The organism is Shewanella sp. POL2 (genome assembly GCF_000282755.1).
In the GTDB taxonomy this organism is placed as follows: Bacteria; Pseudomonadota; Gammaproteobacteria; order Enterobacterales; family Shewanellaceae; genus Shewanella; species Shewanella xiamenensis.
This window is the reverse complement of sequence record NZ_AKZL01000004.1, coordinates 57,672-102,184: the sequence shown is the minus strand read 5'-3', so window position 1 is coordinate 102,184 and position 44,513 is coordinate 57,672. Positions and strand designations below refer to the sequence as shown.

Sequence of the window (44,513 nt, the reverse complement as noted above, 5' to 3'; positions counted from 1 at the left end):
CTTTAGCTTTGAGCTGGCACAATTGCAGTTGATCTTCGGCCACAAACTGCAGGTACAAATAAAAGCCTTCATCCTGTGCTATGGCCCTTGGGCTGCGTAGCGATTCGGCTTGGGCAAATTCCCTGAGCGGAGCGCCCTGCTGTGCTACAAAATCCTCAAATCGCTGCGCCCTTGGTGTGTGCAGCTGCAAATGGTGTTCGCAAAAGACTGTGTATAAACGTGCAAAGGCGCGGTACTTAAGCTCACTGACCTTGGGATAATCGAGCCAGTTCTCCGCATTGAGTAGGGCAATGGCTTCTTGCCATTCCTTCGCCGCAAACTCCGTCTTTAATGGCTCAAATTCAGGCACACTAGGTAAATGAATATACAGCGGATTCAGCCTTCGACGATCGCAGGGACTATAAGGGCTCGGATGTTCCGGTGCGGCAATATCTAAGGCATGCAATGGGTTAAGTTGAATAAAATCGGCGCCATACTCGGCCACTAAACCAATCAGTTGCTCTAAATCGCCAAAGTCGCCCATGCCCCATTGGCTTTCACTGCGCAGACTATAAAGCTGAATACTCACGCCCCACGGTTTATGGCGCTTTCCTTGCGCCACAGCGCTCATCACCCCTTGATAGGCGGTTCTCGGTGCCACCATAAAAGTGCCATGGAACTCAGTCGCCATACTTGCTACAGAAATGCTTGCTGATGAGTTGCTTGCTGCTGAGGTACTTGCCGATGCTAGGCCGTGCTGAACATCCGCCAGCCCAAGCAAACTGACGCTCAGAGTGTGGTAGCCCAGCCCGAGGCAAGATAAATCACTTAAGTTGTCTTTATTGCTAGATGTGTTTGGCGCGGCGCTGACATTTTCCCATGAACGGCGCGGCTCAGCGCTGCTATCTTGCTCAGCGGCATCGCCCGCATCACGGCAATGAAACTCATGACCTAAGAGGTCGAGGCGGTATTGCAGGAACTGACACTCATTGGCAAAGGAGCTGGTGCCAAACTGCGCCAACTCCTGCGCCTGAATACGATAATCCCCAATCGGTTTTAGCGCCAAAAATGGCACCTCAAGAATAACCCTCTCCCCTTGCTCACAGGTAAAGGTGAGCAGCAGATCGCCACGGTAAGATTGAGGTAAATACAGGCAGACCCAAGGTTCATCGACATAACACCAATGAAACGCCGGCAACACTTGTGTCCAATGGTGTGCATCGAGTTGATACACCTGAGCGTCAAGCTCGTCGCCACTGGGTAAACTCGTTAACGGTTCATCCTTTGCCTCGCAGGACTGAGTATTTTTTTCCTGCAACATACAGGTCAAAATCCCTTGCCTGTCAGCCTCGGGAATGCGGATGTACTGGCCAAAGCAGTCGGTAAAGTCTGCTCCCACGCCCCGCAAATACAGCAACTTCTCCAGCCCCATATTTGTCGCCCCCGCGACTGCTCATCCATAGCCTTAGATAGGCAGTAACCATGCCAGCGCAAAATAACAGCATGAAGACAGATTTGTGTCAGCCAAGTGACAACAAAGAAAACTTATAAATCAGCATCTTGAATAAAATACGTGCCTTTATCGCCCAAGCCTTTGCCCACCGTGCTATCTAGCAAACGCACTAGTTTGAAGCAGGGAGTGATTAAAAAAGGTGCAACGCGCTTAAATGGCGCAAGCAAAACAACATCTTATCTTTGAGTACATTAGTGAGCTTTATCCCTTAGGTTGAATGCCTCTCTGGCACGGGGATGATTAGATTGGCAACTAGCTGCAACACTTTGTATCAATTACATTTTTCATCTTGAAATCCCCTTCATCGCTCTGTCACTATGCGCGCACAAAACAAAAACAACACTTAATCGCAACATTTACCCATGCCCGCTTACATTATCCAAGCAGGCAAAGGCGTGGCGAACAACGCAAAAATAAGGAAATTGATATGAAAAGAATCACGGGACTTTTACTCGCCAGCAGTTTGAGCATGGTCCTCAGTGCCTGCGGCGGTGGCGAAGATGATCTCACTCCCAATATCCCCAAACCCGACCCAACTCCACCGAGCTTAAGCGCCGATGTCTGTTATTTAATGAGCACCACAAAGGGGGATGTAACCTTAGCCATCGACCTCACCCATATGCCCATCACGGGAAAGAACTTTAAACAGTATGTCGATAAGTCCTTCTATAACGGCACCTTATTCCACAGAACCATTAATAACTTTATGATCCAAGGCGGCGGTTTCACCACGGGATTACAGAGCAAGCCAACGAACTCGCCGATTAAAAACGAGGCCGCGGTCGGTATCAGTAACAAACGGGGCACTATCGCGATGGCGCGTACTACAGTGCCAGACTCAGCGACATCACAGTTCTTTATCAATGTGTTAGATAATCCGCAGCTCGATGCTTCGGCGAGCAACTATGGTTATGCCGTGTTTGGTAAAGTTGTCGAAGGGATGGATGTGGTGGATCAAATAAGCATTGTGCCGACCAAAACCAGCAACGGTTTTAACGACACACCAGTGACTGAGATTTTGATTAATAGTGTGACAGAAACCAACTGCCCCAAAGCTTGATAAATACTCGGGGTTAAATAAAAAGCACTGATTTATCAGTGCTTTTTATTATTCTCGGCCCAAGGAGATTATTCATCCCCTTGAATTTTACCCACTAACAACATAGGTGCTGCGTCGATTTTATCGGCGTCCATCATGGCCGCAATTCGCTCCACCGATGAGAGTAGCTGACTCTGCTCCCACTCTTCAAGATTTTGATATTGCTTAATAAAGTGTTCCTGTAGTGGTTTAGGAGACGCCTCTAAAAGTGCACGCCCCGCATCACTTAAATACAAATGGACTTTACGCTTATCGGACTCGCTGCGTTTGCGGATCACTAATCCCCGCCCTTCGAGCCTATCAATAATTGTTGTCACAGTGGCTGGGCTGAGGGTGATTTCTTCGGCCACCTGCTTGGCTAAGGGAGCGCCGAGTTGGGCAATCTTCTGCATCACCATCAACTGTGGTCCCGTCAAGCCGGAATGCTTATTGAGTTGCCGCGAATGAATGTCGATAGCGCGGATCACGCGGCGCAGTGAAATCAGCAGTTGTTCATATTTTTCCATCGTACTTCACATACTCCTCATCAACTCAACGGCCGCACCTTACCAGAAACTCAACCACAACTCACCTTGGCGGGCAATTTTATCGCGTAATAATCTGAGTTTAACTAAACAAGTAAAAGCTGAAAAAACTCTTAAAAAACATAGCGTATGCAGCTCTTAATCTCTGTCATAAAAATTCATTATTTAGTTATCTAGTTCCAACTTTAGTGCGAATTTCACCTCAGGAATCTATCTAAACCGATCTAGATCACAACTTGGCTACCCCTTAATTGGTAGTTTGGTCACCAGAAAGAAACAAATTTAATATACAAGCAAATAGGTGGATATATGGCTGCTAAATTTTTTATTCCTTCCGTCAACGTATTAGGCAAAGGCGCAGTAGATGATGCTATTGGTGATATCAAAACCTTAGGCTTTAAACACGCGCTAATTGTGACGGATAAACCTTTAGTCAATATTGGTCTAGTCGGTGAAGTGGTCGAAAAACTCGGCCAAAATGGTATTACCTCAACCGTGTTTGATGGCGTACAACCTAACCCAACCGTCGGGAACGTTGAAGCAGGTCTGGCACTGTTAAAAGCCAATCAATGCGATTTTGTGATTTCACTCGGTGGAGGCTCACCACACGATTGCGCTAAAGGTATCGCTCTTGTGGCAACCAACGGTGGCAGCATCAAAGACTACGAAGGCTTAGACCAATCCGCTAAGCCACAACTGCCATTAGTAGCAATTAACACCACCGCCGGCACCGCCAGTGAAATGACCCGTTTTTGTATCATCACTGACGAAGCTCGCCATATCAAAATGGCAATTGTCGATAAACACACCACCCCATTACTGTCTGTGAATGACCCAGAGCTGATGCTGAAAAAACCAGCAAGCCTCACTGCTGCAACGGGCATGGACGCGCTGACCCACGCGGTTGAAGCCTATGTGTCTATCGCTGCGAACCCAATTACCGATGCCTGCGCCATTAAAGCCATTGAACTTATCCAAGGCAACTTAGTGAATGCGGTAAAACAAGGCCAAGATATTGAAGCCCGTGAGCAGATGGCCTATGCGCAATTCTTAGCGGGTATGGCCTTTAACAACGCCAGCTTAGGTTATGTGCATGCCATGGCGCACCAATTAGGCGGTTTCTATGATCTGCCCCACGGTGTGTGTAACGCCCTCTTATTACCCCATGTGCAAGAATACAACGCTAAAGTGGTACCGCATCGCTTAAAAGATATCGCCAAAGCGATGGGTGTCGATGTTGCCAATATGACGGATGAGCAAGGTGCTGCGGCTGCAATCACCGCGATTAAAGCCCTATCCGTTGCGGTAAATATTCCAGAAAACCTGACGTTACTCGGGGTTAAAGCGGAAGATATTCCAACGCTGGCTGAAAACGCCTTGAAGGATGCCTGTGGTTTCACTAACCCTAAACAGGCAACCCATGAAGAGATCTGCCAGATCTTCACGAATGCGTTATAAGCCATACAAGCTCTAACGCCTATCAGCGCGCCAATTGACAGGATGTTGTTCGGCTAGCGCAAGCTAACGACATAGAATCGGCCCAAACAAGTTCCCTTGTTTGGGCCTTTCTTTTTATGCATCAAAGACACCTTTAACACCACATCATCACAGCAAAAACCGCCGTAACGCCTTAATCTTCGGCAATTGAGATCGCGCAGATCGAAAATTCCATCAAATAGCGCAAAACGTGATCTTGGTGGGTTACATGCTGTTACAAATCCGCTAGACTGGTTCCAGTTCGCTTTTTCCCTGCAAAAGATGAAGCCAGCTGAGAGGCCCGTTTTAAGGAACGGGCCTCTGTCCATTCAAGCCCTCATCAACCATGCACTTCCCTCATATTTTGCTAATGTTAAATAGCATACTCATCAAAACATTTTTATACCTATCATTAATTGGTGCTTTATTGCGCAGTAGTTAAGCAAAAACGAATTTGAATGCAAAACTGAGAGATAGCCCAAAGTTATTCGTTAAAAACTCATGCTAAATAACAGCTATGGCAAATAAATTAACTCGCTCATTTTTATATAAAAACACTTGTAAAAACGGTGATTTATCTAGGACGGTATCAGCGTAATTAATGATTGACCGAATTCAAAAACGATGCCTATGATGGCAGCAACATCCTCTACAGGTAGGTACGCTATGACAGCAATTACTCATGTATATAACTACACAGTTAGATGTCCACATTACAAAGATCCCGAACACACCGCAAGTTGGTTAAACCACATTGAATTAAACCAATCGAGTGAAATTGCATTAAACCGTATCACCAAATGGCATGAACTCTCAGGCACTAAATCCTTTGAAACCAGTAAGTTTGTCGTCCGCAAAGCCGAAAATGAAGAAGCCTATTTTTCGATGCAAAGCGATAGACTTAAAAATGATGGTCATGCGCTCGTCACCTTTAAAATTTTCCTCGATACCTGTTGTGACAAGGCCGCTCCTGAAGAAATTATGCAGCACCTAATCCAAGACTATCAGCAACGTTTAGCCAAGCTAGAACAGGCATAGAACACCATTCGCCGTGGGCATATAGCGTCAAATGCCCAATTATCCCAAAGGCCAAACCAACGTTTGGCCTTTTTGTTAAGTACTTTAGTCAAAGCTGCAGCAAGCAATTGTGATCTCATGCCTAGGGCGTGTTGACGTTTCAGTTTTGGAGCAATTTGGCCAGTGTTTATACAAGGCAAAATCCGTGCTTGTAGTCATCCTACATAAACGGACAATAACGCAGCAGAAACGCTGCCGGAAGAGTTCGTCAGACAAGCACATGCTCTTACTTTCTGTCATTAAGAGCCGCATGTCATTTGAGTAGAATAACTACGCATTATTCTTCGTTTCGCGAGCACTAGCTTGTCGGAATGAAATGTAATCTCGATACATCAATGCGCCCTAGGATTTAGTTAACTGATGACGATGGTGCTCACAAGCGGCATAAAGCGTTTCAGTTCAAAGAACTCTCCCGACACAAGCAGGTGAGCCAGCGCACATTTCACCAAAAAGTGACACGACACATATCACAATTTGCGATCAGCATAATCATACACTCAACCCCCATAAAAAAATAAGACTAATAAAATCAATAAATAATCATTATTCCTGACTCACTTCCCAACATATGGCCTCATTGCTTGAGACATAAAGCTAAGGTTAATATTTTGTTTCACAACCTTACCCTCTGCACAATCTAACAACACAACGAATAGGAATAAGCGGCATGGCTATAGCAAACATTGTTATCGTGGGTGGTGGTGCTGGCGGGATGGAGATTGCGACAAAATTAGGCCACAAACTGGGGCGCAAAGGAAAAGCAAAGATAACGTTAATCGATTGTGCTGAAAGCCATATTTGGAAGCCACTACTGCATGAGGTTGCGACTGGCGCACTCGATGTTGGTATCGACGCTTTAAGCTATCGAAGCCATGCAGCCGCCCATGGCTATCACTTTCAACAGGGCGCTATGACGGATATCGATAGACAAAACAAACAAGTAGTGCTGTCTGCGATTTGTGATGATAAAGGTGATGTACTACTCCCATCTCGTCATATTGATTATGACTATTTAGTGGTCGCCATTGGCAGTATCGCTAATGACTTTAACATTCCAGGCGTACGTGAACATTGCCAATTTCTTGATAATACAGAGCAAGCAATGGCAATCCGCAAAATTTTGCTGAATAAGTTTCTCCGTTATGCCAGCCATAGCCTGCTGGCCGATAAAATTAAAATTGCTGTTGTAGGTGCAGGGGCCACTGGAGTAGAAATGTCTGCGGAAATGCACCATGCCGTGGATCAGTTGCGCGGATTTGGCTATAACATCGATTCACGTCTTTTGGAGGTCACCCTCATTGAAGCTGATAAACGGATTTTACCTAAAGTAGAAAAGCGCGAAATTTCAGATTCAGTGACCAAAGAATTAGCCGCGCTCGGCGTTAAGGTCATGACTGAAACACGCATTAATCAGGTGGATGAAACGGGGTTGACCACAACAGATGGGCAGATGATCCCCGCCGATTTAGTGATCTGGTCTACAGGGGTAAAGGCACCGGATTTTCTGAAGGAAATTGGTGGACTAGAAACCAACCATATTAACCAGTTGGTGGTAAAACAGAATATGCAAACCAGCCGCGATCCGCATATTTTTGCAATTGGTGACTGTGCTGCTTGCCCACAACCCAACGGTACTTTTGTTCCACCAAGGGGGCAATCTGCACGACAAATGGCACTCATGACGGCCGACAATATTATGCTACTGCTTGCAGGACAAGACGCCCGTCATCAGTATGTTTATAAAGATCTTGGGTCGCTTGTTAACTTGTCGAAGTTTCATACTGTGGGCAACTTGCTGTCATTTATCGGCGGTGGAGTGATGGTCGAAGGTAAAATCGCTCGCTTTGTTTACACTTCTCTCTATCGGCGACATTTAATTGAACTGCACGGTGTGGTAAAAGGCAGCCTTTTAATGTTTGCTAAAGGTATTAGTCGCATTATTCATCCCCATCTCAAATTGCATTAGCAAGATTATTAAGGCGTTTTGCGTAACTATTTGGTATCTTGCGAGGCAACCGTTAGTTTTCAGGATGAATAACCATGAAAAAAGCAACACTCCTCATACTGCCATTGCTACTTGTCACCACGGCCTGCGCCGATTTAAAGGATGCGGGGCGCGCTATCGGCACCACCACTAAGGATGTCACCAAAGAGATTGGTCATGCCACCCGCGACACCACCAAAGCCATTGGTCATGCTTCTAGGGATGCGGTGAAATCGGTCAAAGAAGATCTTACTAAAGACTCAGAGTGACGCCCGTGCGTCACTCTGCTTTATCGGGGCTCAATCCTTAGGCCGCATTAGCACGAATACCATGGGGAACCGGTAATCCCTGCGAATTCACATTTACAAACACCATCTTATCGATACTCACCACAGGCGCCTGCGTCATCTTATTACGTACTTGGCAACTGACCGTAATGGAGCTGTGCCCAAGGCTGACAAGCTCCAAACCAAATTCCAACACATCCCCTTGGCGCGCCGGCGTCATAAAATTGATTTCAGAAATCAGCTTAGTCACATGGCTGGTGCTTTTCATCTGGCATGCAGCAAAGATAGCCGCCTCCTCGTCAATCCAACTCAATAACTGGCCGCCAAATAGGGTATTTGCAGGATTTAAATGTTCAGGTTTGACTAAACGACGACTGTAATATTTCATGACGGTGACCTCACTGTGAATGCTAAGTTTTACGGCCAATTCACAGCATTATTTAGGCCAAGATAAATAGCCATTGAATAACAATGAGATAGCATTAAGTCTTTGTAAAACGGTTAAAAAATTGCACCAACTCGAGTCAGAGTTGCACCAGAATAATCAATTAGATAAAAAAATAGCGACTCAGAGAGTCGCCAAGCACAGGCAAGCAAAGTATTGACTGGGTGGGAAGTTAAGTCACAAGAGTTGACTTAAAAACCCGTGCAGCACATGTAGGCGAACTGCACGGGGGACAACAGCTGCAATGCAGCTAAACACAGGGTTTACGGGTACAACATCTTACGGGTAGAACCTATTCGCGATACAACAGACTTCGCTTAAAACTGCTCTTCTTCAGTCGAGCCAGTCAGCGCAGTCACTGATGAATGACCACCTTGGATAACCGTAGTCACTTGGTCGAAATAACCTGTGCCCACTTCCTGTTGATGCGCCACGAAGGTGTAACCTTTCTTCGCTGCCGCAAACTCAACTTCTTGAACTTTCTCAACATAATGCTTCATACCTTCACCACGAGCGTAGTCGTAAGCTAGGTCAAACATGTTGTACCACATGTTGTGGATACCCGCTAAAGTGATGAATTGGTACTTGTAGCCCATGTCCGATAGCGCTTGTTGGAAACGGGCAATCGTCGCGTCGTCCAAGTTTTTCTTCCAGTTGAACGAAGGTGAACAGTTGTAGGCCAGCAATTGGTCTGGGTACTGAGCATGGATTGCCTCAGCAAAGCGGCGTGCTTCTTCTAAGTCAGGCTTAGCGGTTTCACACCAAATTAAATCCGCATAAGGTGCGTAGGCTAGACCGCGAGAAATCGCTTGGTCCAGACCCGCTTTTACGCGGTAGAAACCTTCATTGGTACGCTCGCCAGTCACAAAGTCACGATCGTACGGATCGCAATCAGAGGTCAATAAATCCGCCGCGTTCGCATCGGTACGAGCGATAACTAAGGTTTCAACACCGCTTACGTCGGCAGCCAGACGTGCTGCAACCAGTTTTTGTACAGCTTCTTGGGTTGGCACTAATACTTTACCGCCCATGTGGCCGCACTTTTTCACTGACGCTAATTGGTCTTCAAAGTGCACACCGGCGGCGCCTGCGTCGATCATTGACTTCATCAACTCGAACGCATTCAGTACGCCACCAAAACCGGCTTCCGCATCGGCAATAATGGGTAGGAAATAATCGACAAAGTTTTCATCTTCCGGATTAACCCCATTGCTCCACTGGATTTGGTCAGCACGGCGGAAAGAGTTGTTAATACGTGAAACGACCGCTGGAACCGAGTTAGCTGGGTATAACGATTGGTCTGGGTACATAGTGCCCGCTAAGTTAGCGTCGGCAGCCACTTGCCAACCAGACAGATAAATCGCTTCGATACCAGCTTTAGCCTGTTGTACCGCTTGGCCGCCAGTCAGTGCGCCTAACGAGTTCACATAACCTTTTTTTGCGCCACCGTTGACGAGATCCCACAGTTTAGCAGCGCCGCGTTTGGCAATGGTGTTCTCTGGAACAATTGAACCACGAAGTGCCACGACTTCTTCTGCAGTGTATGGGCGACGAACATTTTTCCAACGTGGATTCTCTGCCCAATCTTTTTTGATCGCGTCAATCTGCGCCTGACGTGAAGTCTGTGTTGCCTTAGTCATAGTGTCACTCCTTTCTGTATGATGTTGTAGCAAGTGACGCTGCCCCACCGCGTCACCCTGCCCATTGGTTTAATTGACGGTTTCACCGCCATAACGCATTCCATAGGACGCATTAAGTGTTAACGCATTTATAATTAAGCAGTTAGCATCTCGTAACCGGGTAAGGTTAAGAAGTCGACCAACTCATCCGAAGTGGTAATATCCTCAAGCAATACCGCCGCTTGGGTAAATTTGCCGTGAGTGAATCTGTCACCGCCCACTTCTTTTTTCACGTTTGCTAACTCTTCCACCAGCATGTCTTTAAACAATTGTTTCGTGACAGGTTTGCCGTTGGAGAGTGACTTGCCATGTTGGATCCATTGCCAAATCGAGGCGCGGGAGATTTCAGCGGTTGCCGCATCTTCCATTAATCCATAAATCGGCACACAACCGTTGCCACTAATCCACGCCTCAAGGTATTGCAGAGCGATGCGAATATTCAGGCGCATCCCTTGTTCTGTACGCTCACCATCACAGGGTTTTAATAACTCTGCGGCGAGGATCGGTGCATCCACATCACGGGTGATATGCAATTGATTTTGATGATCTTGGCCTATGTATTCGTTAAAGATCCCCATTGCCGTATCCGCAAGACCTGGGTGAGCGACCCAAGTCCCATCATGACCATTGCGAGCCTCAAGCTCTTTGTCCTTACGTACCCGTTGCAACACGGTTTCGTTCTGAGCGGGATCCTTCGCAGGAATAAAGGCCGCCATGCCGCCCATCGCCAGTGCGCCACGTTTATGGCAGGTTTTGATCAGCAGTCTTGAATAGGCGCTTAAGAAAGGCGTATCCATGGTCACCGCTTGGCGATCCGGTAATACACGGTCGCTATGACGCTTTAATGTTTTGATATAGCTGAAGATATAATCCCAACGACCACAGTTCAGCGCGACAATGTTTGAGCGTAATTCATAGAGAATTTCGTCCATTTCAAACACTGCGGGTAAGGTCTCAATCAAACAAGTACATTTGATTGTGCCAGGCTGTAGGCAAAATCTTTCTTCAACAAAAGCAAACACTTTTGCCCACCAACGCGCTTCAATATGGCTCTCGAGTTTAGGAATATAGAAGTAAGGACCACTGCCCTTCGCCAGCAATTGGCGATAGTTATGGTAAAAGTACATCGCAAAGTCGAATAACGCGCCAGGAATGGACTGCTGGTTAAATTCAACGTGCTTCTCTTTTAAGTGCAGGCCACGCACACGGCAGATTAATACCGCAGGATTTGGGCCTAACTTGTAGTGTTTACCGGTTTCAGGCGCTGTGTACTCAATCTCACCGCGCACGGCATCACGCAGGTTAATCTGACCTTCCACGACTTTCTGCCAGCTCGGTGCTAAGGAGTCTTCAAAATCCGCCATAAACACTTTGGCATTGGCATTAAGTGCATTGATCACCATCTTACGTTCGACGGGACCGGTGATTTCGACACGGCGATCGAGTAAGTCATTCGGAATGCCGCGGATCTTCCATGCGCCGTCACGAATAGCGCGAGTTTCAGGTAAAAAGTCTGGCAAAGTCCCTTTATCGATACGCGTCTGTCTGTCTTTACGTTTGGCGAGTAAGGTGGGCACTTCAGTTGCAAATTCCCGGCAAAGTGACTCAAGCAACGCCAGCGCACCTTCGGTAAAAATCACTTCTTGGCCAGGGATAGTATTTCCCACTATGGTCAGCGCGCCATTCGCAGTGGTCTTATTCTGTGCCGAATTCAATTGCTGCTCACTTAAAGTTTGTTCCGTCATCTTCTCACCCTCCCAAGAGGCAAAACTCTTGCTCGTTTACGACTCATTACCAGTAAAGACATGGGTAACATGTACAAACATTCACCGCAAAACATTCAAATGTTCGTTTAGAACCAAAACTTACAGACAAACATTTGTATTTGCAACTATCCAAAAGTGTCATAACAGCTAAAAAAATTGACCAAAAACCATGACAAAATTGGTCTGACCAAAGTGATTTTTCAAATATAAATGTTTGATTTAGAATAATTTTATATTAAAGCGATAATTACTATTTTGGTAGTGGTGAAATTTGTCTGACAACTTTACCACTTTAAGCGCATTGTAATTTTATACGTAATTAAATTACACAATGAAAATTAATATATACACCACTTTTACCTTATTCGACCTAAGTAGAAAACAGACAGCGTTTTGAACTCCACCTTAAGGAAAGCGAGTAAAACCAACAAAAACAACAAGTTAACAAAATTGAAACACCACACAAATTTAAACACTCGTTTAAATGTTACGTTTACGTAAACAGTAATTAGGATAGGATGAGAGTGATAGGGATCACGGGTTATGTTTCTCGATCAAAAAGCAGAGTCGATGTGGTTAACCCAAAAAATAAATCACTTTTTTATAAAAAAAATGAAACAAATTAGAAATCTGGCTAAGAGTGGCTTCAAGTTGCGCGCCTAGTGGCGGCAAAACTCACCACAGGATTAATCCACAAACCGTTAATCATACGTAAAGATGACAAACATTTAACTCCCAAGACCTATCAATCAAAGGTTGCAATGGTTATGAAAATCATTATCATTCGCGACCATTCTGTTTGGGGGAACTTTATATGTCAGTATCACAACCTATATTTCGTTTATCACTTATTGCACTCGCCTGCCTCAGTGCTTTACCACATACCGCTTTTGCCGATGACACACCTTCTGCTCGCGGTCAAAACATCGAACGCATAACGGTATACGGCAGACAAAACTCCGTAGTGAAAAACTCTGGGCTTGCGACTAAGTCAGATATGTCCTTGATGGAAACCCCTGCGGCGGTAGTTATCGTTGACCAAGAGCTGATTAACAGCCAAGGAGTCGACAATCTGCAAGACTTAATTCGTAATATCAGCGGGGTGACTCAAGCAGGCAATAACTATGGCATTGGGGATAACTTAGTGATTCGCGGTCTAGGCGCAAACTACACCTATGACGGCATGTATGGCGGAGCTGGCCTTGGTAACACCTTTAACCCCACTCGCTCTTTAACCAATGTGGAATCCGTAGAGGTCTTAAAAGGCCCAGCAACAGGACTCTACGGCATGGGCAGCGCGGGCGGTGTGATCAACCTGATTGAAAAGAAACCGCAATTTGAGTCCAAACACAAATTCACCACTGAAGTTGGACAATGGGATACCTACTCGCTCGCCATCGACAGCACGGGTGGAATCACCGATGATCTTGCTTATCGTTTAGTCGCCAAAACCGCCCGCAGTGAAGGCTACCGTGATTTAGGCGCCGACCGCGATGAAGTGTTCGGCTCACTCAAGTGGGTATTAAGTGATAGCCAAGATCTGATGCTATCCGGCGCGTATATCAAAGACGCCATTGCCGTTGACTCCATCGGCCATCCAATTCGCATCTACAATGCCGATTCAGTCGGCGGCAAAACCGCGAGCGAAGTCACTTGGCAAGATTTGATAAACGATCCTAAAGGGCTGGGCATACAACTGACCGACGAGCAGCGTCAGCAATTGGCGGCATCACTCGCCAGTGGTGATGGTTTAACTCCTTATTCCTTTGGTGACGCGGGATTAATTTCTCCCATGGCAAAGGATAATGAAGGTGAAGAATTAAGATTCAAGCTAACCCACAATATCTACTTTACCGATAATCTGTTCCTTAATCAGCAGTTGCAATATCGCGACTACACCACAGGTTTTGCCCGTCAAACCGGGGCTTACAACTATGTGTACTGGAAGCGAAACATCAAGATTGGTGGCGTATCGACTGATGTGATTAACCAGGATCCCCGCGCGCCACTGGTTGAAAATGGCTTGCTCTATCCCTTTGCCGCCAGACGTCAGGAATACCGCCAACTCGATGCCGAAGAAACCTCATGGCAGTATTTTGCCGATCTACGTTACGACTTCCAAATCGGCAATATCGACAACGAATTACTGGTGAACGCTAACTACGAAGACCGCGATATTCGCCTCGAGCAATTCTCAATTTACGATGCAGATCAAGTCATTAAAAACAAACAAGGTGAAGTGATTTACCGTGGTTCGCTACCCTATATTTACGATATCCGCAATCCAAACTGGGGAACGGGTAAATTTGCCGACTACGATCCACTCAAAACCGCCAACTACAACAAAAAAGTCAGCGCTTGGGGCTTAGGCGTGCAACATGTGGGTTATTTAGGTTATGGCTTTACCACCCGTGTTGGCGTGGCCTTTAACGAAATCAAACAGAGTTATGAGCACTTAGGCTTGGATGAGCGCTACAGCGCGAGTCAAACGAGCCCAACCCCTGAGGAAGATAGTAAAGATAATGGTGTCACCTACAACTTGGGCTTAACCTATATGCCCATTGATGATTTATCGTTTTTCGTCAATCACTCAAAGGGCCGCACCGCCTATAGCATTTTAGGCTCAATCACTGGGGAAAATACCGACCGCGAAGACTCAGAATCCGTCAGTAACGATCTCGGTATGCGCTTTAAAGCCTTTGATGATCAGATGCTAGCATCATTGGTGTTCTTTAAAAGCTCACGCACTAATGTGCCTTACAACAACCCAGACTATAACGCTGGCGTATCTGGTGCCGAGGTACCCGTGTACTTTTACGATGGCAGCGAAGATACCCAAGGGGTCGAGTTAGATCTTAATGCCCAGCTAAATGATCAGTGGCGAGTTAACTTTAATGGCATGTACCAAGATGCAAGGGATAAACAAAACCCAAATAGTTTAACCTACAACAGCCGCCAAAAAGGGGTACCCTATGTGACCGCCAGTGCTTGGGTGACCTATGGTGCAGACTGGTTTGCCTTATCCAGCCCCATTGAGCTGAGTTTAGGCGCCAAGTATGTGGATGATAGAAGCACGCACTCAACAGACTTTGGCATCCCTGATGGATATGTGCCGAGCTATACCTTAGTGGACTCTGCCATCAGCTACGCCACCGACTCTTGGAAGTTACAATTGAATATCAACAACCTATTCAATAAAGATTATTACAGCAAGGCGATGTTCCTCGGTGGTATGCCAGGCGAAGAGCGTAATGTGAAGCTGCAATATAGCTACAGCTTCTAAGCTGTTTCCTTAAGCCGATAAACAACAAGAGAGCCCATCGGCTCTCTTGTTTGTTTTAGCCAGCAGACTTAACTGACATTCTCCCGGTCGCCACGCATCAGCGACTCCAACTCAGCTTTCCCCTTATTGGATAAATCAATCAGCTTGGCTAAATCATGTTGATGGGCTGCACTGGCAATAACCAGCTTTTTATCGTGCTCGGCAAAAATCTTCACCCTTTCATTGGCCTGCACCTGTGATAAACCTAAGCCCTGCAAAATCTTCTCACTGGCAGACAAAGCCGAACCAAAGGTTTCACGGAACACATCGGTCACCCCAAGGCTCATTAATCGATAGGCGTGGTTACGGTCACGTGCCCGAGCGACAATATTGATATGGGGGAAATGGGTTTTCACCTGCTGGGCAATTTCAATCGAATCCTCAACATTATCAACGGCCAGCAGCAACAGGCGCGAGCGTGCAATCCCCGCAGACATCAACATATCTAAGCGTCTTGCATCACCAAAATAGACCTCACCACCGTATTTGCGGATCACATCCACATGGCTGGCATCCTTATCTAAGGCCACAAACGGAATGCCCGATGACGCTAAAATCCGCCCAGTGATCTGCCCTACCCGCCCAAATCCGGCGATCACCACCTCAGATTCAGTCACATTAATGGTATCGGGCAAACGTGTATCCACCACCTTAGGTTTAGTGGCTCTAAAAAGCGTGAAAATCATCGGCGTGACGGCCATGGATAAACCGATGGCGAGCACTAAGATTTGCGCGATTTTATCATCCACTATGCTGGATAATTGCGCCTGCGATAACAGCACAAAGGCAAACTCACCGCCCTCAGCCAAGATAAGCCCAAGTGCAATACTCGGACGCCATGTATGGTGTCGTAAACGGCCAAGCAGCATCAGCACGAGGGTCTTAATCAGTAACATGCCCAGCAAAATTGCGAGGATAAGTAAGGGATCGGTTAAAAACAGCTTGAGATCCATACTCATGCCGACCGCCATAAAAAACAGCCCAAGCAGTAAGCCCTTAAAAGGCTCGATATCGGTTTCGAGCTGATGTCGGTAGCTGGAGTTCGCCAGCATAATTCCGGCTAAAAACGCCCCCATACCCGCCGATAGCCCCAGCCACTCCATCAATTCGGCGCTGCCCATGACAAGCAATAGTGCAAAGGCCGTTAACACCTCACGAACCCCGCTGCTGGCAACAAGTTTAAGTACCCGCGGTAACAGGTATTTTCCCACCAACACAAAGCCCACTAAGGCCACACAGGTCCAATACCAAGGCACCGCATGATGCTCAATCTGGGCCGAATTAGGCGCAAGATAAGCGGTTAATAGCAACATGGGGATCACGGCGAGATCTTGCATTAACAACACCCCAAAGGCATCGCGGCCAAGCGGAGTAGTCAGTAATCGATGTTCGCTCATCAACTGCACCGCAAAAGCCGTCGATGACAAGGATAACGCCGCGCCAACCACTAATGCTGCCTCAATGGATAAGCCAAATCCCCAAGCTAAACCGCCAATTGCCGCCCAAGAAAGGAGTAACTGACCACTGCCGAGACCAAAGATGGCGCTGCGCAGCTCCCATAACTTGCTCGGATTGAGTTCAAGCCCGAGCACAAACAACATGAGTACCACGCCAAGCTCGGCAAAATGCAGCACGGCGGCGGGATCAGACACCAGCGCCATGCCGCCAGGCCCTAAAATCACCCCAGCAGCGAGATAAGACAGAATAGGTCCTGCGCCAAAACGTTTGCCCAAGGGTACAAAAATCACCGCGGCCAATAAAAATAACAGTACAGAAGTGAGCAGACTCGACTCTTCCATTAGGGCTCCACAATGTTAGCGAAAGGCAAAAATAGGGGTATGACCTTAAGCGAAAAAGCTTCGGCTACCGCTGGCAATCATACTCTAGTTATGCAGGAAAAAGTGTGAAAAATTGACCTAAAAATCATCGAGAAAACGCAAGAAATAAGCGAAAAAGCGAAAGAAGAAAACCGCGTTACATTAACCTAAACAGTCAGTTACACAGACAATACAACTCTACCCCCTACGGTCTTACCAACTGGCTGGTAATATTGGTGGCGCGTTTATCGGAGGCTAAAGCGTCCTCATAACAGAATACACTGTTACGACCATTGGATTTTGCGGCATACAGTGCCATATCGGCACGGTGCAGCAGAGGATCTAAGCTTAAGTCTTCTGTTGTCATACCGCTGACCCCAAAGCTCGCGGTGATAGTAAATTTATGCCCCGACAGATGCGTATCAATGGCTTCGATTCGGCTTCGGCATTGTTCGGCAACTTCCATTCCCTTTTCCTCATTGGCATAGGGCAAAAACAACGCAAATTCTTCGCCGCCAATCCGGGCAAACACATCACCATTGCGCACATGGGGTTTTAATACTTCCACGACTTTTTTCAGCGCCCAGTCACCCGTACCATGGCCGTAGGAATCATTAATCCGTTTAAAATGATCTAAGTCGAATAAAATCACGCAAAAATCGCCCCCTCGGGCAGCGGTTTGCACAAACAGATTTTCGCCAAGATCTTGCCCTGCACCACGGTTAAGCACGCCCGTCAATGCATCCATTCTGGCCATGCGCATAAAACGCCGTTTTTGCAAATTGCCCACGACTAACAAAATCGCGAGGAAAAACAGCCCGCCCACTAATATCGTGATAAACATCAGCATATTAGTGTACTCACGCTCTTTTACCGTTTGCTGGGCGATATAAAGTTCACGCTCTTTATTCAGCAAGTTGATTTCACGCGCCTGCTCATCGGCATTAAACTTAGCCGCTTGATAAGCAAGGGTTTTCATCCTCGACTCATCAAAAATCAGTTGATTATAATGTTGCTCTTTTCTGGAGTATTCATAGGCTTGTTCAAATTGCTGTTTTTGAGCATAAATCTTAGCAAGTACACGTGATGCACCGTGCTTAAGCTCTGTATTGCTAGAATCATCCACAAGATTCATAACATATTGAGCATGTAACTCAGCTTTCGTAGAATCTTGCAACAACAAATAAGCTTCACTTAGCAACTCATGTACGCTATTAATCTCCAGCTCAAAATTAAATGATTCATACCCCTTTAGAGAATCTAATAAGTAAGAGATAGCAAGCTGTGGCTCATTCAATCTAAGACTCGATTCTCCCATACCTTTTAATGCAATATTCGCAATTAGTGGGTAACCACTGGATTCACAATAACTACGAGTAGACTTAAATTCATCAAATGCTTGCGAATAAGACTTTAACTCTAACTGATGAACGGATAAATATAGTTTAGATATACAAACATCTTTAACATCACTTGGAGAGGCGAGAGCAAGCGCTTTAGCTGCATATTTAGCAACCTCTTCAGTGACCCCCATCGCAGTATATAAACTAGCCAAACGCAAATATGAAGCGCGCTTAAGGTTAATATCATCAATTCGGTCAATTAGCCCAAGACTCTTTCCCATCACTTTAAATGCATCATTGAAATGATGCAGAGCAATATAGGCTGTTGCCTCATAACTATATGCAGAAAATAACATTTCCGAGTCTTTGAGTAAGGCTTCTGCTTGGCCCAACAACTCAATAGCAGTTTGATATTGTCCTGAATAAATAGAAGCTGCACCTTTAAAGAGCAAAACTCGTCCCTGCTGTAAGCGAGACATAGAACCAAATTCAGATTCAATTGTTTTAATTAGGTTTATAGCAGCAGGTAAGTCAGAATGTTGTAATGTTTCAATCTTAGTTAGCGTTTCATCATAATTTGTAGTTGAAGCAATCAAGGGCATACAAAGTATGCTCAAGATTGCCAAAATGAAAACACTAAAAAACTTCAATTAATCACCATTACCATGTGAAATAACAAGGTAAGATTGATAGCTACTATCACCACTTAATGTTTTGAGCTTTTCCATATCACCAGTCATTACAGCATTAATTTCTACATCAGTTAACCCATGGGCACGCATCACTGCCTCTGGATTCTGTTTATAGTCTTCCATTAACAGCGCATCTTGACTGAGTTGGGTAAAAAAATCCGATAATGCAGACATGCTTATTCCTTTATTAGCTTAAATAATAGCGACTCTAGAAAGACTTAACTTTGAGTCAACAGAACTTATAACATTTTCGTGGTATTCAGAACGGTTACCATGGTTAACTAACACGAAGAATTGATAATCTCCATCTCCGTTCAGACTTTTGAGTTTTTTCATATCCCCAGTCATGACAGCAGTAATTTCATCAATACTTAAACCATAAGCAAGCATTACCACCTGTGGATTCTGCTTATAATCTTCCATTAACTGCGCATCTTGGCCTAACTGGGTAAAAAAATCCGATAATGCAAACATGTTTTCTCCTTATTGTTAATAATGACTCAGTATCACACTTCAATTTAGCCCAAATCTTCGGGACCGATCCCTAACTTAGCCAAAATAGCATAGTTGTACTCCAGCTTTTTTGCTGGCGGAATTAACAACGTACTAATCGGCGTTAAGTGTGCTTGGGGTAAATTCGCTAAAGGTAAACGCTCGATACGCGGGGCTTGGATTGGCAAATTGGCCGCTTCGTAGATGACCACCTCATGGTCGAGGGGATACCATTGATTTAACTGCTCCACGAGGATCTGCAACCTATCACTCGAGGTATGAAATTGGGTTAGGGTATGTTCGCCCGCAATCGCGATTTGCCAGAGTAATAAGTGGGTGGTGGGATCTGGCACATGGTTGAAAAACATAAACTGGCTAGCTTCAAAGCTTTGATGCCCGGAGTTGCCAGGGTCAATCCCTAAGTCGGCCCACAGGCAAGCTTCGGCCGAAATCCCCGGCTCCATCTTGGCTGAAAACCCTTCTGCCTTGGCACGAGTGATAGCCATATGGGATACACAGGCAAACACGCCCGGATGACCATAGAGTGCACACACGGTTTTTTTACCCGCTCTCACCGCATCTAGAATGGCATTGACCATTTGCTCGTAGGTGTCTCGGCGATTTTTAACTTCACCATTTTGCGCATAAAACTGCTGCAAATTGATGACATTGGGATTGAGCTTCGTCAACCAACGCTGCGAGAAACCGTCGGGTAAGAGTGAAAATACAATATCGGCATGTTCAATATAGCTGCGGCTTAATACGCTAATTTGCCCCGCGAGCTGTAACCCCGTACCCACACAAACGAGTGATCCCAATGGTCTCTCCTAAAAAGGCGATCTCGGCGGATTAATACATAAATTCAAGCGCTGAAATAACGCTCTCTAAAACCAATATCATCGCTAAGATCATCAAAACAAAAAACTTTCACAACTCTACCCACATTTAGCTAACAATGCCACAGCACAATACTGCATTTGGTAAAATTTTCTGACCTAATTACCGCCCTACACGGTACATATAAAACAAAAAGCGATACAGGTAACAATCCCCATAAATCAGTGTTCATTATAAAAATCTTCACACACAGCGAACTAAAGCCAGCCGCTTAGGTCGAAAACTCACACAATTGCAATGATAAGCGCCGCAACGCCCAATTACCCTTGTCATAGGGGGGAGTGCTTGGGTATGATGGCCGCCAGATTTTCAGAAGTAGCGCATACAATGATCAATAAAAAGCAAAGTCTTACCCTGCTGAGTGCCATTGCGCTCTCAGTTTCGCTCAGTGCCTGTAGCGTGTTTGATTGGCTGATCTATAAGCCCGATATTCCGCAAGGCAACTACATGGAACCGCAACAGGTTGAAAAGTTGCGTATCGACATGACCAAAGAGCAGGCCGAATACATTCTTGGTCGCCCAGTATTGCGCGACAGCTTTGCCGATGACACTTGGTATTATGTGTACCACTATAAGAGTGGCCGTGATGCGAGCATTACCCACAAAGAACTGATCCTGCACTTTACTGGCAACAAATTAAGCTTAGTGAAGGGCGACTATGAATTAAGCCCAGAGTTTAATACGCCGCTTGAGCAGAGTAAGTTACCAATGGTAAACACCGCAGAATCTGCGCCGCAGGTGCCAGCACAGCGCCCTGACGAAAAGCCATTAGTGAAAGAAAATCAAACCGAAGCGCAAGTTCAAAAGCCAATCAAGTAAGTACACTGGTTTAACACTTGCCTTAAAAACAAAAAGCGCCCATGGCGCTTTTTTTGTGTGCTGGTGTTGCAGACAGATTAAGACACCCGTCCACCGGTCACTTTATTGGCACGACCTTCATCCTTGGCCTTATCGGCACGGCGACGGCGCACATCCTTAGGATCGGCAATCAACGGGCGATAAATCTCCACTCGCTGCCCAGGTAAAATCTCTTGGTCATGCTTAATCACATTGCTAAACACCCCAAGCTTTACCGTTTCTAAATCAATCTCAGGGAAAAAACTCACCATATTGCTCTGACGCACTATGTCAATCGCGCTCGTGCCGGGCAATACGCTAACCGAAATCACCTTCTGCTGAGTCGGCAGCGCATAAATAACATCGACGACGAACTTATCTGCTTCATTTGTCACTGTAAATTACCTTAGCGCGGCTGGTAAATGCCGTCACCATTGACACCATAAGATCATTAAACACTTTACCAAAAGCCATATCGACCAATGAGCTGGAAAACTCGAAATTTAAATCGAACTCCACCTTACAGGCATCTTCAGTCAACTCGGTAAAACGCCACTGGCCGAATAAGTGTTTAAAAGGCCCATTTTCAAGTCTTAACTCGATACTCTTTCCCGGCACCACCTGATTGCGCGTGGTAAAGGTCTTACGGATCCCCGCCTTACTCACATCGACTGAAGCCACCATAGTTTTACCATCAAACTCAAGCACTTCACCGCCAACACAACCGGGTAAAAACTCTTTGTACGACTCAACATCATTGACTAAATCATACATTTGCATCGCACTAAAACGAACTAACACACTTCGAGAAATTTGCGGCATAAAGCTTGGCACTCTCAATCTAAGGAAACACGCTGTCTCAAGCGAACTCCGCGCGCCCTAATCTCTAGGGAAGCTAACAAAATTGGTTTGGATTCTACCACGATACTTAAAAAACGCACCCCTCACACATCCCTATGATGACACAGTCAAAACCGTATAAAAAACCAGCAACAAACTAATGAGGGCTTGAAATAGCTCAAATAAACCCTTATATCCATTTCAAATTGATTCACCGTGCGTATAATGGCGCCACTATGGTAAAGAAAAACTCAAAAAAAGCCGCGCCTGCGACAATCGCACGTAATAAGCGCGCAACCTTCGAATACCGTTTCGAAGAAAAAATGGAAGCAGGCCTGTCCCTCATGGGATGGGAAGTGAAGTCTATCCGCATGGGCAAAGTGAACCTATCGGACTGCTACGTCTTCTTAAAAAATGGCGAAGCCTTTATGCACGGCTGTACCATTATTCCGCTCAATACCGCTTCAACCCATGTGGTGTGCGACCCTATACGACTCAAAAAATTACTGTTAAGTCGTAAAGAGTTGGACAAATTAGCAGGTTTAGTGGAACGCCAAGGCTACTCGATTATCCCTATCTCCATGTACTGGCGTAAAGGGGCTTGGGTCAAAGTGGAAATCGGCCTAGGTAAAGGTAAAAAAGATCACGACAAGCGTGAAGATACTAAAGCGCGCGAATGGGAAGTCGAAAAAGCCCGCGTAATGAAAAAGGAAAAAACGCGCGGATAATGAACAAACGATTGAACTTGCAGCAAATGATACTAGGTTATCTTTACGCTACGAGTTACAATCAACTTTCTTGGGGGCGATTCTGGATTCGACAGGATTCACGAAACCCTGGGAGCATGCCGAGGGGCGGTTGGCCTCGTTAAAAGCCGCAAAGTTATAGTTGCAAACGACGATAACTACGCTCTAGCCGCTTAATGCCGCTAGCCATCTACCACACGCTTCGCACATGGGCAGTGGATTTGATGGTCATCTCACATCGTGCTAGCGAGGGAACCCTGTCCGGGGGTGAACCGCGAAACAGTACCGGACTCACCGTTTGGGATCCTGTCTTTCGGAGTTCAAACGGTTAAACAATAGAAAGACTAAGCATGTAGCGCCTTGGATGTAGGTTTTCTGGACGCGGGTTCAAGTCCCGCCGCCTCCACCAAATATAAGAACGAAGACGTCTCAGGACGTCTTTTTTCTTGCCTTGAACAACGCAAAATCAATGACTTACGGCACATTAACGTCTAATTACCTCCAACTACAGCTTTGATTTTTGGGTACACCTGAGGGTACACGGCCTTGACTTCGAAACTACAGTGTACCCATCATGACCATTGTCACTACTCGCCTAACAGATAAAGAAATCAAAACGGCAAAACCAAGGGATAAAGAATATAACCTATTTGACGGTGACGGACTCCGCTTAAGAATTATCCAAACAATGGATTTTGAACTATTACAATCCCCCCATGTTTCGGGTATTTGTGCGCAATTGTAGACGATGCATCATAAGCTGTTTAGATAAACGCTCAATCATTGAACAAATGGATTCAGAAACACTATCAACCTCTTGTGTCTTGATATATTTACTCCGCCAAACCTCAGCTAAAGTGAAAATAAGTTGTTCCGCTTGACTTAGAGATTGATGTGATAACTCTCTGATAAATAAAACTCTACAGCATTCAAAAAAGCAATGTAGCACAATATTATCCGGTAGTTTCTGCTCATTCATTGTTTTATCGAGAACTAACCATTGTGGCTGACCTTCAATAAAAATAATCGCAGACATAATATTAGTGACTGACGCTAATGACGTACCGCCACAACATAAGTCGTGAATATTTTCACAAGCAGCCAAACTCAATTGAAGTCGGTAGGCAAGCTGGGCTTTTAACCATTGATGACTCACTGCTGTCACAAACGTCATGAACTAACCTTTAGCGATAGAGTTTTACGGTTTGAGGTATCACGTTAAACTTCGTACCTAAATGTGCAAAAAACACTTGAGCAAGCATAGATATGCCACGATAAAAATCCGTCTTTGCATGAAGCTCTGCTAATGCCAAACAGCGCCCCGCCCAAGGTAAAGTATGTTGTTGCAACAATAGCGTGCAGACTCTCACCTTTTGTGTGTCATTGGGGTTTAACGCTAATTCATCAAACAAGTATTGCAACACTAATAAAATCAAGCCTAAATGGTCTACGGGTTCATTTCGCGTCAGGGATAACTCGATACCATGGGTGTTATAAAAGCTAGCCAGATTTTGAGTCGAAGCCTCATTCAGTAACTGCCCCTCACTGGTGTATACCGATCCCCAGGGGGCAGCTTTAGGATCGCCAGGGCCAAAAAATAGCTGCCCATAATCTAATTGAAGCTCGATTAATTGCGATTCATCATCCTGCCATTGAGTCAAATAGCTACTTAGCAAAGCTTTTCCTGACTGTTCACCTATCGAGAGTTCAAGCTCTGGCCACTGTGTTGCTAACTCATCTCGCTTAAATTGTGTCAGTAACGGCATATTAGGGTACGAGTACAAAATGTTATGTAGCACTTTTGCCATTGCACCCCAGGTTTGGTAATCATTCGTGTTGATTGTTGACATAGTGTTCCTTTTACAAACGAAGAAAAATGAGGGGACTAAGCCCCCCATTTTCACTATTACACTTCTGCGGGGTTTAATAATTGCCCACTACCACCAACTGGTTGACCATTTCGATTGGCCTTAATAATCAAGTTTGGTGAAGTAATTGAGGGCGATGGTAAGGGGGCAATATGACCATCACCCTCTCCATATTTCGCTCGTAAATTATCCATAGTGTCAAAGTCGAGTGCCCGTAAAGGACAAGAATCAACGCAAATAGGCTTTTTACCTTCCGCGAGTCTATCGCTGCAACCATCACATTTAGTCATCACCTTACGCTCAATATCTAGCTGTGGAGCATCATATGGGCAGGCTCTCGCGCAACTTTCACAACCAATACAAAGTTCAGTGGCAACTTGGACTAATCCATCTTCACGGCGCTTATGCATTGCACCTGTTGGACAGGCTTTAACACACACAGGCTCACTGCAATGGTTACAACCAATAGACATGTAGTAAGCAAAGACATTTTGCTCAAAACTACCATCGACGTTTTGCGACCAATTACCACCACCATATTCATAAACACGGCGCCAAATAATACCGGGCAAATTAGCGACACCATTATTCATCACATCATCTTTTGCGCGAACCAAGCCAGTCATGCGATCCTTACAGGCAATATGACAGGTTTTACAGCCAGTACATTTGCTGCTATCGAAATAGAAACCATATTGTGTTTGTTGAGTCATTTTCATCTACCCCTTATGCCTTGACGATCTGCACGCGATTGGTGTGTTGTGGGTTTCCCTTTGCGAAAGGGCTTGGTTGGTAACGAGTTAACGTATTAATACAGCCACCAACATCAATTGGGTGCCCGCTCCTTCCAATCCGAGCAATATCAGGCTGATACCAAGCCCCCTGACCTAAAGCCACAACACCTGGGGCAACCCTTGGGGTAATCCGTACAGGTAATTCAACTGTGCCACGATCGTTCCACATCTGTACTTTATCGCCACTTCTTAAACCACGACCTAAGGCATCAGTTGGGTTCATCCATACTGCATCTTCTGCGGCTTCGCGCAGCCATGGCACGTTATGATAACTTGAGTGTGTACGCCCCTTGGTGTGATAACCCATTAATTGCAGAGGATAATCATCCTTAGTATCTTCATCGTCGTAGCCTTCCCATGTGGGTTGATACATGGGGATTGCAGTGATGTAATCGCCTTTAACATTAGGATTAAAGATCCAGTCTTTACCCTTTTGCGCCATCGACAATGAGTAGATCTCTACCTTACCGGATGGTGTACTCACCGCTTTACCACCATTGATATAGCTATCGAGTGCAAGTACTGGCGTCTTGCTAAACGCACGGAACACACCAATCTTTTGCGCTTCAGCGTAACTGTTAGGGAATGCAGGTTGTGCATCCGTATTCGCGCTATTTGTGCGAGTCTTTTGGTATAGTTCCTCTAACCAAGCGGCTTCATCTTTACCTTCTGTGTACTCCGCTTCTTTACCCATTTTGGCAGCAATTAAGCGTCCCATTTCAAACATCGAAATGCTTTCCCACATCGGCTTAACGGCAGCCTTCATGGCAACGAGATAACCCATGATCCCGGATGCATAGCTATCATTGACTAAGTCATTCGACTCTAACCAAGTGGTATCTGGTAGTAAGATGTCCGCATAACGTGCGCTCGGTGTCATCCAGCAATCACACACGACTATAAGTTCACATTTGGTGTCATCTTCGAGGATTTTAGCGGTACCGTTACAATCTGAATGTTGGTTAATTAATGCGTTACTGTTAATCGCAAATACCGCTTTAATATCTGCGCCAAGTGGAGTATCTAAATCAGCTGTACCACGGATCCCATCTTTACGCGCCGTCATTTCATGGCCACGCTCTATCGCTTCTGCCCAAGTAAAGAAAGAAATGGATTCTTTAACCGGATTATTACCACCGCTCATACCTGCACGGTTTAAACTGCCTTGATAAGGCAATGCGCCATTACTAACACCTGGCTGCCCTACTTTGCCGGTTAGGAACGAAAGCATATAGCAAGCACGCATAGCTTGTTCACCATTAGCATGACGGTTTACGCCTGCACCAGTCACAATAAACGGTGCTTTAGCATTCATAATCTTGCTAGCGACAGATTTAATATTTGCTTCTGATATTCCGCAAATTTTAGCTGCCCAAGCGGGGGTTCTTGGGCCATTATCGACAAACTTACCTTCACCAAGAATGTAGTTGCGATAGTTGTCTTCAACGTCGATATAAGGCAAATATTGAGTCTTTTTAGGATCGCCACTTGCGGTAAATTCAGCGACAAGTTTTTCAAGAGAGGCCTTGTCAAATCCAACGCAATACTTATCTAAAAATGCCTTGGAATGCGTATCAACCCATCCAGAGCTAATCATTTCATAGGCAATCGCTTCTGCAAATGCCGCATCGGTTCCTGGTCTAATCGGTAACCATTGGCTTTCTTTACCCGCCATTGAGTCCGTATAACGTGGGTCCACCATAATCACTTCCAGGTTCGCATTCGCCTCAAGCGCTTTTAAGAAATCATATCCTTCACCCGACCCACTCTGACGCATTTCACTTGGGTTGTAGCCAATACCGAGGAACAGATCACTATCATATAACGCCGTTAAAGAAGAACCTGATGTGCTACCAAACCCAGTTGCTGCGGCCGCTTCATTTTGTTGTGCCCAAGAATAGTTACCATAAATCTTCAGGAATCCCCCATTCAGATTGAGCACACGATCAAAACACGCTGAGCTAGCAAATCCATAATAAGCCCCTGTTCCGTAGTGTTTCAAAATCGACTTATTACCGTAACTACTTGCAATACGCTGAATTTCACTCGCAATCGTTGAAGCAGCCTCATCCCATGATATTGGCACAAACTTAGCTTCTCCACGCTTACCAACACGCTTCATAGGTGTACGTAAGCGATCTAGTGCGTAAGTTCGGCTGCGAAGTGAACGTCCACGGGCACAGGCGCGGATCTGGTGGTTGCCGTATTCATCGCTAGTTTCATGATCAGCTTCAATACGGGTAATGATGCCATCACGACTAAATACTTTGATGGGGCAATTTGAACCACAGTTAACCAAACAAGATGACCAAGTTTGTACTTCATCACCTACTGGCGGCTTAGGTGGCACCACATTCACATCACTAGAACCTGAATTACAGCCAGTGACCGTTGCTGCACAGCCCATGGCTGCACTCATTTTTAGAAAACTTCTGCGTTCCATTGTCTTTACCTCTTATCAATCAAGGCAGCAGGTAGCTGAAGGTAAACATCAGCAAGTGCGCGTTGTAGTTATGGTTTAAGTCGCCTAGGGTGATTAACCCAGGAATGCTATTGACTGCGGATTGGCTATAGTCGGTGTCGTAATAACGCTCGTACTGATAACTTAGCTTGAGCCCCATACGCTCACTCAGAGCGTAGCGACCATAGAGCTCGACACTGTGGTTATAGGAGTAGTAATCACCGTATGGCTGGATCTCGTTATAGGTGATTAAGGTATCGCTTGCGGAGTTGGAGAATTGATAATTCCCACCAAGTGTCAGCCTGTCATCGAATAAACCACTATAGGTAAATCCCGCACCTAAATTGATAAATTCATCAGCAACATCGTTATACCTGTCTGGTGAGGAAAACGATTGGCTACCTGCGATGGCGGAGTCTATCCATTGTTGGCTTGCAGAGGCATAGAGGTGCAATTGCTCAGAGAGTTGCATCCCCAATTGCAGGTCATAACCATAATCGGTCGATTCTGTTAGGCCTATAATGGTTTTAGCGTAATCATCCTTGGCATAATATCCATTTAAATCAATAGTCAACCACGAAAGTGGTACATAATTCACCTTCAGATCAACCGCCTGACGCTCACGGTCTGCGAGATAAAACTTACGCAATAGTGGATTTTCTTCAATCGAGGTATTTTCGACAGCGTTGTAGACCGAGCCGCTGCGGTTCTCATAGCGCCCACCAAAATCAATCACAGTGTTTGCCAAGGATCTGATATTCAGCTTGGCCCAAAATGCGTCATCATGGGTTTGTTCTCGCTCAAGGTAACTGCGTTCTACCTCTTTACGGTCGTAGCCTCCCATGAGGCGATACTCACTGTTAAAACGGTAACTGCTGTGGAGTTTGTATGTCAGCCTTTCGATGTCCATGAGGACATTTTGCTTAAACGCACCACTGACATTATCAAACTCTAATTGCGCAAACTCCCATACAGAGCTTTTATTATCGCGTTCGCTATAGTCAACCTGACCGTTAACACGCCATCGCGGGCTTAACATATTGCTGAAGCCAATCCGCGCATCTAAGGTATCAACCTGACCATCCCAGCTTTGTAACGGATTACCACTGACTTGGATTAAATCGCCATCTTGAAGCATCCGTCCAGCGGCGAGACGGCCATTGACGTTGCCACGTCCAAGCATGTATTGCCCAGATAACGAGACTTGATGGGCATCATTATCAGGCGTAGCAGCATACACATCGGGCGAATAAGGTAAGCTTAAGTTATTAATATTATTTCGGTAAAAACTGCCATGGTAAGCCAGCTCGCTTAACCAATTTTCACCCGAAATATTAAGGCCCGCATTGAGGTTTTCAGTGTTAGCATCAACAGGCAGTGCAAAGTTAACAGGGCGAGGAGTTACTAAACTACTGCGACGATTACCCGTTTTTTGTTCGTGGTCGTAGTTAATAAACGCCTGCATGACGCCATATTGCGCGGCTAATCCCAAGCCCACCTTTTCGCGTTCCAGCTGTAAATCGACATCTCGAGTCGCAGTGTCTGGCAAAAGTAGGCCATTGTTGTGCCACAACTGCGTTTGCGCTCGGCTGTCGTATCGAGTTAATAATTGATAATCAAGGTTCAGGGCATACTGTCCAGACCGACCCGCATCAAGGTGGGCATAGCTGTTCTCTAGTCCCAATTGATATGCTTGAACATTAGCTTCATAACCCGCATTGCGATAACCTACGTCCGCATCCATAGCCGCGCGCAATCCATCGCTGGCATCGCCAAAGGCATTCCCCGCATGAATATCATCATTCTCGGCCCAGCCTGCACTTAACTGCAGCTCACCTTGATAACGCTTCTCTCCTATGCAGCTTTTACACTGATAAGCATCCAACTTTAGCCCTTGCAGATTAGCTTTGTGCACAGAAAAGTCTGCAGCACTCACACCACTGGTAGCAGCAAGCAATCCCAAGGTAATGATATTAAGTTTAAAAGACATGGCAGACTCCTTAATCAACGGGCAAAATTGCTGCCGCTAGGGTGGTTGGAGCCATGGATTTGGCTATGACAATTGAGGCATCCCATACCAGCACCAAACGCGTCAGAACCTGGTTGAGTGACCACCCGACTAGCATGTCCATCATCGGCATGACATTGTTGGCATAGTTGAGGGACGCGTTGCTTGACGAGCGCGTCATTCACACTGCCGTGGGGATTGTGGCAAGTGGAGCAGTTTTCGGTCACAGGAGCATGTTCCCACAGGAAAGGACCGCGTTTTTCCGCATGGCAGCTATAGCAAGTGTCATTAATTGAGGTCTTTTTTAAGGCACTCTCATTAAATGAACCGTGGGGGTTATGACAATCGATGCAGGTCATGTCATTCCACTTTAATGGATGAGATGAACGCTTATTCATATCGGATTTCTGCCGAGTATGACAAGAAGTGCACACTTGGCTCACCTGTTGCTTTTGCAGTACCGGATCTTTAGCTGCATGGACTTTATGGCAATCCGCACAGGCTATTTCTTCCATGTTATGTAAGCTGCTATGCCAGCCACTTTGCTCAGTTTTTTGATGGCAACCTAAACAAACGGTATTTTGGCTAGGTGCTGACAACGGACTGTCAGAACCAAAGCTAATCATTGGCTCCTTGCCTCCTTGATTGTGCTGTCCGAGTGGCCCATGGCATGCCTCGCATTGCAATCCTGCCATTGGGGATTTGCTATTATTGATATCGCCATGCACCCCATCAAAAATAGCCATAACGGTGTTATTTTTACGATGGCACATTAAACAAGTATCTGCGCCTTTAGCGGAATATTTACCTTCAGCAAACTTATCTGTGAGTATTTTTTCTATTTGCTCTCCCAGTTTGGGACTTGATGAAATTTCTTGAGCTTTAACAGATGGAGATAATATAAGGAACAGGCTCGCTCCCATTATCAGAGTTTTAATTTTACGCCATCTCATATTTAATGCCTTATGGTTAACATGACTTAGCAGTGGAAAATCCACTTTTATAGTAACCACAAAAAAACCAAGGTTAACGATTGTTAATAATAAACATCCAATAAGCCAACCCACATCTAAAAACCACTAAAAACCTGCCTTAGATCACTAAAAAAACAAAAGAAAATCATTCTCAAAAATCATCCAATACATTGAAAGTAATAAAATTAAAAAAATAAAACCAGAAGAAGAAACTGAAATGGTTAATTTATTGTATTAAAGTTGTTTTGATTAAACCCAAACATTCACTAAGACTAATTATATTTTGATCACATTTCAACAATCCTAGATTTCTAATATAGAGAAGAAGTTGAAATTAATTAATCACTAAAATAAATTAATTTAAAATTAATAATAACCAGATATATGAATTAATTAATATAACGTTATCACCGGCTAAAATTCAGTTACTCTAATAAAGATAAAACTCTTTCAATATAATAAATAAAAACTAATTTAGCTAAATAGCATTAACGCACTAAATTTATGCACTCACTCGCCAGCCATCTGACTAAAACCCTATGCCTCCACATATAGCGTGACCAAAGTCACTTATCACAACAAGAAACATTACATCTACATCACCAAACATTAGTATCTGTGACGTTGCGTATGCAATACCGTTTATTAACATACTATAACTACATGGACCTACCTCCCTATGACTTGGACCCAAACTTATACGCCACTTGGTAGCTTGTGGCTAACTGCAATAGTCGCCTTACTACCTATTGTATTTTTCTTTTTAGCTTTGACGGTGTTAAAACTCAAAGGTTATATTGCCGGAGCTTTAACTTTATTGATTGCCCTAGCGGTTGCAATAATTACTTATAAAATGCCTGTCACTATGGCGGTTGCATCTGCGATATATGGTTTTAGTTATGGTCTCTGGCCTATAGCTTGGATCATTATTACCGCGGTATTTTTATATAAAATCACCGTTAAAACAGGTCAATTCGAGATTATACGTTCCTCTGTCATTTCAGTGACAGAAGATCAACGCTTACAAATGCTATTGGTTGGTTTCTCATTTGGAGCCTTCCTTGAGGGAGCGGCGGGTTTTGGTGCTCCCGTGGCTATTACTGCGGCATTATTAGTCGGGCTTGGATTCAATCCGTTGTACGCAGCAGGACTTTGCTTAATCGCGAATACAGCGCCTGTAGCCTTTGGCGCGATGGGAATTCCTATCATTGTCGCAGGTCAGGTTTCATCACTTGATCCATTCCATATTGGACAACTCGCTGGCCGTCAACTGCCAATATTATCGATAATAGTGCCATTCTGGCTTATTGCGATGATGGACGGTATTAGGGGAATTCGTCAAACATGGCCCGCTACATTAGTGGCGGGCGTTTCATTTGCAGTTACACAATTTTTTACCTCAAACTTTATCGGTCCTGAATTACCCGATATTACTTCTGCTTTAGTCAGCCTAGTTTGTTTGACATTATTTTTAAAAGTATGGCAACCAAAAGAAATTTTCACTTTTTCAGGAATGAAGCAAAGAGCTATTACGCCAAAATCTACGTTTTCTAATAGTCAGATATTTAAAGCTTGGTCTCCATTTATTATTCTTACCGCGATTGTAACCCTGTGGAGTTTAAAAGATGTACAACTCGCACTAAGTTTTGCCACTATCAGTATCGAAGTGCCTTACTTGCATAATTTAGTGATAAAAACAGCCCCGATTGTGACTAAAGAAACCCCCTATGCTGCAATATATAAACTCAATATATTAAGCGCTGTAGGAACCGCCATTCTATTAGCCGCAATAATTTCAATTTTTATTCTTAAAATGTCAGTAAGCAATGCACTTAAATCATTTAAAGAAACATTAATTGAATTAAAATTCCCGATATTATCCATAGGCTTAGTATTAGCATTCGCTTTTGTAGCAAACTACTCAGGTCTATCTTCAACCTTAGCGTTAGTACTGGCAGGCACTGGAGTGGCTTTCCCGTTCTTTTCACCATTCTTAGGTTGGCTAGGGGTATTTTTAACCGGTTCAGACACCTCATCAAATGCTCTTTTTGGTGCGCTGCAAGCCAACACTGCAAACCAAATTGGTGTAACACCGGAGTTATTAGTCGCCGCAAATACGACTGGTGGGGTAACAGGAAAAATGATTTCGCCACAATCTATTGCGGTTGCCTGTGCTGCTACAGGGTTAGCAGGTAAAGAATCTGATCTTTTCCGCTTTACTCTAAAGCACAGTCTATTTTTCTGTACTTTTATTGGTTTACTCACAGTGATCCAAGCATACATAATACCTTGGACACTCGTGTTTTTTACTAAGTAAACTTTTCCTATCAAAAATATCAAAATGCCGAGTGAATTATCACTCGGCATTTTTTATATTTACGATAAAAATAGTTGGCTGTGCTTATATCAATGACTTTATTTAAATGGACGATATGCACTGCACATATATTTACGTTGTCATGCTAATAGCTCAAGATGCCCGAATGAGTTGCGCCTTATTTTGATTAAGGTAAGACCAAACCACACCCAGAAATACCAGATCCTTGAGAATAAAGAACTCGGTAACGGGTACACCATCAACCAACTTCCATACCGAGGGTAAGGTCAACAGGAAGCTCAGCGTCATGACAAAAGTGATGAGTGCACTCAAACTCGCCCAGTAACCAACACGTGGGCGCCAAATTCCTATCACCAGCCCTATTGCTGTGACTATCTCAACCACACCAATTAAGTTAGATACTCCCTGTTCAGATAAAATGCTATAGAGCCAGTTCATCAAAGGATGACTTGCAACGAGAGGACGAATTGCTGCCGCTTCGGTTGGCGTAAACTTAAATATGCCAATCCAGAGGAGTGTCAGTACCACACCGCCAAGAGCAAGCAAAAAACCTTTATCATATTGTTTCATAAATGCTCCTTGGCTAAGGACGCAAAGGAACTATTGGGAAATCAATTTCTGTTGCAGCCAAATGATTTCCATAGTTGGTCAGGGTGTTGACTACAACTTGGCCGAGTACTTCAAGCATTAATTCATCATCAACGCCAGCGTGACGAACATTAGCAAGTTGTTCATCGGTGAGCACTCCACGTTGATGAACTAACGCGGTCGCCAGTTGCAGCAAAGCATTATCGAGAGGAGACTCTGCATTTCCTTGACGCGCAGACTTTATCGCGTCAACTGATAAGCCGGCCTTACTCGCTAACAATGTATGTGCAGATAGGCAATATTGGCACTCATTACTTTGGCCAATTGCCAACGCGAGTAATTCACGCTGAGTCGTCGTTAACCGCCCCTTACCTAGTGCGTCAGCAAAAGCCAAAAATCCATTAAATAACACTGGCGAGTGAGCTAACGTGGCATATAGGTTAGGTACCATACCAAGGTTACGCTGCATTGCCGCAAAGCTTGGTGCAACAGTTGAAGAAGGTTGAGAAACAGGTTTAATACGGCTCATAGTCGTGCTCCAATTTAATTGTGTAAGTTACGGTTGATAGCTTACAGCCCACAATGATACGATTTATCGCAAATAGTCCTTAATTAAACACCTATCGTCTCAAAATGGATCCTCTCTCAATTCTATTGGCTCATACAGCGCCACGTGCTTCGATGTTTTTCGCTGGTAACTTATGCCAAACCTCGCTTAGCCAAGATTATCCTGAAGGGGGCCATCTACACTTGCTTAACGCGGGTGCGATGACGCTTTATCAGGAATTTGATGAACCACGATTGTTAACAGAACCTTGCCTAATCCTTTTTCCTCGGGGGCTTAAACACAGCATGGAACCCGTTGATGCTGAAGGATGTGATCTCGTCTGTGCGAGCGTTTCATTTGGACAAGGAAACCAATCCCCAATACAAATGGCACTCCCCAATGTATTAGTGCTACCGCTGAGTGAACAGCCAGAATTAAAACCGCTAGTCACCCTACTTTTTTCAGAGGCATTTGCGAATCAATATGGCCAAGCCCCCATTATCACTCGCTTGTTGGAGACCGTATTTATCTTATTGTTGCGTTACATCGTTGATAATGGCCACACTCAACAAGGCATATTGGCTGGATTATCTGATCCACGACTAGCGCGTGCGATTGGTGTGATGCATAAGCGTTATGAGGAAAAATGGACAGTAGCAACACTCGCGAAAGAAGCGGGCATGTCTCGCTCACGTTTTGCGGCTCATTTTCAACTGTTGACGGGATTATCGCCACTTGAGTATCTGACTCAGTGGCGAATGATGATGGCATGCCAACAATTATTGGCTGGGGAACCTATTGCTCAGGTTGCACTGAGTGGTGGATACAGTGGCAGTGCAACCTTTGCACGCGCATTCGAACGAGAATTTGGAATGCCACCAGGACGCTGGCTTAAAGCACACCGTTAGCGCTGATGTGCATTAACTCATCCTTGAGCTAATACGTTCAGTTCACCTCAAATCGCCCAAGATGGGTTCTGGGCGATTACCGTTCTGCTATTGACCGACATCAACCCCTTTTTGATAGTGATACACGGATGAGGCTTCACCATTGAAGTAATACACTAATTGACCGTGTAATTGATTATCAACGTACTCCTCGCTTCGCTCCAAGCTGCCATCTTCGTTAAAACTGTAGCTTTTACCTTGCAAGCGGCCTTTATCATCATATTGCATCAGCCCTAATAAATGGCCATTTGCCGAAAACGCTTGCCAGCGACCAACTTCGTGGCCCGCACGATACTGCCCGTGCCAGAGCTTAACATGGTTATAGCTACTGTCATCAACCAACCATTTACCTTCACGTTGACCGTTCACATACTGGCCTTGAGCCTGCAATTGTTTATCAAAGCCACGCTGTAAATACGCACCATGTAATTTTTCGTTTTGATAAAACGCTTGCAGCATTAGCGTGCCATCGGCGGCGATTTCGGTTTGTTCACCGTTAAGCAGGCCTTGTTGATTAAACTGCTCATTACGGGTCATATCAGCGTTTTTGGTCACCCACCTACCGACCTTTACACCGAAATGATATTGCCCGGTGACAAATCCACCGTCTAAAGCATTATCTTCGCGATATGCACCGTGCATTTTACCTTTGCTGTAGTTAATCCGTCGGACATAACCATTCCAGCCATCCCCAATATACAAACCGTCATACAGTCCCTTGAGTTGTTCTTCCCGTTCAATCAACTCACCGGTTGCAGTAAAACGCTGACGCAGACTCCAGTCCTTTACAGTATCACGCTGATATTGAGCGGTTAATGCTCCAGTTGCATCGAAACGTTTTTCAGTAGTTAGCTGGCCTTTGGCAAGATACTGGGTGTCAGTTTGGCTTGTTACTTTACCTTCATCATCGTAGCTAATATTTTGAATTTCGCGGCCATCCTTATCATACAATTGTTGCGCTGCTAACCGCCCTTGTGGATCAAAACGCTGCTGTATCCCTACCTGCTTATCATGCTGATAATGTTTAATTTCCTGTAACACATCTGCCGCTTGGTACACCAACACTTCGCCATGTATTTTGCCGTTAAGATAAAACTCTTTGGTGAATAACCAACCTTCCTTTGTCCAATACAGTCGCTCACCTTCTCTTTTTCCCGCCACCATATTCACGGTTTGCTCCGGCTGTCCATTGTTATGGAAGCTTTCATAAAGCCCTTCCATACCGTTAGCGCCATAGGTTACCCGTGTTTGCAGCTGGCCATTGTCAAAATAACTTTGCGCTAATCCAGATTCCACACCATTCACATAATGTTGATGGTCGCGTAATTGACCATTGGTATGGTAACTTTTCTGCTCTCCATGTAACTGGCCGTTCAGGTAGTGGTACTCTCCCGAGAGTTTTCCATCTTCCCAGTAATGCAAATGTGTTCCCTGATAACGCCCTTGTGCATCGCTACTTCCCTTGCGAGACAGTTGACCGTCGGGGTAGAAGAACTCGAAATCACCAACGATATAACTCTCCGCTAAATTGGGGCTGTTAACGCGGCCCTTAAAAACCGGTTTATCCGTCTCCAGATAAAATAGCTGCACTGACCACTCGCCATTTTGCGCCGTTGCCGCTTGCTGCTGATAATAGATGGCTTCACCCGGCACATCGCTGAGGCGCCATTGTTCGTCGAGTAAGATCCGCTCCGCAGACAAATTAAATGACATCAAGAGCACTGATAATAGTAATAAAACTCTCATATTCGGCTCCTTAAGGTAATGCTGGGAAGGTGGTAACCCACTGCTTATTCACTGGGTCGCCGCTGATGGTCAGATATTCTATCGCGGCAGCTCGCCCTGCCAGCACAAACCAACGCTCCTCACGTAATATTTGCTGCAACGGGCGCTGATAAAAATCACTGCCATCACCTTGAATAGCCGGAGCTAACGCCACATTCTGCGCATTTAAAAAACGATAACGACGCATAAAGTCGGCCACCGTTTGAGTCGTATCCAAATTGGGCAGTTGGGTGATATCAATCAGCCAACCGTGTTTAGGTTGATAGGCAAGTGCTTGCCATTGAGGAGTACCAGTGCAGGCTAAAGTGCTGGCCACACGGATACCATAAAAGTTACGACGGATGCCATCGGCACTCGTCAGTTGATACTGCACAGACTTATCGAGCTGCTCCACTAAGCTGTTTTCAGATTTGATAGATGTCCATTGCAACGTGTGACCATCGACTTGGGGCGCATCCACCACGCTTAAACGACACACGGCGGCCTGCTCGGAGGTTAACTGTAAACCAACGCCGTATTTAGCCAGCATTTGTGGTTCGAGTAATGCGGGAGCATCGGGAATAGAGGGGTGCGGCTGCTCATCGTAACGCGCATACATGTCATCACGGTAAAGCGTTGTCTCATACACTGGGGGATAGTTGGTATTTTGCATGTAATCGTTCATAGGAATAAAACGAACATTTTTAGTCAATTCGCGACTATCCGCGGCAGTATTAACATAAATGGTGAGCGTCGGCGGCTCAGCAGGAAAGCTAAACAGGGTGGTGGATTGATATTGCTCCGATGAGACTAACGCCAACATATTCAGCTCAGCAGAGGTTAACCAATCCGGCCCTGTCGTAGTCGGGGTTTGGTACTTCAGCATAGCGCCTTCAGCCCCGTCAAATCGGCCAGTCAACCAAGATGTATTGGTCGCATCCTTCGATGTCAGCAGATAAGTGAAGGGTTTATCGGCAACGGGGGTCAACTCCAGTTGTAAATCTTGATACTGCAAGGTCACCGTTTTGCTTGGATCTGGCGTCAAGGTCAGTTTGACCAGTTTCGCCCCTTGATAATGGGCTTTAGCACGAAACTCAGCTACCTGATCAAACAGTGTCGAGGGCTCGTTCCAGCCGATAAGCAAATGTTGCTCAAGGGAACGATAAAAACCACCCTTTTCAGGGTAACTGTAACCACCGACCTTAAATAGTTGTATTGGCAGCACGCTGCCATCGGCACTGTGGGCGGTGATATCGGTTAAGTGAAAATCACCAGAGGCTTTTAAACCTGAAACATCATGCTGATAAGCAAGGCTTAGTTGGTCATCACTTAGGTCAAAGTAACCTGCATCAAGCGCAAATACCGCCTCTTCCGCTAAGGTTTTATTCGCATCTTCTAGCACTAATTCAGGTTGTTTCGGGTACTCTGTTGGCGGGAAATCGTAATCAAAACCCACTCGTTGCGACAGGTCACCCAGCTTTCGCTCACTGGGCACCATTATCACATTGCTGCGCATCACGCCTTTAAAACCATAACGCTCAAATGGCGCTTCAGCGACTAAAGCCATCTGCACTAGCCAACCTCGCTCACGCTCGAGCATCAGTTGGCCGTAAATGTTGGCTTGGGCACCGTCACTTTGCACTTGAGCCAGTACATGTGTCTCTGTGACTTTTAACACGGTAAGCTTGGCATTAGCATGGCCTTGATAGGCTGGAAGCGCAACGATAGCGCCCTCTTTAGCGGGTATGCTGTTAAGAAAGACCGATGAACTAAATAGCTTTTTAAGCTCCTGCTCCAGTTCAAGCCCCCGCTCAGCCAACTGCGCTTGCCATACAGGCTTGTTGAGTGCGCTAAATGCTTTAACGCTGCCATCGTCTAAATTTAATGTAAATTCAAAACCCTGTGAAAAAATAGCGTGCATTTCAGGGTTCCGTTCAGCCCGTTCGCCACTACTCACGCCACTCCCTTGACCATCACGCATTTTCATATAATCGACATGCACTTCAAACCGACTATTTGTGCCCGTATCGAGAACCTTATAACGCAATAATTGATGGGATGTGGTATTCACTGTTTCGGTACGACTATCCGTATCAACTGTAATCTTGGTGGAGCTATACACTTGATATGCACGCTCTTCACCTTTTTTAGGATTAAACTCCACATCAGCATCCCCAAAGGAACAGGCCGATAATAGAAAACAGCTCACTACGCTAACCAAATACTTCATGGTTATTCCTTGTAACTAAATAATTAAACGCCGCATTATGCCCGTTCATGCAACATAAATAAAATTATTAGGTTATTTTTTACTTATATAGTAGTCATTAGCATAGTATTTTTTCTATGCAGGCTTAACGGCTATTTGGCGTGTCGCTTAATGCTATATCTTTCGAGGGCTGAAGAAGGAGGGAATATTAACGAATTAGAAAAGCACCGAACTCAAAATATCACGAAATAGTGGTTTAAAGCAAAAAATACTGCCAGCGCAACAAAGTAAACACCATATTGCAAAAATAACAACTAAGCTAAACAATTATCACCTTGCTAAATGCAGTACATAACTTAGCAAGGTGACAAACTATTGATAAATTTTAGAAGTCGTAACGCATACCAAGGCTAACAATGGTATCGTCAAAATCATCATATTGCTTCACATAAAACTGACCGATTTCGGTGTGTAGCCGTGTTGACTTACTTAATTTATATTCAGCACCAATCGCCCACTGAGAGATTTCTGGCACCTCATCAATTAGGGTGTTTTTACTGGCATAAACACGATTAGCGATTAATCCGGTACCGGAGTTATCAAATCCATATTGGGCCTTTAATGATAATTGGCCTAATTGATATTTGGCACTAACGATAACACCATCACCTTCACGCTGTTGCCAATCGATTTTATCGGTATTCACCAATTTTGAATGTTGTAGCATTGTCGCAAACTGCCATTTATCCCACTTATATTGGACAACACCACGGTAAGCTTCAATATCTTCCACACCATCACTGTAGGCAACAGCAGCGTACACATCACCCGTTTTAAAGAACTTATCACCATAGGTAACCGCTAACTGGTAATTGCCATTATCACGGCGGTTATCATTATTAGTGTAATGATTGTCCTCCAATAAATAGCTCACACCTAATTGCAACTTATTCCAATGGGCGGATTTGTATTCAAAGGAGTCCCCCCAACGCTTATCACCGGCAAATAAACGGTCATGTTTTAAGGAGTAATTGTCCATTGCATCAGACATCCCCTTAGCCATTTTAAATACCGGATCAATCCGTCCAACCGCTAAGGCACCATAAGTGCTGTGCTTCACACCAATAAATGTTGGGCGTGCTGAGAATGGTTTATCGCCACTATCTTGGCTCTCACCATTTACGCCAACCTCAATTTGGTAAAACAGTGAGGTGCTGTCGGTTAATTGGCTAGCGCCTTTAATACCGATGCGCGTAAAGTTATTTTCTAATACGGTGCCGCTTTTATTTTTATGCGTCGCACTGCCACTATCGGAATTGGTTACCGAATAATCGATACGACCATAAAACTTATGTTCATCGGCCACGGCCTGTGTAGCACATAGCGCCAAGGTAAGCATCGAAATAGCAAATGATTTATTCATCATGTTAGGTATCCAATATTACTGAGCAGGTAAGGCATGTTCATTAATCACGCCATCGGCACGCATTTGCTTGTACAACACATCAGCGAGTCGCAGATAGTTGTCCCAGGCATCTGAACGCTTAGTAAAGCCGGTTTGAGCGTAACTACCGGTATCACCTGCCGCAGGTAAATCATTAATATTGAACAGCGAACCACCCTCTTTCAGATGCGAAGATAAGGCATCAATCATCACGTTAAATCCGATACGCGCGGGTTCAACATAATTAATCGAGTCATATTTGGATTGGCGATAAAATGCTTTCAATGAGGCGTCTTGGATATCTTTCTTCTCGTCAGCAAAGATTTCATCGTAATGGGCATGGGTAATTTTGTGGCTATTTTTATCAACCACTAACCGCAACATCGCGGTAACGCCTGTCCAGCGACCTTTTTCATCGAGCAATTTTTCGGCTTGCTGATAAAAAAGCGCATCACTCGCTCCTGCTTGAATCCGACTATGGATCTTAGCGGTCAAGGGGATCATCGATTGCTGAATGCTGTTTGAGGCGCCAGCAACAATATCAATACCTTTATATTTTAATCGGTTAGGCTCGCTGAGCTGGTTGCCTAACTTAGGATCGTAGTGAGGATTTAACTCAAAGGTAAGTTGGTCTTTTTCCATCATTAACTTTTCCATGGTTAATGCGGATTGTACCCATGCGGTACCTTTCTTTTTGCCCATAGAAAAATTGTATTCAGACATACGCTTAGGCACATTTTGGTAAAGGCGGGTATAGTAATTCGGACGACCACTCTCATTAAACTCGGCCAGGATCACATCCTGAAGGTTGTTTGAATCCACTACCACCAACATGCTACCCATATGCCCTTGACGGAAACGGGCTTCTTCAAAGTAGTAATCACCTTTCACTAAGCCTAAACGCGGTTGGATAGACCATTTCAGTTTAAAATCATCATCCCCTGTTTGGCTGCGAGCACCCACGGTTTGATATTCAGGCTTACTGCCATCTACACGAGGTAAATCATTGATTGCTTTTAAAATACCATTAGATGAGTAGGTTGCGCCTGAGATGGCATCAATCCCCTCATGACCATTACGGCTCACAATCTCGGGTAGCAAACGCTCAGCATTAAGGTACAGTGACTCGGTTTCTTTATGTGACAGAGTTTTTACCTGAGTGATATTCCCCTGCTCAACCTTAACTTCAAGGGTGATGTCGCTCTTTTTACCCTTACCACTGACATGATGGACGCCATCAATATATTTCCCCTGCGGTGCAGTATTAGCACAACCTGCTAAGGCAAATGTTGCGAATGCAACCGCACTAACCAGCAAACTTTTTTTGAAATGTAATTCAGATTTCATCATATAACGCTCTTCAACTAATGAACTTGCCGCCAGCATAGACCTCGGAAAGAATTCGACAATTGCGGATAACCGCAATATGCCAACCTCAATTCAAAATAGTTGAGTTAGCTAACACTTTGCTGATTGATTACTGTCATCAACTGAAATTCATGCTACTAATTTAATCGTCATCAAGATGGGGGATGTATGAAATATTTATTATCTTTTACTGTATTAATTTATCTCTTTTTTACGCCAACAATGGCAAATGCGACTTTTTCACCATTCGACTGCAATACCAATGCAACATTTAATTATGAGCACGGAAAAGGCAGTATGAATACGTTAAAATATTTTGGCACTTCCATTACCATTGATATTTATGAGGCAGACAAAAACAAAGCCTACTCAGCATTATGCCATGCACTTAATGTGGTGCAGGAATATCATTATTTAGCATCAAACTTTAGCACTTACCCTGGCTACACCAATATCCAGACTATCAATAATAATCCTGAACAATTACACCATATCGATGCAAAACTCACCGAATTATTAGCAACCAGTATTGAATGGCATGGCATTACCCAAGGCCGATTTAACGTTGCCTTAGCCCCCGTGTTAGAAGTTTGGCGAAGCTATCGAAAACGTTGCCAACAGGGCGGCACATGCGAACTACCCAGTGATATCGAGTTAGCCAACGCGGCAAAATACATTGATATAAAACAGATAAAACTCGATGTGAACAATAATACCATTCAAATGAAACCAGGAATGAAACTGGATTTAGGCGGTATAGCCAAAGGTTGGATGGTTGAAAAAGTGTACGACCAATTAAAAGCCGATAATATTACTGCCTTTATGATTAATGCTGGTGGAAATATTCGCCATTTTGGCACCCACCCAAATGGCCGCCAATTTATTACGGCTATCGAAAATCCATTAATTCGCAAATATCAACTAGAACATAAAGATAATATCGAGACTAATAGCGGTGATATTTACCATGAAATCATTCAAGGTGAAGATATAACCATTGTATCGAGTGGAAATTATCTCAATTATTACACTGTGAATGGCCAAGAGTATCATCACATTATTGATCCAACGACACTCTATCCGAAAAATGAAGGTATCTCAGTATCGGTTATTATGAAGAATAAACCCATTCTTGCTGATGTGATTTCAACCAGTTTGTTTTTATTACCGATGCCTGAAGCGCAAGCCTTAATAAAGCGTATTGGCGATATTGAAGCGGTATGGTTTCTGGATGAACAAGGCACCAAAATCGCCACCCCACAATTTGAACAATATCGCGCTAAACTCACCCCTTAGGCTAATGTGTGAAGCGGCTCAATACATCAGCAATCACTAATAGGCATAATATGGCCACTATTTTTGGCTATCAGCTCAGCATCGCGCAGCCTATTATACAGCGATGCTGTAACGTCTTGTTGTGTTAACCACTAAATGAAATCGCCCAGTCAGGTTTAAACCATGTATCAATTCTTCACTCGATTAATGTTTATCCTGGCCCTTTTTATCGGCTTTAAGCTGCCTGCCATTGCCGCCGATAGCCATACAAGTGATCCGGTGCGAATAGGCATAATGGCGTTTAATGAACCCGATGAAGTCATGGCCAATTGGCAGCCTACCGCTGATTGGCTGAGCCAGCAGTTGCATCGTCCGGTACAACTCACGCCATTAACGCCAACTCAATTAGATGAAGCACTCGCTAAGCAACGTATCGACTTTTTAATTGGCAATGCCCTCACCACGGTCGCATTTAAAAAAAACTATGGTACCAGTCACTTACTCACCCTAGTCCATAACCGCGTGCATTCACCAGAGCAGAGCATCGGCTCTGCCATCGTCACGCGAATTGACAACAACCTGAGCCAATGGGCACAACTTAAAGATGAAAAGTTGGTATCAAGCGATCCACAAGCCTTTGGCGGATTTCAAATTTTTGCAGCGACGATGGCAACCAAAGGCATCAATGCCTACCGCGATATTCCTCAGCTGCGCTTTATTGGTTTTCCACAGCAAAAACTATTGCAAATGCTGTTATCGGGTGAGGCTGATGTTGCGATATTACCTAGCTGCGTATTGGAAAATGCACTAGAGCGAGGACTCATTCCAGCGAATAAATTAAAAGTGGTCCTTAAGCAACCGCATCCTGATTTTGCCTGCGAAGTGTCCACCCAGTTGTATCCCGGCTACGCCTTAACCAAATTAGGCCATACGGATCATAAACTTGCTACCCAAGTGGTCACCAGCCTGTTGCAAATATCCCCAGAGAGCCAAGCGGCGGTGCAAGGAAGATATCAATATTGGTCGGCTCCCGTGGACGATAGCCCGGTATTTGAACTGTTAAAACAATTAGAGCAATGGCCATTTGTCACTAACTGGCAGCGATTACTGCAC

35 protein-coding genes, 1 other RNA gene and 1 pseudogene (1 of these 37 only partly in view) are annotated in these 44,513 nt (G+C 44.8%); 13 read left to right on the top strand and 24 right to left on the bottom strand.

Annotated features, from left to right (window positions below; genetic code table 11):
- Window positions 1-1,411, bottom strand: a 1,411-nt coding sequence (locus tag SHEWPOL2_RS02060) for a 4-alpha-glucanotransferase (RefSeq protein ID WP_037425555.1), incomplete at its 3' end; no start/stop codon positions are given.
- Window positions 1,412-1,919: 508 nt separating this feature from the next.
- Here SHEWPOL2_RS02060 and SHEWPOL2_RS02055 point away from each other — a divergent pair.
- Window positions 1,920-2,552, top strand: a complete 633-nt coding sequence (locus SHEWPOL2_RS02055) for a peptidylprolyl isomerase (protein WP_037425553.1) — start codon at window positions 1,920-1,922, stop codon at window positions 2,550-2,552.
- 68 nt (window positions 2,553-2,620) lie between these two features.
- Here SHEWPOL2_RS02055 and SHEWPOL2_RS02050 read toward each other — a convergent pair whose 3' ends face one another.
- Window positions 2,621-3,097: a MarR family transcriptional regulator gene (locus SHEWPOL2_RS02050; protein ID WP_037416024.1), complete on the bottom strand. Its 477-nt coding sequence runs from the start codon at window positions 3,095-3,097 to the stop codon at window positions 2,621-2,623.
- A gap of 327 nt (window positions 3,098-3,424) precedes the next feature.
- On the opposite strand from SHEWPOL2_RS02050, the gene yiaY reads away from it, so the two are divergent.
- The 4 genes from yiaY (at window position 3,425) to SHEWPOL2_RS02030 (ending at window position 7,921) form a co-directional block, all read left to right on the top strand.
- Window positions 3,425-4,573, top strand: a complete 1,149-nt coding sequence (gene yiaY, locus SHEWPOL2_RS02045) for an L-threonine dehydrogenase (RefSeq protein WP_037416021.1) — start codon at window positions 3,425-3,427, stop codon at window positions 4,571-4,573.
- 684 nt (window positions 4,574-5,257) lie between these two features.
- Window positions 5,258-5,629 (top strand): hypothetical protein, encoded by a 372-nt coding sequence (locus SHEWPOL2_RS02040; protein ID WP_037416019.1) that lies wholly within the window; start codon window positions 5,258-5,260, stop codon window positions 5,627-5,629.
- Between the two features lie 706 nt (window positions 5,630-6,335).
- Window positions 6,336-7,634, top strand: a complete 1,299-nt coding sequence (locus SHEWPOL2_RS02035) for an NAD(P)/FAD-dependent oxidoreductase (RefSeq protein WP_037416017.1) — start codon at window positions 6,336-6,338, stop codon at window positions 7,632-7,634.
- A gap of 74 nt (window positions 7,635-7,708) precedes the next feature.
- Window positions 7,709-7,921, top strand: a complete 213-nt coding sequence (locus SHEWPOL2_RS02030; protein ID WP_037425550.1) for a hypothetical protein — start codon at window positions 7,709-7,711, stop codon at window positions 7,919-7,921.
- Window positions 7,922-7,958: 37 nt separating this feature from the next.
- Here the strand turns inward: SHEWPOL2_RS02030 and SHEWPOL2_RS02025 are convergent, their stop codons facing one another.
- From SHEWPOL2_RS02025 to aceB, 3 genes are all read right to left on the bottom strand, one after another.
- On the bottom strand, window positions 7,959-8,327 hold the full coding sequence (locus SHEWPOL2_RS02025) for a hotdog domain-containing protein (RefSeq protein ID WP_037416011.1): 369 nt from the start codon (window positions 8,325-8,327) through the stop codon (window positions 7,959-7,961).
- 374 nt (window positions 8,328-8,701) lie between these two features.
- Window positions 8,702-10,024, bottom strand: a complete 1,323-nt coding sequence (gene aceA, locus SHEWPOL2_RS02020) for an isocitrate lyase (RefSeq protein ID WP_037425548.1) — start codon at window positions 10,022-10,024, stop codon at window positions 8,702-8,704.
- A gap of 134 nt (window positions 10,025-10,158) precedes the next feature.
- Window positions 10,159-11,808: a malate synthase A gene (gene aceB / locus SHEWPOL2_RS02015; RefSeq protein WP_037416006.1), complete on the bottom strand. Its 1,650-nt coding sequence runs from the start codon at window positions 11,806-11,808 to the stop codon at window positions 10,159-10,161.
- A gap of 835 nt (window positions 11,809-12,643) precedes the next feature.
- Here aceB and SHEWPOL2_RS02010 point away from each other — a divergent pair.
- Window positions 12,644-15,112, top strand: a complete 2,469-nt coding sequence (locus tag SHEWPOL2_RS02010; protein ID WP_037425546.1) for a TonB-dependent receptor — start codon at window positions 12,644-12,646, stop codon at window positions 15,110-15,112.
- A gap of 68 nt (window positions 15,113-15,180) precedes the next feature.
- Here the strand turns inward: SHEWPOL2_RS02010 and SHEWPOL2_RS02005 are convergent, their stop codons facing one another.
- The 5 genes and pseudogenes from SHEWPOL2_RS02005 to SHEWPOL2_RS01985 form a co-directional block, all read right to left on the bottom strand.
- On the bottom strand, window positions 15,181-16,950 hold the full coding sequence (locus SHEWPOL2_RS02005) for a monovalent cation:proton antiporter-2 (CPA2) family protein (protein WP_037425544.1): 1,770 nt from the start codon (window positions 16,948-16,950) through the stop codon (window positions 15,181-15,183).
- Between the two features lie 223 nt (window positions 16,951-17,173).
- Window positions 17,174-18,913: a GGDEF domain-containing protein gene (locus SHEWPOL2_RS02000; protein WP_037425542.1), complete on the bottom strand. Its 1,740-nt coding sequence runs from the start codon at window positions 18,911-18,913 to the stop codon at window positions 17,174-17,176.
- Between the two features lie 48 nt (window positions 18,914-18,961).
- Window positions 18,962-19,177 carry a hypothetical protein gene (locus SHEWPOL2_RS01995; RefSeq protein ID WP_037425540.1) on the bottom strand — a complete coding sequence of 72 codons (216 nt, stop codon included), beginning with the start codon at window positions 19,175-19,177 and terminating at the stop codon, window positions 18,962-18,964.
- 93 nt (window positions 19,178-19,270) lie between these two features.
- Window positions 19,271-19,477, bottom strand: a pseudogene (locus tag SHEWPOL2_RS01990) (hypothetical protein); the annotation flags it as partial.
- A gap of 44 nt (window positions 19,478-19,521) precedes the next feature.
- Window positions 19,522-20,313, bottom strand: coding sequence for an SAM-dependent methyltransferase (locus tag SHEWPOL2_RS01985; protein WP_037425536.1), 792 nt, complete (start codon window positions 20,311-20,313; stop codon window positions 19,522-19,524).
- Window positions 20,314-20,719: 406 nt separating this feature from the next.
- Between SHEWPOL2_RS01985 and bamE the strand changes: the two genes are divergently transcribed.
- A complete protein-coding gene (gene bamE, locus SHEWPOL2_RS01980) occupies window positions 20,720-21,211 on the top strand; it encodes an outer membrane protein assembly factor BamE (protein ID WP_037416135.1) in 492 nt (163 codons plus the stop codon).
- A gap of 77 nt (window positions 21,212-21,288) precedes the next feature.
- On the opposite strand, the gene SHEWPOL2_RS01975 is transcribed toward bamE, so the two are convergent.
- Together SHEWPOL2_RS01975 and SHEWPOL2_RS01970 are read right to left on the bottom strand one after the other, a co-directional pair.
- Window positions 21,289-21,624: an RnfH family protein gene (locus SHEWPOL2_RS01975; RefSeq protein WP_037425533.1), complete on the bottom strand. Its 336-nt coding sequence runs from the start codon at window positions 21,622-21,624 to the stop codon at window positions 21,289-21,291.
- Complete coding sequence (locus SHEWPOL2_RS01970; RefSeq protein ID WP_037425530.1) at window positions 21,614-22,051, bottom strand: type II toxin-antitoxin system RatA family toxin; 438 nt, start codon at window positions 22,049-22,051, stop codon at window positions 21,614-21,616. Before SHEWPOL2_RS01970 ends, SHEWPOL2_RS01975 begins: the two co-directional genes overlap by 11 nt.
- A gap of 254 nt (window positions 22,052-22,305) precedes the next feature.
- On the opposite strand from SHEWPOL2_RS01970, the gene smpB reads away from it, so the two are divergent.
- Both smpB and ssrA read left to right on the top strand, forming a co-directional pair.
- Window positions 22,306-22,797 (top strand): SsrA-binding protein SmpB, encoded by a 492-nt coding sequence (smpB, locus tag SHEWPOL2_RS01965; protein ID WP_011071661.1) that lies wholly within the window; start codon window positions 22,306-22,308, stop codon window positions 22,795-22,797.
- 72 nt (window positions 22,798-22,869) lie between these two features.
- Window positions 22,870-23,224, top strand: a transfer-messenger RNA (tmRNA) gene (gene ssrA, locus SHEWPOL2_RS22345).
- Window positions 23,225-23,518: 294 nt separating this feature from the next.
- Here ssrA and SHEWPOL2_RS01960 read toward each other — a convergent pair.
- The 6 genes from SHEWPOL2_RS01960 to SHEWPOL2_RS01935 are packed head-to-tail and all read right to left on the bottom strand — an operon-like array spanning window position 23,519 to window position 30,899.
- Window positions 23,519-23,989 carry a hypothetical protein gene (locus SHEWPOL2_RS01960; RefSeq protein WP_037425527.1) on the bottom strand — a complete coding sequence of 157 codons (471 nt, stop codon included), beginning with the start codon at window positions 23,987-23,989 and terminating at the stop codon, window positions 23,519-23,521.
- A 10-nt stretch (window positions 23,990-23,999) separates the two neighbouring features.
- Window positions 24,000-24,665, bottom strand: coding sequence for a molecular chaperone TorD family protein (locus SHEWPOL2_RS01955; RefSeq protein ID WP_037425523.1), 666 nt, complete (start codon window positions 24,663-24,665; stop codon window positions 24,000-24,002).
- A 56-nt stretch (window positions 24,666-24,721) separates the two neighbouring features.
- Complete coding sequence (locus SHEWPOL2_RS01950; RefSeq protein WP_037425569.1) at window positions 24,722-25,396, bottom strand: DMSO/selenate family reductase complex B subunit; 675 nt, start codon at window positions 25,394-25,396, stop codon at window positions 24,722-24,724.
- A 13-nt stretch (window positions 25,397-25,409) separates the two neighbouring features.
- Window positions 25,410-27,920 (bottom strand): DMSO/selenate family reductase complex A subunit, encoded by a 2,511-nt coding sequence (locus SHEWPOL2_RS01945; protein WP_037425520.1) that lies wholly within the window; start codon window positions 27,918-27,920, stop codon window positions 25,410-25,412.
- A gap of 19 nt (window positions 27,921-27,939) precedes the next feature.
- Entirely contained in the window at window positions 27,940-29,928 is a 1,989-nt protein-coding gene (locus SHEWPOL2_RS01940; protein WP_037425517.1) for an MtrB/PioB family decaheme-associated outer membrane protein, read from the bottom strand.
- Between the two features lie 14 nt (window positions 29,929-29,942).
- Window positions 29,943-30,899 (bottom strand): DmsE family decaheme c-type cytochrome, encoded by a 957-nt coding sequence (locus SHEWPOL2_RS01935; protein WP_037425566.1) that lies wholly within the window; start codon window positions 30,897-30,899, stop codon window positions 29,943-29,945.
- Window positions 30,900-31,599: 700 nt separating this feature from the next.
- On the opposite strand from SHEWPOL2_RS01935, the gene SHEWPOL2_RS01930 reads away from it, so the two are divergent.
- The gene (locus SHEWPOL2_RS01930) at window positions 31,600-33,237 is read left to right on the top strand and encodes a lactate permease LctP family transporter (RefSeq protein WP_037415799.1); all 1,638 of its coding nucleotides are present in this window, start codon (window positions 31,600-31,602) and stop codon (window positions 33,235-33,237) included.
- Window positions 33,238-33,390: 153 nt separating this feature from the next.
- Here the strand turns inward: SHEWPOL2_RS01930 and SHEWPOL2_RS01925 are convergent, their stop codons facing one another.
- Window positions 33,391-33,828 (bottom strand): DUF417 family protein, encoded by a 438-nt coding sequence (locus tag SHEWPOL2_RS01925; protein WP_037425515.1) that lies wholly within the window; start codon window positions 33,826-33,828, stop codon window positions 33,391-33,393.
- Between the two features lie 13 nt (window positions 33,829-33,841).
- Window positions 33,842-34,375, bottom strand: a complete 534-nt coding sequence (locus SHEWPOL2_RS01920; RefSeq protein WP_037415794.1) for a carboxymuconolactone decarboxylase family protein — start codon at window positions 34,373-34,375, stop codon at window positions 33,842-33,844.
- Window positions 34,376-34,479: 104 nt separating this feature from the next.
- Between SHEWPOL2_RS01920 and SHEWPOL2_RS01915 the strand changes: the two genes are divergently transcribed.
- Complete coding sequence (locus SHEWPOL2_RS01915; protein WP_037415791.1) at window positions 34,480-35,301, top strand: AraC family transcriptional regulator; 822 nt, start codon at window positions 34,480-34,482, stop codon at window positions 35,299-35,301.
- Window positions 35,302-35,388: 87 nt separating this feature from the next.
- On the opposite strand, the gene SHEWPOL2_RS01910 is transcribed toward SHEWPOL2_RS01915, so the two are convergent.
- The 4 genes from SHEWPOL2_RS01910 to SHEWPOL2_RS01895 all read right to left on the bottom strand — a co-directional run bounded on the left by SHEWPOL2_RS01910 (window position 35,389) and on the right by SHEWPOL2_RS01895 (window position 42,107).
- Complete coding sequence (locus tag SHEWPOL2_RS01910) at window positions 35,389-37,086, bottom strand: toxin-antitoxin system YwqK family antitoxin (RefSeq protein ID WP_037425511.1); 1,698 nt, start codon at window positions 37,084-37,086, stop codon at window positions 35,389-35,391.
- Between the two features lie 10 nt (window positions 37,087-37,096).
- Entirely contained in the window at window positions 37,097-39,334 is a 2,238-nt protein-coding gene (locus SHEWPOL2_RS01905) for a hypothetical protein (protein WP_037425508.1), read from the bottom strand.
- A gap of 364 nt (window positions 39,335-39,698) precedes the next feature.
- Window positions 39,699-40,739 (bottom strand): porin, encoded by a 1,041-nt coding sequence (locus SHEWPOL2_RS01900; protein ID WP_239642728.1) that lies wholly within the window; start codon window positions 40,737-40,739, stop codon window positions 39,699-39,701.
- Window positions 40,740-40,754: 15 nt separating this feature from the next.
- The gene (locus SHEWPOL2_RS01895; protein ID WP_037425562.1) at window positions 40,755-42,107 is read right to left on the bottom strand and encodes an FMN-binding protein; all 1,353 of its coding nucleotides are present in this window, start codon (window positions 42,105-42,107) and stop codon (window positions 40,755-40,757) included.
- 186 nt (window positions 42,108-42,293) lie between these two features.
- Between SHEWPOL2_RS01895 and SHEWPOL2_RS01890 the strand changes: the two genes are divergently transcribed.
- The gene (locus SHEWPOL2_RS01890) at window positions 42,294-43,421 is read left to right on the top strand and encodes an FAD:protein FMN transferase (RefSeq protein ID WP_037425505.1); all 1,128 of its coding nucleotides are present in this window, start codon (window positions 42,294-42,296) and stop codon (window positions 43,419-43,421) included.
- Window positions 43,422-43,583: 162 nt separating this feature from the next.
- Window positions 43,584-44,513: the 5' portion of a PhnD/SsuA/transferrin family substrate-binding protein gene (locus SHEWPOL2_RS01885; protein ID WP_037425502.1), read on the top strand. The gene runs 840 nt beyond the window's last position; the window shows 930 of its 1,770 coding nt (coding positions 1-930); the start codon lies at window positions 43,584-43,586; its stop codon lies off the right edge, out of view.

Excerpts from the sequence above, each read along its gene's own strand:
- SHEWPOL2_RS02055 (WP_037425553.1), top strand. The coding sequence starts at position 1,920 with ATGAAAAGAATCACGGGACTTTTACTCGCCAGCAGTTTGAGCATGGTC.
- SHEWPOL2_RS02050 (WP_037416024.1), bottom strand. The coding sequence starts at position 3,097 with ATGGAAAAATATGAACAACTGCTGATTTCACTGCGCCGCGTGATCCGC.
- yiaY (WP_037416021.1), top strand. The coding sequence starts at position 3,425 with ATGGCTGCTAAATTTTTTATTCCTTCCGTCAACGTATTAGGCAAAGGC.
- SHEWPOL2_RS02040 (WP_037416019.1), top strand. The coding sequence starts at position 5,258 with ATGACAGCAATTACTCATGTATATAACTACACAGTTAGATGTCCACAT.
- SHEWPOL2_RS02035 (WP_037416017.1), top strand. The coding sequence starts at position 6,336 with ATGGCTATAGCAAACATTGTTATCGTGGGTGGTGGTGCTGGCGGGATG.
- SHEWPOL2_RS02030 (WP_037425550.1), top strand. The coding sequence starts at position 7,709 with ATGAAAAAAGCAACACTCCTCATACTGCCATTGCTACTTGTCACCACG.
- SHEWPOL2_RS02025 (WP_037416011.1), bottom strand. The coding sequence starts at position 8,327 with ATGAAATATTACAGTCGTCGTTTAGTCAAACCTGAACATTTAAATCCT.
- aceA (WP_037425548.1), bottom strand. The coding sequence starts at position 10,024 with ATGACTAAGGCAACACAGACTTCACGTCAGGCGCAGATTGACGCGATC.
- aceB (WP_037416006.1), bottom strand. The coding sequence starts at position 11,808 with ATGACGGAACAAACTTTAAGTGAGCAGCAATTGAATTCGGCACAGAAT.
- SHEWPOL2_RS02010 (WP_037425546.1), top strand. The coding sequence starts at position 12,644 with ATGTCAGTATCACAACCTATATTTCGTTTATCACTTATTGCACTCGCC.
- SHEWPOL2_RS02005 (WP_037425544.1), bottom strand. The coding sequence starts at position 16,950 with ATGGAAGAGTCGAGTCTGCTCACTTCTGTACTGTTATTTTTATTGGCC.
- SHEWPOL2_RS02000 (WP_037425542.1), bottom strand. The coding sequence starts at position 18,913 with ATGCCCTTGATTGCTTCAACTACAAATTATGATGAAACGCTAACTAAG.
- SHEWPOL2_RS01995 (WP_037425540.1), bottom strand. The coding sequence starts at position 19,177 with ATGTCTGCATTATCGGATTTTTTTACCCAACTCAGTCAAGATGCGCTG.
- bamE (WP_037416135.1), top strand. The coding sequence starts at position 20,720 with ATGATCAATAAAAAGCAAAGTCTTACCCTGCTGAGTGCCATTGCGCTC.
- SHEWPOL2_RS01970 (WP_037425530.1), bottom strand. The coding sequence starts at position 22,051 with ATGCCGCAAATTTCTCGAAGTGTGTTAGTTCGTTTTAGTGCGATGCAA.
- smpB (WP_011071661.1), top strand. The coding sequence starts at position 22,306 with ATGGTAAAGAAAAACTCAAAAAAAGCCGCGCCTGCGACAATCGCACGT.
- SHEWPOL2_RS01960 (WP_037425527.1), bottom strand. The coding sequence starts at position 23,989 with ATGACGTTTGTGACAGCAGTGAGTCATCAATGGTTAAAAGCCCAGCTT.
- SHEWPOL2_RS01955 (WP_037425523.1), bottom strand. The coding sequence starts at position 24,665 with ATGTCAACAATCAACACGAATGATTACCAAACCTGGGGTGCAATGGCA.
- SHEWPOL2_RS01950 (WP_037425569.1), bottom strand. The coding sequence starts at position 25,396 with ATGACTCAACAAACACAATATGGTTTCTATTTCGATAGCAGCAAATGT.
- SHEWPOL2_RS01945 (WP_037425520.1), bottom strand. The coding sequence starts at position 27,920 with ATGGAACGCAGAAGTTTTCTAAAAATGAGTGCAGCCATGGGCTGTGCA.
- SHEWPOL2_RS01940 (WP_037425517.1), bottom strand. The coding sequence starts at position 29,928 with ATGTCTTTTAAACTTAATATCATTACCTTGGGATTGCTTGCTGCTACC.
- SHEWPOL2_RS01935 (WP_037425566.1), bottom strand. The coding sequence starts at position 30,899 with ATGAGATGGCGTAAAATTAAAACTCTGATAATGGGAGCGAGCCTGTTC.
- SHEWPOL2_RS01930 (WP_037415799.1), top strand. The coding sequence starts at position 31,600 with ATGACTTGGACCCAAACTTATACGCCACTTGGTAGCTTGTGGCTAACT.
- SHEWPOL2_RS01925 (WP_037425515.1), bottom strand. The coding sequence starts at position 33,828 with ATGAAACAATATGATAAAGGTTTTTTGCTTGCTCTTGGCGGTGTGGTA.
- SHEWPOL2_RS01920 (WP_037415794.1), bottom strand. The coding sequence starts at position 34,375 with ATGAGCCGTATTAAACCTGTTTCTCAACCTTCTTCAACTGTTGCACCA.
- SHEWPOL2_RS01915 (WP_037415791.1), top strand. The coding sequence starts at position 34,480 with ATGGATCCTCTCTCAATTCTATTGGCTCATACAGCGCCACGTGCTTCG.
- SHEWPOL2_RS01910 (WP_037425511.1), bottom strand. The coding sequence starts at position 37,086 with ATGAGAGTTTTATTACTATTATCAGTGCTCTTGATGTCATTTAATTTG.
- SHEWPOL2_RS01905 (WP_037425508.1), bottom strand. The coding sequence starts at position 39,334 with ATGAAGTATTTGGTTAGCGTAGTGAGCTGTTTTCTATTATCGGCCTGT.
- SHEWPOL2_RS01900 (WP_239642728.1), bottom strand. The coding sequence starts at position 40,739 with ATGATGAATAAATCATTTGCTATTTCGATGCTTACCTTGGCGCTATGT.
- SHEWPOL2_RS01895 (WP_037425562.1), bottom strand. The coding sequence starts at position 42,107 with ATGATGAAATCTGAATTACATTTCAAAAAAAGTTTGCTGGTTAGTGCG.
- SHEWPOL2_RS01890 (WP_037425505.1), top strand. The coding sequence starts at position 42,294 with ATGAAATATTTATTATCTTTTACTGTATTAATTTATCTCTTTTTTACG.